52 protein-coding genes and 2 pseudogenes (1 of these 54 cut by a window edge) are annotated in these 57,671 nt (G+C 42.4%); 26 read left to right on the top strand and 28 right to left on the bottom strand.

Annotated features, from left to right (window positions below; all coding sequences use genetic code 11):
• Window positions 1-254 precede the first annotated feature (254 nt).
• Entirely contained in the window at window positions 255-1,094 is an 840-nt protein-coding gene (locus H5125_RS02050; protein WP_182743394.1) for a DUF417 family protein, read from the bottom strand.
• 94 nt (window positions 1,095-1,188) lie between these two features.
• Between H5125_RS02050 and H5125_RS22430 the strand changes: the two are divergent.
• Both H5125_RS22430 and H5125_RS02045 read left to right on the top strand, forming a co-directional pair.
• Window positions 1,189-1,283: pseudogene (locus H5125_RS22430) on the top strand (transposase); the annotation flags it as partial.
• Window positions 1,284-1,662: 379 nt separating this feature from the next.
• Window positions 1,663-2,337, top strand: coding sequence for a DUF2238 domain-containing protein (locus tag H5125_RS02045; RefSeq protein ID WP_254439849.1), 675 nt, complete (start codon window positions 1,663-1,665; stop codon window positions 2,335-2,337).
• A gap of 222 nt (window positions 2,338-2,559) precedes the next feature.
• Here the strand turns inward: H5125_RS02045 and H5125_RS02040 are convergent, their stop codons facing one another.
• Window positions 2,560-3,339, bottom strand: coding sequence for an acetoin reductase (locus H5125_RS02040; protein ID WP_101084858.1), 780 nt, complete (start codon window positions 3,337-3,339; stop codon window positions 2,560-2,562).
• A 478-nt stretch (window positions 3,340-3,817) separates the two neighbouring features.
• On the opposite strand from H5125_RS02040, the gene H5125_RS02035 reads away from it, so the two are divergent.
• The 6 genes and pseudogenes from H5125_RS02035 to H5125_RS22105 all read left to right on the top strand — a co-directional run.
• Window positions 3,818-4,501 carry a response regulator transcription factor gene (locus H5125_RS02035; RefSeq protein ID WP_162022055.1) on the top strand — a complete coding sequence of 228 codons (684 nt, stop codon included), beginning with the start codon at window positions 3,818-3,820 and terminating at the stop codon, window positions 4,499-4,501.
• A 9-nt stretch (window positions 4,502-4,510) separates the two neighbouring features.
• Window positions 4,511-5,947 carry an ATP-binding protein gene (locus H5125_RS02030; protein ID WP_182743392.1) on the top strand — a complete coding sequence of 479 codons (1,437 nt, stop codon included), beginning with the start codon at window positions 4,511-4,513 and terminating at the stop codon, window positions 5,945-5,947.
• 86 nt (window positions 5,948-6,033) lie between these two features.
• Entirely contained in the window at window positions 6,034-6,909 is an 876-nt protein-coding gene (locus H5125_RS02025; protein WP_182743390.1) for a YbhB/YbcL family Raf kinase inhibitor-like protein, read from the top strand.
• A 67-nt stretch (window positions 6,910-6,976) separates the two neighbouring features.
• Window positions 6,977-8,200 (top strand): efflux RND transporter periplasmic adaptor subunit, encoded by a 1,224-nt coding sequence (locus H5125_RS02020; RefSeq protein ID WP_182743388.1) that lies wholly within the window; start codon window positions 6,977-6,979, stop codon window positions 8,198-8,200.
• A gap of 3 nt (window positions 8,201-8,203) precedes the next feature.
• A complete protein-coding gene (locus H5125_RS02015; protein ID WP_182743386.1) occupies window positions 8,204-10,150 on the top strand; it encodes a MacB family efflux pump subunit in 1,947 nt (648 codons plus the stop codon).
• 58 nt (window positions 10,151-10,208) lie between these two features.
• Window positions 10,209-10,359, top strand: a pseudogene (locus H5125_RS22105) (IS91 family transposase); the annotation flags it as partial.
• Between the two features lie 278 nt (window positions 10,360-10,637).
• Here H5125_RS22105 and H5125_RS02010 read toward each other — a convergent pair.
• Both H5125_RS02010 and greB read right to left on the bottom strand, forming a co-directional pair.
• Window positions 10,638-11,270, bottom strand: a complete 633-nt coding sequence (locus tag H5125_RS02010; RefSeq protein ID WP_182743384.1) for a DUF4937 domain-containing protein — start codon at window positions 11,268-11,270, stop codon at window positions 10,638-10,640.
• Window positions 11,271-11,462: 192 nt separating this feature from the next.
• Window positions 11,463-11,948, bottom strand: a complete 486-nt coding sequence (gene greB, locus H5125_RS02005) for a transcription elongation factor GreB (RefSeq protein ID WP_011635724.1) — start codon at window positions 11,946-11,948, stop codon at window positions 11,463-11,465.
• A 213-nt stretch (window positions 11,949-12,161) separates the two neighbouring features.
• On the opposite strand from greB, the gene H5125_RS02000 reads away from it, so the two are divergent.
• The 6 genes from H5125_RS02000 to H5125_RS01975 all read left to right on the top strand — a co-directional run bounded on the left by H5125_RS02000 (window position 12,162) and on the right by H5125_RS01975 (window position 21,536).
• Window positions 12,162-14,534 (top strand): Tex family protein, encoded by a 2,373-nt coding sequence (locus tag H5125_RS02000; RefSeq protein WP_182743383.1) that lies wholly within the window; start codon window positions 12,162-12,164, stop codon window positions 14,532-14,534.
• Between the two features lie 204 nt (window positions 14,535-14,738).
• Window positions 14,739-16,406 carry a phosphoethanolamine transferase gene (locus tag H5125_RS01995; protein WP_259395373.1) on the top strand — a complete coding sequence of 556 codons (1,668 nt, stop codon included), beginning with the start codon at window positions 14,739-14,741 and terminating at the stop codon, window positions 16,404-16,406.
• A gap of 10 nt (window positions 16,407-16,416) precedes the next feature.
• A complete protein-coding gene (locus H5125_RS01990; protein ID WP_243756311.1) occupies window positions 16,417-16,860 on the top strand; it encodes a diacylglycerol kinase in 444 nt (147 codons plus the stop codon).
• 176 nt (window positions 16,861-17,036) lie between these two features.
• Window positions 17,037-17,711 carry a response regulator transcription factor gene (locus H5125_RS01985; RefSeq protein WP_101084868.1) on the top strand — a complete coding sequence of 225 codons (675 nt, stop codon included), beginning with the start codon at window positions 17,037-17,039 and terminating at the stop codon, window positions 17,709-17,711.
• On the top strand, window positions 17,711-19,147 hold the full coding sequence (locus tag H5125_RS01980) for a HAMP domain-containing sensor histidine kinase (protein ID WP_182743381.1): 1,437 nt from the start codon (window positions 17,711-17,713) through the stop codon (window positions 19,145-19,147). The genes H5125_RS01985 and H5125_RS01980 overlap by 1 nt, the downstream gene beginning before the upstream one ends.
• 352 nt (window positions 19,148-19,499) lie before the next feature.
• A complete protein-coding gene (locus H5125_RS01975; RefSeq protein ID WP_101084870.1) occupies window positions 19,500-21,536 on the top strand; it encodes an LTA synthase family protein in 2,037 nt (678 codons plus the stop codon).
• Here the strand turns inward: H5125_RS01975 and H5125_RS01970 are convergent.
• Together H5125_RS01970 and bioH are read right to left on the bottom strand one after the other, a co-directional pair.
• Window positions 21,528-22,034: a hypothetical protein gene (locus H5125_RS01970; RefSeq protein WP_101084871.1), complete on the bottom strand. Its 507-nt coding sequence runs from the start codon at window positions 22,032-22,034 to the stop codon at window positions 21,528-21,530. The genes H5125_RS01975 and H5125_RS01970 overlap by 9 nt on opposite strands.
• 77 nt (window positions 22,035-22,111) lie before the next feature.
• On the bottom strand, window positions 22,112-22,918 hold the full coding sequence (bioH, locus tag H5125_RS01965) for a pimeloyl-ACP methyl ester esterase BioH (RefSeq protein ID WP_101084872.1): 807 nt from the start codon (window positions 22,916-22,918) through the stop codon (window positions 22,112-22,114).
• A gap of 43 nt (window positions 22,919-22,961) precedes the next feature.
• Between bioH and H5125_RS01960 the strand changes: the two genes are divergently transcribed.
• Window positions 22,962-23,768: a ComF family protein gene (locus tag H5125_RS01960; RefSeq protein ID WP_101084873.1), complete on the top strand. Its 807-nt coding sequence runs from the start codon at window positions 22,962-22,964 to the stop codon at window positions 23,766-23,768.
• Between the two features lie 271 nt (window positions 23,769-24,039).
• The gene (nfuA, locus tag H5125_RS01955; protein WP_101084874.1) at window positions 24,040-24,618 is read left to right on the top strand and encodes a Fe-S biogenesis protein NfuA; all 579 of its coding nucleotides are present in this window, start codon (window positions 24,040-24,042) and stop codon (window positions 24,616-24,618) included.
• Between the two features lie 108 nt (window positions 24,619-24,726).
• Here nfuA and H5125_RS01950 read toward each other — a convergent pair whose 3' ends face one another.
• The 3 genes from H5125_RS01950 to dinF all read right to left on the bottom strand — a co-directional run bounded on the left by H5125_RS01950 (window position 24,727) and on the right by dinF (window position 28,441).
• Window positions 24,727-25,056: an FKBP-type peptidyl-prolyl cis-trans isomerase gene (locus tag H5125_RS01950; protein WP_182743379.1), complete on the bottom strand. Its 330-nt coding sequence runs from the start codon at window positions 25,054-25,056 to the stop codon at window positions 24,727-24,729.
• Window positions 25,057-25,092: 36 nt separating this feature from the next.
• Window positions 25,093-27,027, bottom strand: coding sequence for a S9 family peptidase (locus H5125_RS01945; RefSeq protein ID WP_182743377.1), 1,935 nt, complete (start codon window positions 27,025-27,027; stop codon window positions 25,093-25,095).
• A gap of 70 nt (window positions 27,028-27,097) precedes the next feature.
• Window positions 27,098-28,441, bottom strand: coding sequence for an MATE family efflux transporter DinF (dinF, locus tag H5125_RS01940; protein WP_101084876.1), 1,344 nt, complete (start codon window positions 28,439-28,441; stop codon window positions 27,098-27,100).
• Window positions 28,442-28,455: 14 nt separating this feature from the next.
• Here dinF and H5125_RS01935 point away from each other — a divergent pair, with 14 nt between their 5' ends.
• Window positions 28,456-29,514, top strand: coding sequence for a polysaccharide deacetylase family protein (locus tag H5125_RS01935; protein ID WP_182743375.1), 1,059 nt, complete (start codon window positions 28,456-28,458; stop codon window positions 29,512-29,514).
• 17 nt (window positions 29,515-29,531) lie between these two features.
• On the opposite strand, the gene H5125_RS01930 is transcribed toward H5125_RS01935, so the two are convergent.
• The 5 genes from H5125_RS01930 to H5125_RS01910 are packed head-to-tail and all read right to left on the bottom strand — an operon-like array spanning window position 29,532 to window position 33,514.
• Window positions 29,532-30,158: an SCO family protein gene (locus H5125_RS01930; RefSeq protein ID WP_409085804.1), complete on the bottom strand. Its 627-nt coding sequence runs from the start codon at window positions 30,156-30,158 to the stop codon at window positions 29,532-29,534.
• 15 nt (window positions 30,159-30,173) lie between these two features.
• On the bottom strand, window positions 30,174-31,085 hold the full coding sequence (gene cyoE / locus H5125_RS01925) for a heme o synthase (protein ID WP_101084879.1): 912 nt from the start codon (window positions 31,083-31,085) through the stop codon (window positions 30,174-30,176).
• Between the two features lie 13 nt (window positions 31,086-31,098).
• Window positions 31,099-32,079 carry a heme A synthase gene (locus H5125_RS01920; RefSeq protein ID WP_101084880.1) on the bottom strand — a complete coding sequence of 327 codons (981 nt, stop codon included), beginning with the start codon at window positions 32,077-32,079 and terminating at the stop codon, window positions 31,099-31,101.
• Window positions 32,079-32,630 carry a hypothetical protein gene (locus H5125_RS01915; RefSeq protein ID WP_101084881.1) on the bottom strand — a complete coding sequence of 184 codons (552 nt, stop codon included), beginning with the start codon at window positions 32,628-32,630 and terminating at the stop codon, window positions 32,079-32,081. Before H5125_RS01915 ends, H5125_RS01920 begins: the two co-directional genes overlap by 1 nt.
• A 56-nt stretch (window positions 32,631-32,686) precedes the next feature.
• Complete coding sequence (locus tag H5125_RS01910; protein ID WP_182743373.1) at window positions 32,687-33,514, bottom strand: SURF1 family protein; 828 nt, start codon at window positions 33,512-33,514, stop codon at window positions 32,687-32,689.
• On the opposite strand from H5125_RS01910, the gene H5125_RS01905 reads away from it, so the two are divergent.
• Entirely contained in the window at window positions 33,462-33,680 is a 219-nt protein-coding gene (locus H5125_RS01905; RefSeq protein WP_041412724.1) for a DUF2909 domain-containing protein, read from the top strand. The two genes, H5125_RS01910 and H5125_RS01905, sit on opposite strands and share 53 nt — an antisense overlap.
• A gap of 16 nt (window positions 33,681-33,696) precedes the next feature.
• Here H5125_RS01905 and H5125_RS01900 read toward each other — a convergent pair whose 3' ends face one another.
• The 6 genes from H5125_RS01900 to lexA all read right to left on the bottom strand — a co-directional run bounded on the left by H5125_RS01900 (window position 33,697) and on the right by lexA (window position 39,838).
• Window positions 33,697-34,572 carry a cytochrome c oxidase subunit 3 gene (locus tag H5125_RS01900; protein WP_162022070.1) on the bottom strand — a complete coding sequence of 292 codons (876 nt, stop codon included), beginning with the start codon at window positions 34,570-34,572 and terminating at the stop codon, window positions 33,697-33,699.
• Window positions 34,569-35,132: a cytochrome c oxidase assembly protein gene (locus tag H5125_RS01895; RefSeq protein ID WP_182743371.1), complete on the bottom strand. Its 564-nt coding sequence runs from the start codon at window positions 35,130-35,132 to the stop codon at window positions 34,569-34,571. The genes H5125_RS01900 and H5125_RS01895 overlap by 4 nt, the downstream gene beginning before the upstream one ends.
• A gap of 1 nt (window position 35,133) precedes the next feature.
• Window positions 35,134-36,729: a cytochrome c oxidase subunit I gene (gene ctaD / locus H5125_RS01890; protein WP_101084886.1), complete on the bottom strand. Its 1,596-nt coding sequence runs from the start codon at window positions 36,727-36,729 to the stop codon at window positions 35,134-35,136.
• Window positions 36,730-36,738: 9 nt separating this feature from the next.
• Entirely contained in the window at window positions 36,739-38,325 is a 1,587-nt protein-coding gene (coxB, locus tag H5125_RS01885; protein WP_182743369.1) for a cytochrome c oxidase subunit II, read from the bottom strand.
• A gap of 395 nt (window positions 38,326-38,720) precedes the next feature.
• A complete protein-coding gene (locus H5125_RS01880; protein WP_059745868.1) occupies window positions 38,721-39,227 on the bottom strand; it encodes a cell division inhibitor SulA in 507 nt (168 codons plus the stop codon).
• Window positions 39,224-39,838, bottom strand: a complete 615-nt coding sequence (gene lexA / locus H5125_RS01875; protein ID WP_059745867.1) for a transcriptional repressor LexA — start codon at window positions 39,836-39,838, stop codon at window positions 39,224-39,226. The genes H5125_RS01880 and lexA overlap by 4 nt, the downstream gene beginning before the upstream one ends.
• A gap of 264 nt (window positions 39,839-40,102) precedes the next feature.
• Here lexA and plsB point away from each other — a divergent pair, with 264 nt between their 5' ends.
• From plsB to H5125_RS01850, 5 genes are all read left to right on the top strand, one after another.
• Entirely contained in the window at window positions 40,103-42,526 is a 2,424-nt protein-coding gene (plsB, locus tag H5125_RS01870; protein WP_101085352.1) for a glycerol-3-phosphate 1-O-acyltransferase PlsB, read from the top strand.
• On the top strand, window positions 42,526-43,782 hold the full coding sequence (gene mtr, locus H5125_RS01865) for a tryptophan permease (RefSeq protein ID WP_182743367.1): 1,257 nt from the start codon (window positions 42,526-42,528) through the stop codon (window positions 43,780-43,782). The genes plsB and mtr overlap by 1 nt, the downstream gene beginning before the upstream one ends.
• Before the next feature lie 144 nt (window positions 43,783-43,926).
• Window positions 43,927-44,703 (top strand): VOC family protein, encoded by a 777-nt coding sequence (locus tag H5125_RS01860; protein ID WP_182743365.1) that lies wholly within the window; start codon window positions 43,927-43,929, stop codon window positions 44,701-44,703.
• Between the two features lie 228 nt (window positions 44,704-44,931).
• Window positions 44,932-45,195 carry a hypothetical protein gene (locus H5125_RS01855; protein ID WP_059745865.1) on the top strand — a complete coding sequence of 88 codons (264 nt, stop codon included), beginning with the start codon at window positions 44,932-44,934 and terminating at the stop codon, window positions 45,193-45,195.
• Entirely contained in the window at window positions 45,192-45,458 is a 267-nt protein-coding gene (locus H5125_RS01850; protein WP_182743363.1) for a hypothetical protein, read from the top strand. Before H5125_RS01855 ends, H5125_RS01850 begins: the two co-directional genes overlap by 4 nt.
• A 97-nt stretch (window positions 45,459-45,555) precedes the next feature.
• Here H5125_RS01850 and H5125_RS01845 read toward each other — a convergent pair whose 3' ends face one another.
• The 6 genes from H5125_RS01845 to H5125_RS01820 all read right to left on the bottom strand — a co-directional run bounded on the left by H5125_RS01845 (window position 45,556) and on the right by H5125_RS01820 (window position 52,863).
• A complete protein-coding gene (locus H5125_RS01845; RefSeq protein WP_182743361.1) occupies window positions 45,556-48,699 on the bottom strand; it encodes an efflux RND transporter permease subunit in 3,144 nt (1,047 codons plus the stop codon).
• 11 nt (window positions 48,700-48,710) lie between these two features.
• The gene (locus tag H5125_RS01840; protein WP_182743359.1) at window positions 48,711-50,219 is read right to left on the bottom strand and encodes an efflux RND transporter periplasmic adaptor subunit; all 1,509 of its coding nucleotides are present in this window, start codon (window positions 50,217-50,219) and stop codon (window positions 48,711-48,713) included.
• Between the two features lie 95 nt (window positions 50,220-50,314).
• Window positions 50,315-50,632, bottom strand: coding sequence for a heavy metal-binding domain-containing protein (locus H5125_RS01835; protein ID WP_409085802.1), 318 nt, complete (start codon window positions 50,630-50,632; stop codon window positions 50,315-50,317).
• 105 nt (window positions 50,633-50,737) lie between these two features.
• Complete coding sequence (locus H5125_RS01830) at window positions 50,738-51,184, bottom strand: CopL family metal-binding regulatory protein (RefSeq protein WP_157822752.1); 447 nt, start codon at window positions 51,182-51,184, stop codon at window positions 50,738-50,740.
• Window positions 51,185-51,367: 183 nt separating this feature from the next.
• Window positions 51,368-52,093: a PepSY domain-containing protein gene (locus H5125_RS01825; RefSeq protein WP_101084894.1), complete on the bottom strand. Its 726-nt coding sequence runs from the start codon at window positions 52,091-52,093 to the stop codon at window positions 51,368-51,370.
• Window positions 52,093-52,863: a PepSY domain-containing protein gene (locus H5125_RS01820; RefSeq protein ID WP_182743357.1), complete on the bottom strand. Its 771-nt coding sequence runs from the start codon at window positions 52,861-52,863 to the stop codon at window positions 52,093-52,095. Before H5125_RS01820 ends, H5125_RS01825 begins: the two co-directional genes overlap by 1 nt.
• Window positions 52,864-53,608: 745 nt before the next feature.
• On the opposite strand from H5125_RS01820, the gene H5125_RS01815 reads away from it, so the two are divergent.
• Complete coding sequence (locus H5125_RS01815) at window positions 53,609-54,172, top strand: NapC/NirT family cytochrome c (RefSeq protein ID WP_162022081.1); 564 nt, start codon at window positions 53,609-53,611, stop codon at window positions 54,170-54,172.
• 81 nt (window positions 54,173-54,253) lie between these two features.
• Here the strand turns inward: H5125_RS01815 and H5125_RS01810 are convergent, their stop codons facing one another.
• Both H5125_RS01810 and rsmD read right to left on the bottom strand, forming a co-directional pair.
• On the bottom strand, window positions 54,254-54,553 hold the full coding sequence (locus H5125_RS01810; RefSeq protein WP_182743355.1) for a DUF1145 domain-containing protein: 300 nt from the start codon (window positions 54,551-54,553) through the stop codon (window positions 54,254-54,256).
• A 4-nt stretch (window positions 54,554-54,557) separates the two neighbouring features.
• A complete protein-coding gene (gene rsmD / locus H5125_RS01805) occupies window positions 54,558-55,157 on the bottom strand; it encodes a 16S rRNA (guanine(966)-N(2))-methyltransferase RsmD (protein WP_182743353.1) in 600 nt (199 codons plus the stop codon).
• Between the two features lie 181 nt (window positions 55,158-55,338).
• Between rsmD and ftsY the strand changes: the two genes are divergently transcribed.
• Window positions 55,339-57,087, top strand: coding sequence for a signal recognition particle-docking protein FtsY (ftsY, locus tag H5125_RS01800; RefSeq protein ID WP_182743351.1), 1,749 nt, complete (start codon window positions 55,339-55,341; stop codon window positions 57,085-57,087).
• Window positions 57,088-57,090: 3 nt separating this feature from the next.
• Window positions 57,091-57,671: the 5' portion of a cell division ATP-binding protein FtsE gene (gene ftsE, locus H5125_RS01795; protein ID WP_101084900.1), read on the top strand. Its footprint extends 109 nt past the window's final position; 581 of the gene's 690 nt are visible here — the first part of the coding sequence; its start codon is at window positions 57,091-57,093; its stop codon lies off the right edge, out of view.

Raw genomic sequence — 57,671 nt, 5'->3', positions numbered from 1 at the left:
CTAGATCGTTTAGCTCAGTCAGCGAGGTGTTAGCGAAGTAATTAACTGCTTTAGATAACGTGTAAATACCCTGTAAATAGACCCATGTTTAACAACATGGGTCTATTTTTTTACTGTTTGATCATTGTATCTATTTGCATCCCGAATCAACCAATATGCTGGAAAACATAATACTTTCAGTCCTGTTTAAGCGTAAATCGAAGCATGATGCATTACGTTTTGTGTCGGTTGCTACTGATCATAAGGGCATATAGTTACTTAGCCGGTTTAAATATCATTAAAGTCGCAATAACAATTAAATTGCCTATGTACCATAGATCTTTAATTACAAACTGACCTAAACGCTCTAATAAAGTATTTGAACTAAATGCATTTGGTGCAGATAGTAAAAATGTTTGGGTCATTAAAAACACGCTTAAACACGCTAGGCTACTTACAATAATTAGCTTCTTATTATTTAAAAACAGTCCAAAACCTAATAACACAGCGAATAAAACATCAAACCCACCTATTACGTTTGAAGCGCCTCGCACACTAAGTAAAGCATACAACCATGACATAAATGGCGAGGTTTCAACAAGGCCTACAATAGCTTTTGCTTCAAATTCATAAAACTTCATGCCGCCAATCCATAGTAAAACCATAGCAACAGGAATAAAGTTTAAAAGTACGTGCTGTTTGTCGCTAAGTTTACTTTTACAGAATAAAAACAAGTAAATAGGCAATATAGAAAAGTACTTAATAATACCTTGCCCACTACCTATTATCGGAAAACCGCCTAATTGCTCCATCCAGCGGTTACTAGCAAATAATGTTAGCAATGGCACTATGCTAATTATTATTGCTAACACGAGTGCCGCTGTAGGCTTTATTAATTTTAAATGCGCAGCTAAGGTTGTTGCGACCAGTGCGAGCATAGTTGAGCCCGTTAACAAGCCTAATGTGTTTACACCTATTAACGTATCAAGCCCATAGAAACTAAAAGTAGCGGTTAATGCGTTAGGATTTGCACCTAAAGCAAACGAAACCCCAAGCAGTAAAAAGCTCAGTAAGAGCAAAAAAGTAAGTGCATTGTTTATGTGTTTTAAGTTCATTGTATTTCCATGTATTCGTTAAGACCTACAAAGACCTTACAAGCCGATAAAACATTTCACCCAACCTAGCAAAACACTCATTATTTAAAGCGCAGTAGGGGCGTTAGCTGCATTAACTGAATATTGTGAACATCTCGAACGAAAAAGACGACAAGGTCATCAAACTGCCAGCGCTGGTTGTGCGCTTAACGACTAATATTTAAAGCTAACTACTTTATTTTTAATTGATTGATATCAAATTTTTCTGCTGAGTTGGAATTACTATATTGGCCTGTCATAAAAAGCCTATCGTAATGTTGATTGAAAGAGGTTAAGTTAATGAGCATTAAAAATGGCTGGCAATATTAAGTCTTTTAGCCTATTGATGGGTTGATCAATCCATCAATATAAGCAAAATCCGTTATTTTACATGCAGCATTTAAAAGAATGAGTTTATTATTTTTCAGTAGCCCTCGCGTTAGTGAGAGATTGCACGGCGTTGAGTCCCAAAGGGTATGGGTGAGGGATCTACAGCAGACTTTTGACTCCCTAGTAAGATTACCGTTAATTCACAATGGCTAAAAATATTATGGAACATAAACGATACTTTCTCATTCTGTCAGTCATCTTTGGTATTGAATTCCTAGTTATTTCTATATCGCCTTATGATCGAGCCGATTGGGCGCTTGAAAATGTACTCGTTGTCTTATCTGCCATGTTCATTTTTTTTACGTATAAGAAATGCCCATTATCGCGACTCTCTTATAGTTTGATATTTGCCTTTATGAGCTTGCATGAAATAGGTTCATATTATACTTATTCCAATGTTCCCTATGATGCATTTTTAACGTCGTATTTTAACTTTAGCCTTAATGAATATATGGGCTGGACCAGGAACAATTTTGATAGATTGATTCATTTGGCATACGGTCTTTTATTGGCATATCCTGTTAGAGATTTGTATTGTCGGATTGCTGGTTTGAAAGGCTTTTGGAGCTATTTAACGCCTTTAAATCTTATTATGGCAACATCGATGCTATATGAATTGATTGAGTGGGGCGCCGCAGAGGCATTTGGTGGCGAGCTAGGAATGGCGTATTTAGGTACACAGGGAGATGTTTGGGATGCACATAAAGATATGGCCCTGGCAAGTCTTGGCGGTTTTATAGCGATGGCGATAACTCTTTTTATCCATTCACGTATTCAGAAAGACTTTCGAGAACAATGGACATTAAGTTTAACAGTAAAAAATAAAGAATATTAAGCAGGAAATTAAAGCCCTAGTGTGCAACTTGCCTAGCAATAGACATGCTCACCTAAGATGGGTACTGATTAGAGTCCAGCCTATGTTCACATGGTTGTTAATCACAGAGCTAAAAACTGCAGGCTATGTTGTTACTCTCAATATGAGCCCACAATTTTTAAACCATATACCCAAGACAGATCAAAATACACAATCCTGCATTTCGGGACCATTTGGTTATTATTAACGGTAAACCATACCGCCATCGATCAGCGGCGCCTGACCTGTCATGTAATCAGAGTCTGGACCCGCTAAATATGAAACAAAGTTGGCGACATCTACAGGTGTTTGCGCACGACCAAGGGCAATGCCTTTCACGTATTTATTATAGGTTTCACCTATTGGGGCCCCAGTAATTTCAGAAAAGCGTTTATCAATCTCGACCCACATATCGGTTCCGACCACACCAGGGCAATAAGCATTGACTGTAATACCTGCGCTAGCATATTCCTGTGCTGCAGCCTGAGTTAACGCACGCACTGCAAATTTAGTCGCCGAATATGCGCCCAGTAAAGCAAACCCGTTATGGCCCGCAATGGAAGAGGCACTGATAATTTTGCCTTTTTGCTTGCGCTCGATGAATTTTTTTGCCGCGGCTTGAATACCCCAAAGGGTTCCGTCTACGTTGATCTTTTGGATTTTATCCATTTCTTCTTGAGTAATATCTGCTATGGCTTGAACTTGCGCAATACCTGCGTTATTCACCATAATATCGAATCCACCTAAGGCTTTTTCTACATGGTCTATAGCGGCATAAACTTGTTTCCGGTCGCTAATGTCAGCTTTAAAAGTAGTTGATTTTCGACCTAGGGCTTCGACCTCAAGAGATACAGCGAGCATTTTTTCTTCGTTTAGATCAACGATGGCAACATCTGCTCCATCTTTTGCTAAACGAAGTGCAATGGCACGTCCTATGCCCTGAGCTGCGCCAGTGACTAGCGCGACTTTTCCTTGTAATGACATATCTGACTCCTTTTTGATAATAGATAAGGAAGACCTTTTTATAGCCTTCCAGATAACGATTGAATGATCAGTTTACAAGGACGTAGAGCAATAAAATTAGATGTAGATCAATTCGAGTCAGCATAATGGTTGAAAATTAAACATGTTTAATCTCTAAGAATGACCTTTCAATATTAGTGAGGAGCATTTAGATATCATGCTTTTAGTTTAAAAATACTACACTAATCAATGGTCAACATCATCAGGATGTGTAACCGCCTCCTTCGGTCAATACCTTTAATATCTAATTAGCATGCTAGATAAAATTGAATCACCCTTCGAACATCAATGCTGTTTATCTACTCCGCTCTCATTAGGTTGTTGAAATTTTATCCTGTATGGCCAGTCTTAATCTGTTAAATGACAATGTTGTCATATAGGTTGCGAGTGCGATGCGTCAGGTGAGATACTTTTAAGTGTTTCCCAAGGATAAAACTCAATGAACGTATTGCTTGTCGAAGATGAACAAAAAATTGCAGATTTTATCTGTGAAGGTTTGCGTGCCAAAAATTTCGATGTCACTCATTGTGCCGATGGTAATCAAGGTTATCAGGCGGCAAGCAACAATACTTATGATGTGATTATTCTCGACATTATGCTTCCGGGCAGAGATGGCTTGGATATTCTTCGTTCGCTGCGCCAACAAGGTGTCGATACACCCATTATTCTGCTTACGGCACGTAATGAATTGGGTGACCGCGTTCAAGGGTTAGACATGGGCGCAGATGATTACTTAGCTAAACCATTTTATGTTGAAGAGTTGCATGCTCGCATTCAAGCCTTATTACGTCGACATGGCGGCACACAACAGCATGTTGTCGAGGTAGGCGCATTGCAACTTGATTGTATTAATCGCAGCCTTAATTGTCAGGGACAATCGGTCGAACTTACTAGTCGAGAATTTAGCCTGCTTGAACATTTAATGCGTTCACCCAACCAAGTGTTAACCCGGGGGCAGTTGTTGGAGCATGTTTGGGGATACGACTTTGATCCTTGTACCAATGTTGTCGATGTGTGCATTAAACGTATCCGCAGTAAGATGGCTTCTTTAGAGAAGGCCGGAAAAATGGTCGGCGCCATTGAGTCTGTCCGCGGCACAGGTTATCGCTTAAGCATTCGATAAGGTGTTAATATGCATTTTCGTACTCGTATTTTTGCCATATCAATTTTAACGGTAACCGCTGTGCTTACGTTGGTTATCAGCTTAAGTTGGTCGAGTATTATGAGCGTTGAATTGACTCACCTCGATTCTCGCCTTTGTATGGAAGCAAAACGCTTAATACGCAAACGTACATTGCATGATGTCAATAATTCTGCAATGAATATAAGAGATTCAGACGATACACCCCTTTCGGGTGATCGGTTAATGACTGATTTAGCGGACAAGTTACGAGTCAATTCACCTAGCCAATTAATGCTGTCTGTCGGTTCTGCTGAGCAAGGTTTTTTAACCGCGCCAGACGGTGTAGACGTACAAGGCGTGATAAGTCGCTTAAATTGGCTACGCGCTGAATCACTCACATTACCCCACAACAATAAAGCCGACGCGGTTTGTCAGCTGGCCTTTTTTGAACATCAGCAAAACCGATGGCGAGCGAGCTTATTTCAAACCTCAAAGCAACAAAGTTTTATCGCTGTGAATATTGCAGCCACCACAAATCAGTTAACGAATACCTTGCTGACCGCGTTGGGTGTGGTTATTCCTTTTTCATTACTGCTCAGTATTCTAGGCGCATGGATTATCTCGACCAATACCATTAAACCAATAAACAGATTACATAAAGCCATGGATAAGGTGACCCAAAAAGATCTTAGCCATCGCTTGCCTGAGCATAAAGAAGACAAAGAATTCAAAATGTTGATTGATGCATACAATATGATGCTCGATCGCCTAGAGGACAGTTTTCAACAAGTTTCTCGTTTTACGGCTGATGCCGCTCATGAGCTAAAAACACCACTTACAGTGCTAAGAGGTAAGCTTGAACAAGCTGTGTTGTCTGAAAACCCATCGCTATTGGATCTCAATACCATTCTTGATGAAGTAGGGCATTTGTCGGCTATTACCCGTAAATTGTTGCTGTTATCACAGGCGGATTCTGGCTCTATGGCGTTGCATTTTGAACCGATAAATATCACTGAATTGGTCGATGAGTTGATTGCCGATATGACCTTGCTGTCGGATGAACTGGAGCTTGATTGTGTTATTGAAAAAGGTTTAATCACTAAAGGCGATATTGTGTTGCTGAAGCAGCTGTTAAATAATCTGCTCGTAAACGTAATGCGTTATAGCCTTCATCACAAAGGTGTCACTATCCACGCTCGCCAAAACGAGTCTGCTATAGAAGTGGTTATTAGCAATTTTTGTCTGCCGATATCTCACGAGGTCAGGGCCAAACTGTTTGATCGTTTTTACCGCGGAGAGCCTGCTCATACCCAAGGCATATCCGGCAGTGGTTTAGGGTTAAGTTTAGCCAGAGAAATCGCTCGCGCGCATGGTGGCGATCTTACGCTTGAGCCCAGTGATATTGAGGTTGTGACGATGCGGCTGTTGTTACCCATCGTTAAATGACAACATTGTCATCCATCAGCGAAGCCTAATCGATACACTTAAGTTAACTCATTAATCGTTAACTTAAGTGTATTGGAGATTAGGCCATGAATACCCACATTATTGGCGCCATTTTATCTTTGACGTTGCTCAGTGCAACCGCCGTTAATGCCAAGCCGTCACTTGAACTCACCAGTCCTGCATTTTCCGATAATGGGACATTGCTAGTTGAATTTACCTGTGAGGGAGAGGGTATTTCACCACCATTAAGTTGGCGCGGAGTACCAGACGGAACCCAGTCATTGGTAGTGATCATGGATCACATGCCTAAGCCTCATTTCACAAACAATGTCGCAGGCAACGAAAAGAACGCACCAAAGGCTGACTCGGCTGACAATAACAAAGGCACTCCACCTCAAGGTGACACTAAGGCACCTAAACTAAACCAGCCTGAAGAACTCAAGTGGTATTGGACTGCGTACAATATTCCGGCGCAAGCTTCTGGTATTGGTTCTGGCAGTAAAGAAAAGCAATCTGTTGGTTCATTTGGCAGTAATACGGTGAATAATCGTAACGAGTATGCACCGCCATGCTCTAAAGGGCCTGGTCAAAAAGTGTATACTTTTCATCTTTATGCACTATCCAAATCGTTAGATATCGATTCGTCTGCCCCAGTGTCAGCCCCAGTATCTGCCTCTGTGTCAGCCCCTGTGTCTGCAATATCGCTTCGACAAAGCATGCAAGGTTTTGTACTAGACTCGGACTCCTTGACAGTGAGTTTTGAACGGCACTGTCAAACACCGCAGCGGGCTCATTTACCACAACCTCATTTACAACGACCTGATTCACAACAGGCTTATCCGCAACAACCTCATCCGGAACAAGCTCGGCCACATAATGACAGCATGGATCCGCTGTCAGATTTGCCATTGTGTAAACCCACTTTGAATTCGACGACGGCTGCTGTTATTGACATCAAATAAACGCAAATTCGTTATTACAAGATTGTTAGCATAAATTCAGTCACTCAAAAGACATCAAGAGATACACATGAAAAAGAACATTAAAAACACCTTGTTGCTTATTACCCTTGGCGCAATCGTTGCCGTTGTAGGGTACAAGTACACTCAAGCTCAACAGGAGCAACCTATCTTTACCACCGATGTGGTTAAACGCGGCAACATCGAAAAAGTAGTCCTGACAAACGGCGTGCTTTATCCGTCTAAATTAGTCAATGTTGGCGCTCAAGTATCGGGGTTAATCGAAACAATGGCCGTGAATGTTGGTCAAAACATAAAGCAGGGCGACTTGATTGCTCAAATCGATAACTTAACTCAACAAAATGCCCTTAAAGAAGCCCAAGCATCATTGCAAAGTATTGATGCGCAATATCGGGCAAAGCAGGCTCAAATAAAAGTCGCAAAGTCTGAATATGCTCGTAATAAAAAGATGCTGGTTAATGGCGCTGCGTCGGTATCAGACTTTGACTCTGCAGAATCGATATTGGCGGTTTATCTGGCAGAGCTTGATGAACTCAGTGCTGAAAAAGACAAAGCAATCATTAGTGTCGATAACGCCAAGCTCAATTTAGGTTACACCACGATTCGTTCACCCATTGATGGTACCGTGATTTACGTATCGGTCGAAGAGGGGCAAACCGTTAATAACAATCAAGGCACTCCCAGTATTATTGAGCTGGCGCAGTTGGACGTAATGACGATTAAAGCGCAAGTGTCTGAAGCTGACATTATCAATGTGAGTGCGGGCCAAGAAGTGTATTTTAGTATTTTAGGGGCCACAGCGAAAAAGTACCGTGGTGTATTACGTGCCATTGAACCTGGGCCAACTTTGCTTAGCGGCGCCGACAGCTCATTGATGATTGGCGATGATGAAGCGATTTACTACAACGCTCTGTTTGATGTGGAAAACCCAGACAACCTATTGCGTTTTGGCATGACAGCGCAGGTATCGATTATTTTAGCTAATGCGCAAGACACCTTGCTGGTTCCATCACAGATATTGATAACAAAAACGAGGCCAAGTGTTTCGTATCAAGTGCCAGTGATAGTCAATAACCGCATTGAATATCGCGATGTTGAAGTGGGCATTAACAATAAAGTCTACGCTCAAATCCTTTCAGGTCTTAACGAAGGTGATCAAATTATGCTTGGTCAATCTTCAACTAATGACGGCGCAGCAACGAAGTCTGATTCATCTAGAGCTAACAAGCTAGGGCAGCGTACACCAGGTCTTGGCAAAGAGATGAGGTTATAACCCATGGCTGACGTTTTGTTAAATATTAAAGGTGTTAGTCGTTCTTTTATCGCCGGAGAGCAAGAACTGACGGTACTTAACAACATTAATCTGCAAATTTGCCGAGGTGAATTGATTGCCATTATCGGCGCATCTGGTTCCGGTAAATCTACATTAATGAACATCCTTGGCTGTCTAGATAAGCCCAGTACAGGCAGTTATTTCATTAATGGTCAGGACACATCCAGTATGGATGACAATGAACTGGCTGCACTGCGACGTGAATACTTTGGGTTTATCTTTCAGCGCTATCATCTTTTGGGTGATTTAACGGCGGTAGGCAATGTGGAAGTACCGGCATTGTACGCCAATGAGGCGCCGCAAATTCGACATGAAAAAGCCAAAAATATACTGACTCGTTTAGGGTTAAGTGATCGCTTAGATCATAAACCAAGCCAGCTCAGTGGCGGCCAACAACAACGTGTCAGTGTCGCCAGAGCTTTAATTAATGGTGGCGATATTATTTTGGCCGATGAACCCACCGGCGCGCTTGATAGCAAAAGCGGCGAAGAAATGATGAAGCTCATTCAAGAACTGCATCGGGACGGCCACACCATTATTTTGGTGACACACGATCCGCATATTGCCGAATTTGCTGATCGCGTTATTGAGCTAAAAGACGGAGAAATCATTGCCGATAAACAAAATCGTATCCCAGCAGTAACGAACTCGTTAATCGCAAACAGACAATCTTCCCAAGCAAGTATGAAGATAAACTGGTCACGTTATTTTGAAGCGTTAAAAATGGCGTTAATAGCCATGTCTAATCACCGTTTGCGTACGTTTCTGACGATGCTCGGCATTATTATAGGCATTGCTTCTGTGGTGTCTGTGGTCGCGCTGGGCGCGGGGTCGCAGCAATCTATTTTGGATAATATTGCTTCAATGGGCACGAATACCATTGAAATTAAACCCGGAACAGGACGAGGCGATCGCCGCTCTGAACGGGTTAAGTCACTCACAGCAGATGATGCCAATGCGCTTAAAATATTGCCCTTTGTGGACAGCGTTACCCCAACCGTTAGAGCTAATGTGGCTATACGTTATGCTAGCGAAACCGTCACAGGATCGATTCAAGGTGTGGGTACTGAGTATTTTCGTGTGCGCGGTTATACGCTTGCTAAGGGACAGTATTTTGCCGAAGACAGTGTTGATGCGTTAGAACAAGTTGCCGTTATTGATGCCAATACTGATCAAGCTCTTTTTTCTGACGGTGATGCACTGGGAAGTGTGATTTTTCTTGGTCGTCTTCCTGTTCGTGTTATTGGGGTAACAAAACCGATTGACAGTGTGTCCGACAACAGTGATGAACTGAATATTTGGTTACCGTATACCACGGTGTCAGGTCGTATTCTTCGACAAAATTATGTTAATGATATTACGGTAAGGATAAATGCCAATGTATCAAGCGATGTGGCAGAACAAGGCATTATTAGTTTATTAACTATGCGCCACGACACGGTAGATTTTTTCACTATTAATACCGATACAATACGAAAAAGCATTGAAAAAACATCTGAAACCATGACGCTGCTGATATCTGCTATCGCGTTTATCTCATTGTTGGTTGGCGGGATTGGGGTAATGAATATCATGCTGGTATCAGTAACAGAGCGAACGCGCGAAATAGGCATTCGTATGGCCGTTGGTGCCAGGCAAACCGATATTATGCGTCAGTTTTTGATTGAAGCTGTATTGGTATGTTTTTGTGGTGGCGCATTGGGGATTGGACTTGCTTATCTTATCGGTATGATATTTACCTACACAGGCAGCAGTTTTCAGATGATCTATTCGAGTACGTCAATAGTGGCAGCTTTTGCCTGCTCGACCTTAATCGGTATTGTGTTTGGTTATCTGCCCGCCCGGAATGCGGCTAAATTGAATCCGGTTGATGCACTTGCTAGAGACTAACCTCTGCCAAGTAAATATGGCCCCCTAAATTATCGGCTTTGATGAGCAAGCGAAGTAATTGTACCGCGCACAGTTTGAAGCAGTATGGCAAATGTTAAGTTAATTTTGGATCACCCGAAAACACTTACAAAGTCAGCTTGGGTGCACGGCGGTTCTGCATACTTGGGGCAAATTTTAACCTCGCTATTCACTTATACTGCTTAATCCCAGAATGTAGTGAATGAGTAAAACTGGCCATCAGTTTGTAGGTAATTCAAATAAATTTAATGTAGCGATTGGGAGTTTCAAGAAGGAATAGCCGTTGATTTTCTCTTGGTCTGGTGTGGGCGAAGCGCCACGACATTAGTGGCCGAAGGCCATATCTTAAATACACTTTCGCCCATAAACGGGTGAGCAAACCTTCAGGAATTGATAATGTTTTATTGGGGGAAACTACAATATGATTATGCCGGTTTAAACTGGTTAGATGGAATGTCATCTGTGGTGATCAACCGTTATAGGGTGTGACGTTCCACTTTGTATCGAGAACAACAACCTTACCTAATAGTTGTTCAATGTACTCCGAAGTGTGGGCTATCTTCCGTAATTTTGGCAATACATTGTTTGCGTATATTTCATGAGCTGCTGGTGATTCCCAATGCGTTACCACCAAGTAACAGTCATGGTGTTCAACATGGCGCCAAACGTGACCGCCTAGCAATCCAGGTTGCGTTGACAGTTGAGGGTTCCAGAGCAGCTGTTGATCTCGATTAAACCTATCAATGTCCAGTACTCTTGAGCAGTAATCGATTCTTAATACTCCAGCACCTGAAAAATCAATCTCTGAGCCAGATATAGTTGAAATCAGTTCGAAGTAATTAACTGAACAATGACGGTAAGTGGATTGTTGTTTATTATTTAAATAAATCTCATCGTGGGTTGTGCTCATGAATTCACTCACGTGAAACTGTGATTCCCAAAAACCTAAAATAATGGCTGTGCTTGACGATGCTTCCCATCCACCTGCTTGCCCTACAAAACCGTTACACGTCGACAGCTGACTCCAAGCACTCTGACTTTGTGAAAAAGCCTCCTGTTTACCGTCATCAACCTCGCACATAATCAATTTTGCTATAGTCAAAATGGTTCCTAATATTGATGGTTCATGGGTCAACATGGTCTTTCAAAGCTCAATCTATCAGGGAGCAATATCTTTGTGGTGTCGGAGTCACCATGCCCAGTGCTAGCAGCAAAGCTTAACTGTTCAATGCTTCTTTTTAACGGAACAAAACCATAGCAATTAGCACCTTTGAATCCGTTTTCCTTGGATAAGTTATTTCTGCTCTAGTTTGTAACTAATCTTATTGATGTACCAGGTTTTATCGCCCTGAGGTGTGCTCACTACCGCTTCATCGTCGACTTGTTTTTTGAGTAACGCGCGGGCCATGGGCGAGTCGATGGAGATGTAGTCTTTACGTTCGTCGTAAATTTCTTCTGGGCCGACAATTTTAAAGGTTTTAATGTCACCGGCGTCGTTTTCAATTTCAACCGTGGCGCCAAAAAACACTTTGCCTTCTTGCTCTGGTGCGTAATAAACGATTTTGAGTTCTGGCAATAACTTGCGTAAATAGCGAACTCGGCGATCAATTTGCCTTAATAAACGTTTATTAAAAGTATAATCAGCGTTCTCGGAGCGATCACCCAAACCAGCCGCCCAAGTGACAATTTTAGTGACTTCAGGACGTTGTTCTTTCCACAGGTAGTCGTGCTCAATTCTGAGTTTATTGTAGCCTTCTAAAGTGATTAACTTAGTTTTCACGCGGTTTACTCTTAATGTGGTCGAAGAACGGTGAGGTTTTCTATAAGCCGTAATATTATCATCTGTGTTTTAGCACTTCATGCCCGATGATGCATTCTTTTTATCGATTATCTATAAAGACATCATAAAGCCTTTCGTACTAGCAGCGAACTGGTGGTCTTTATGGTATCTTTGGCATAATTTTATTTTAAACCATGTCGAATTCGATTGATTATGCATAATATTGCCCAGATTATCGCTCAAGAACTTAATGTCCGTGAACAACAGGTCACAGCGACCATTGCGCTATTAGATGATGGCGCCACCGTGCCGTTTATTGCGCGCTATCGTAAAGAAGCTACCGGTGGTTTAGATGACACTCAGTTGCGTAACTTGTTTTCTCGTTTAGGTTATTTACGTGAGTTACACGATCGCCGCCAAGTGGTGTTGTCGAGCATTGATGCGCAAGGAAAATTAACCCCAGCGTTAACTCAAGCGATTAATGACGCCGACAGTAAAACCCGCCTTGAAGATTTATATCTGCCATTCAAACCAAAGCGTCGTACTAAGGGCCAAATAGCCATCGAAGCGGGTATTGAGCCGCTTGTAGATGCAGTGCTAGCCAATCGTCAATTAGATATAGAAAGTAAAGCAACTGAGTTTATTAATCCTGATGCGGGTTTTGCCGATTCTAAAGCGGTACTAGATGGTGCGCGTTTTATTTTAATGGAGCGTTTTGCTGAAGATGCAGAGTTGCTGCGTAAAGTGCGCCAGCATTTATTACAGCAAGCTGTGCTTGAAAGCCGCATGGTAAAAGGCAAAGAGAAAGAAGGCGCTAAATTCCGCGACTATTTCGAGCATAATGAGCTGATGAGTAAAATCCCATCTCACCGCGCTTTAGCCATGTTGCGCGGCCGTAACGAAGGCATGTTAAGCCTGTCGATGAACGCCGATCCCGATACTCAAGCGACAGAGGGCAGTTATTGTGAAGTGATTATTAGCGATCACTTTAAGTTAGAACTGACTAACTCTAGCGTTGATGAATGGTTGAAAACGGTAGTGACCTCGACTTGGCGGATTAAAGTTGCCTTGCAAATGGAAACAGAGTTTATTGCTAAGATGCGTGAAAGCGCGGAAGAAGAGGCCATTAGAGTGTTTGCCCGTAACCTGGGCGATTTATTAATGGCGGCTCCTGCTGGTGCTAAAGCAACTATGGGACTCGATCCTGGAATCCGTACTGGTGTGAAAGTCGCGATTGTTGATAACACCGGTAAGCTGGTGGCCCACACCACAATTTTCCCACATGCACCACAAAACTTATGGGACAAATCGATTCGTACCTTAAGTAATTTAGTGACCATGCATAAAGTTGAAATTATTGCGATTGGTAATGGTACTGGCTCGCGTGAAACCGACAAACTGACTGGCGAGTTAATCGCTGCCGTGAAAGAAACGCATCCGACGCTGACCAAAGTGATTGTGAGTGAAGCGGGCGCATCGGTATATTCGGCCTCTGAGTTTGCCGCTAATGAGTTTCCTAATCTTGATGTGTCAATTCGTGGTGCAGTATCAATTGCGCGTCGTTTACAAGACCCGCTAGCAGAGCTAGTAAAAATTGAACCCAAAGCAATTGGCGTAGGACAATATCAGCATGATGTAAGCCAAAGCCAGTTATCGCAGTCGCTTGATGCCGTCGTTGAAGACTGTGTTAACGCTGTAGGTGTTGATTTAAATATGGCATCGGCGCCGCTATTAGCTCAAGTTGCTGGTTTAACCAAAACCTTAGCTAAAAACGTGGTTGATTTTCGTGACGCGAATGGTCAATTTACCAATCGTAAGCAGCTCTTGAGTGTGGCTCGTTTAGGGCCTAAAGCTTATGAGCAAGCTGCTGGTTTTTTACGTATCCGTAATGGTGATAATCCATTGGATTCGTCATCTGTTCACCCAGAAGCGTACAGCCTAGTTGAGTCGATTGCTGGTGCTAAGCAATTGCCATTAACTGAACTGATTGGTAATAGCGATTTGTTAAAACAGATTAATGCTGCCGATTTTGTTACCGACGCATTTGGTGTACCGACCATTAATGATATTTTAGCCGAACTAGACAAGCCCGGACGCGACCCTCGTGGTGAGTTTAAAACGGCTACTTTTAAAGACGGCATAGAAGAATTGAAACACCTTAAAGTCGAGATGATTTTAGAAGGTGTAGTCACCAACGTGACCAACTTTGGTGCCTTTGTTGATGTGGGTGTGCATCAAGATGGTTTAGTGCATATTTCATCGTTAACCGACAAGTTTGTTAGTGATCCACATACAGTGGTTAAAGCCGGTGATGTGGTTAAAGTGAAAGTGATGGAAGTGGATATTGAACGTCGTCGTATTGCGTTAAGCATGCGTCTTGATGAAAAAATTGATACCGAAAAAGCAACCAGACAGTCGCAGGGTAAGCCACAAAATAGTTACCAGAAAAAGCCAGTTGCGGGTAAATCTTCAGCCAATACCAAGAGTTCTGGTCATAATAAACCAGCCAGTAAACCGGTTAAAGCACCACAAAATGCGGCTATGGGTAATGCGTTTGCTGATGCCTTTGCCAAGATAAAGAAATAACCCATTATACAGCGTGGTAAAACACATTTAGCTAATATATTGATTATAAAGCCTTCGCACTGATGTGTGAGGGCTTTTTTTTAGCTGATTTTTATATTTTGAAACTGAATAAAGCTCCGCAGCAATAATTCAGTTTTTATTCAGTAGATCTTAAGTGTTTTGGTTGAATATCAGCGCCAGTCGAGTTTATTGCGAGTGGCAAAATTGAAATTACTAACGAAAACATTATCCAGTATCACCCCAAAGAGCATCAGTTACGAGGCGATGACCTGCATTATCGCTGTCTATTTTGGCTTGGTATTAAATTTTCCGATAATCCGTAAAATCTATCAATTATCAGCAGACGGTCATGTGCTGTTTTCTTTGTCACCGGCGTTGTTATTAAGCAGTTGTTTTATGCTTATTTTTAGCTTATTTGCTTTTAAATTTGTTTTTAAACCCGTGATGATTGTGTTGTTACTGACATCATCTGCGGCCATGTATGCGATGTTGCAGTACAACGTGATGTTTGATTACGGCATGATTGAAAATATTTTTGAAACCAATTCTGGCGAAGCGTTTTCTTACATCAATTCACACTCAATTGGTTATGTGTTGGTGCTCGGGGTATTGCCTTCTATTTTGTTATACCGCACCAAATTATCGAGTGGTCCGTCACTGGCCAAAATAGTGCTTCGTCGCGCTGGCTTTACAATAATCAGTATGGCGTTAGTCGGGTTGATGGTGCTGTTTTTTTACAAAGACTATGCGTCAGTGGGGCGCAATAATAATTATCTGAATAAGATGATTATTCCTGCACATATTTATAATACGGTTAAATACCTAAACAACCGTTACTTTACTGAAAAATTAACCTTTGACCCTATTGGTCAAGATGCACAGTTAATCCCTAGCACGAATGGCAAACCGACTCTTATGGTACTTGTTGTCGGTGAAACTGCCCGTGCAGAAAATATGGCGTATAACGGTTATCAACGTAATACCAACCCGTACACAGAAAACCTTGGCATGATTGCCTTACAAAATGTGTCGTCGTGTGGCACGGCTACCGCGCATTCATTACCGTGTATGTTCTCAAACCTCACTCATGATAATTACAATCGTGAAGTTGCCGATGCTCGAAATGACGTACTTGATGTGATTAACGCCGCTGGTGTTAACGTGACATGGTTTGAAAACGATGGCGGTGATAAAGACGTTGGGGCCCGCGTTAATAAGATTGATATTTCGCCGAGCGAGCCAAATCCATTATGTGATGGCTTAAGTTGTTATGACGAGATTTTAGTTGAAAAACTCAGCCAAAAATTACAACAAGACAGCCAAGCCAGTGCACTGTCGGGTAAAGGCTTAGATAATCAATTTATCGCTTTGCATACTATTGGCAGTCACGGACCAACATATTGGCAGCGTTACCCAGCCGATAAAGCGTTATTTACGCCAGCTTGTAGCCGCAGCGACATTGAAAACTGTAGCGACCAAGAGATTGTTAATGTTTACGACAATACTATTGCCTATACCGATTTTGTGTTGGCAGAAACGATTAATGTACTTAAGCAGTATCAAGACAAATATAACGTCGCGCTGGTGTATTTATCTGACCATGGTGAGTCGTTGGGTGAAAGTGGTATGTATTTACACGGTACGCCTTACAGCATTGCGCCGAGCCAACAAACTCATGTGCCTTGGTTTATGTGGTTACCACAAGACTACACACAAGCTAAAGAAATTGACCGTGAATGTGTTGCCGAGCATGCATTGAGTGGCTCGTACTCACATGACAACTTGTTCCATACATTGTTAGGGCTTTACGGTGTTAGCAGTTCGGTACGTGATCCTAAGCTAGATATCACCACCGATTGTAAAATGAACTAGGGATATACTCATGACAATTTCAGCTTCATCATCTACGTCTGATGATAATGTAACAAAGAATACGGCAAAGAGTGCAGCAACTAAACAGCCAAAAATTGTGGTGAAACGCCATGGCATTATGCGCTTGCTGTATACCTGTAAACATACCTTTAATGGTTTAAAGTGGATGTGCCGTAATGAAGCGGCATTTCAGCAAGAGTTAATGCTGTTTATTCCATTAACCGTGTTTGCTTGTATGGCAAATATTAGTGCGCCGCAATCTGCCATGTTAGTGCTGGCGTTACTATTTGTATTGTTTGCTGAACTGGTTAACACTGCTGTAGAAGTGGTGGTTGACCGTATTGGCCTGGAGTTTAATGAGTTATCTGGGCTCGCCAAAGATATTGCTTCTGCATTTGTGTTTCTCAGCATGCTGATGGCAGCGATTGTTTGGTGGGTTGTTTTATGGGCATAATTGACTCGTAAACGGTTAATCTGCCCGCAACGTGTCGGCTGTTAACTTATCGCTATGGATAGCATAGAGATAAGTTTGCTAATGGTAGTTTGTTATCCCGAGTTTAGATTATTTTTCCGTTTGGACTGCATCACTCGTAATATGGATATAGGCGCAATTATGATAAAGGACACTCAATGAAAGTGTTGTTAATTGAAGACTCTGAAGCGCTGCGTCGCGGCATTAGAGTTGGTTTGGATCATTTAGGTTATACCGTTGATGAAACCGGTGATGGTTCTGAGGGCTTAAGTATGGCGCTCACTAATTCTTATGATTTCATTATTTTGGATCTCATGCTGCCTAATGTAGATGGTCTGAGTTTACTTAAGAGTATTCGTAAATTAGGTAATCAATCTAAGGTCATTATTTTATCGGCTAAATCACAAGCTGAAGATCGTGTTACTGGCTTATTGGCGGGTGCCGATGATTATCTGTGTAAACCATTTTCGTTTGACGAATTACAAGCCCGACTCGTGACGCTTGGTCGCCGTGGTGAACTCAATCAACAAGTTAAAACTATTTGTATTGCTAATTTTGTTTTAGACACAAGTAACAAATCACTTCATGCAGATGGCCATTATATCGATCTGACTAAAAACGAATTCAAAATTGTTGAATATTTATTTAGTAACCCTAAGCAAGTACTTAATCCTGAACAAATCAGTGAAGCAGTCGTGGGTTCATTTAATCATTTATCAAAAAACACCATTGAGGCTCATTTATCGTCCGTGCGTAAAAAAGCTAAAGCCGTAGGGGTGACGCTACCGATAAAAAACAAACGTGGTTTTGGCTATTTTGTGGGTGAACATTAATGAGATCGTTAACCACCAATTTAGTCAATACCATGACCTATGTGGTATCAGCCATGTTGATTTTGGTGTTTTTGGCGATTGATATCAGTATCGATAATTGGGTCGATGTTGAGTTTGATAGCGCGTTAACAGACAAGTCTAACTACCTAAAGACCTTAGTTAAAGTGACTCCAGAAGGCACCGAGTTTGATTTTGCTGGCGAGTTTATGCCTGAATTTGGCATCTCGACTAAAGCAAGCTTTTTTCAATTGTGGCAAGGCTCAAGCGTGTTTGAACGTTCTGAGTCGTTGCGTAATTTCGAGGGGGTAGATTTACTTAAAAAAGACATTCCACTCAACAGTGCTTTTTTTGCCGATGTGGTGTTACCAGATGGTCGAGACGGCAGGGCGATGGTGTCGTATTTTGAGCCGCAAGTGCCTAAAACTAATCGGTCAATGATGGATACAGTCGAACCCATGTGGTTAACCATAGCCATTACCACTGAAGATTTGTCGCAAATTTTGGTGATCATCGACTCTAGTTTAGCCATTGGCTTACTACTGGTGATTGTGTTGATCCGTTGGGCCGTAGTGAAGGTTATTCATCGTGGTTTGACCCCGTTGAACGAATTAAACATGTCGCTAAAAAGCGTCGATGTCACTAAAAAATACATCCCACTGTCTAATGAGTCTGAACGTTATCTCGAAATTGAACCAATTCGTAATGAACTGAATAAATTTGTCAAAATTAGCCAACAATACTTACAAACAGAAAAGCGCATTACTGCCGATATCGCTCATGAACTGAAAACGCCAATCAGTGAGTTGATTAGTTTAAGTGAAATTTATATTCGTTATCCGGATGATCAGCGTATTGGCGTGAGCTATAAACAAGATGTACTCAGCATTAGTTTACGGATGAAAACCATAGTCAATAATTTACTACTATTGCAACAAGCCACATCTGAAAATATTAATCTACATCGCCAGCATATCAATATCAAAACCTTGATGGGCCAGGTTATTGATGAGTTGGCATTTAAGTACTCGACTATTCATTCTCGTTTGAATATTGAAAATAGTGATTTGGATCAAAACTGCCTTGTCGATGAGTTTTCTTTGCACCTTATCTTGACCAATTTATTTGATAATGCACTGTACTACAGTCCGCCAAAGTCATCGATTAAAATAAGGTTTGTCTCTGATAATAAAGGATTAAGTTTCAGTGTTGAAAATCAATTAGTGACCAGTATTAATGCGAATGATTTAGAGCGACTTACGCTACCGTTATTCCAGGCTGAACAATCGCGATCAAATAGCGAAAGGCATGGATTAGGATTGGCCATCGTTGAAAATATTGCCAAAGTGAATGGATTTAAGTTTAGTTTTGAATTGGTTTCGGAAGATAAAATTATGTTTACTGTGTTGATTCCGAGTGACCATGCGGCGATGGTGTAAGTCGATGCAAAAACCTTTTTAAAAAACAGAATTTAACCGACTGTAAATAAGATGTTAATATATGTTATTACGCCCTGAACTTAATATCTTCGCTAAGGTCTTAGGCTCAGATGGTTTTTGTTACTGTGTCTTCTCGTAGCCCGTTTACGATAATGATATTGAAAATATAACAAAAAATCTTGTTTAAAATCGTTGAGTAAACAAGGTTTTCAGTAACACGATAAGCTTAAGTTGCCCTTAAGATACGCATACTAGTCTATTACCCAGTAATTATGTTATTACATTTGGGGTAGCTTGTTGCGGACTTAATTGCATATGAAGCCTAAAAATAATAATAATTTTGGAGCAATAAATGGCTGTCAATTTCTTTGGTCTTGGTAGTAGTTCAAGTGAACTCGGTACACAAAAGACCTCGCATAATTTATTTCAAGCAATTGTTATATTTAGTGTTATCTCTCTGCTTATTATGAGTTTGAGCCGTATTGGCATGTCTTTATGGCAAGCTGAGCGAGTATCCGATGCCCAAGGTTGGGGCTACATTTTATTGCAAGGTTTACGGGTAGATTTTGCCTCTTTATGTTGGTTGTGGGGTATTGCAGCGCTCGGAACCGTAGTGTTTGCCGGTGAGCATTTAGTTGGCCGTGTTTGGCTGACGATATTACGCGTATGGCTCACACTAGGTTTATGGGTGGTGGTTTTTCTTGAGGCGTCATCGCCGTCATTTATTGCTGAATATGGTTTTAGACCTAACCGTTTATATGTTGAATATCTTGTTTATCCAAAAGAAGTGTTATCGATGTTATGGGCAGGGCGTAAAGGCGAGCTTATTTTATCGGCGCTAATCACCGTGGGTACTTTATGGGGTGGCTGGTGGTTAAGTGGCAAATTAACGCAATATGTTCGTTTTCCTAAATGGTATTGGCGTCCAGTGCTTGCCGTTATCGTCATTGCTATTACGGTGCTAGGTGCGCGTTCATCGTTGGGGCATCGACCACTTAATCCTTCATTAGTGGCATTTTCTGACGATCCTTTAGTTAATTCTTTGGTGTTGAATTCCTCTTTCTCATTAATTTTTGCGATTAAGCAAATGAGTAATGAAGAAGATGCATCGAAAGTGTATGGCAAGTTAGCGGACGCAAAAGTGATCGATATTGTGCGTCGTGAAAGCGGTCGGCCACTGAGTGCATTTACCTCATCAACCATACCGACGTTGTCATTTAATCAAGCCAGCTATACCGGTAAACCAAAGAACCTTGTGATCATTTTACAAGAAAGCTTAGGTGCGCGCTTTGTGGGGAGTTTAGGTGGTTTACCGTTAACGCCTAATATTGACGAACTCTCTAAACAAGGGTGGTTTTTTGAAAATTTATACGCAACTGGTACGCGTTCGGTAAGAGGTATTGAAGCGGTAACAACCGGTTTTACGCCAACGCCAGCACGCGCCGTGGTGAAACTAGGGAAGAGTCAAACAGGCTTTTTTACCATTGCTGATTTATTGAAGCAACATGGCTATACCACGCAGTTTATTTATGGTGGTGAAAGCCATTTTGATAATATGCGCAGCTTCTTTTTAGGCAATGGTTTTACCGATATAGTTGATCAAGGTGACTATAAAGACCCCGCGTTTGTAGCGTCTTGGGGGGTGTCTGATGAGGATTTATTGTTTAGAGCGGATGAAGAGTTTTCGCGGATGCACAAAGAGGGTAAGCCGTTCTTTAGTCTAGTGTTTAGCTCAAGCAATCATGATCCGTATGAGTTCCCAGATGACCGTATTGAGTTGTACGAACAGCCGCAATATACCATGCATAACGCGGTGAAATATGCCGATTATGCCGTGGGTGAGTTTTTCAAAAAAGCTAAAAAATCAGATTACTGGAAAGATACCTTATTCCTCGTTGTGGCCGATCATGACAGTCGAGTGGGTGGCGCAGCACTAATACCTGTGTCACGTTTTCGTATTCCTGGGCTTATATTAGGTGATGGGATTGATGCGAAGCGCGATCCACGTGTTGTTAGCCAAATTGATATGTCGCCGACGTTAATTTCGTTGCTGGGTATTTCGGATAGCTATCCAATGCTAGGCCGTGATTTAACCACAATGCCAGACTCTTGGCCGGGTCGAGCAATGATGCAATATGATAAAAACTTTGGTTTATTGGAGGGGAATAAAATGACTATTTTACAACCTGAATTACCACCGGAAAGTGTTACCTATAATTTTGTTACTGAAAAATTGACTCCGACCACATTGAATGAACCGCAAGCAGAAGCCGCGTTAGGTTGGGCATTGTGGGGGAGTTTAGCGTACAACAAAATGTTGTATCGTTCGGCTAATTCAGAGGTAAAACCGACACTGTCTGATATGGCTACCAAAGAAGTATCACGCTAATATTTGTAGTTGAGACTCATTATTTGGGGCGGATTGCTGTTGATAAAATTGACCAATCCGTTGACCGAATTGTTGGTAGGTCGCTTTGGATATGCCAGTGTCTAGCGCTTGGCGTTGACGGGGTTCTGGTGTTGTTTTAGCATTTGTCGATTGTGTTTTTAGTTGAATATCTTTACGTTGCAGCGCTGGGGTTTGGCTAGCCATGATTCTAATGACTTGAGGCCGAATGACTGGCGAGGCAATTGCTTTAGACTCTACCGCTTGTTGTGTGACACTTTGCTGTTGTCGTTTAGCTTGCTCTTGCTGCTGTTTTTTCTCCGCGACAATGTAAGGCGTAGCGCGTTCATTTTGTTGGTTTAATGACCGTTCAGCATGTTCTTTTGTCGGTTCTTGTGGCGGGATAATCGGCGGTTTTTGTTGATTGTCCACTCGTGCAAGATCCGTCGCAACATTCGAAGTTGCTAACGGTACTTGTGGATAATGAGTGGTAATTATCATGTTGACCTTGTCAATACGACGCCTTGACTAAATTATAGACAACATTTGGCTAAGGCCAAAGTGCTATTAAGATATTTTTAGCGGTATTTTGTGATCCACGGTAATAAATGGTTTAAAAATGCATCGGGATGCGAAATAAACGGTGCATGGGATGCTTTGTGGACCAGCACATCTTCAATGTTGTCACTGCTTGGTAATGACGAGATAATCTTTCTCGGCACCAAACTATCTAACTTTCCCCAAATTCGTAACCATGGCTGCTGTATTTGAGTGATCGTGGCGCGTAAATCTACTTGCGCTAACATATCCAATCCTTGTGATAAGCCTTGTTGTGTCGGCAATGGTTTGCTTAACACTAAGCTTTTTATTTGTTGGATATCAGATTTTGGATTATCACTTCCCATGGCTTGAATTGCCAGGAACCGTTCAACAGTGCGAGACAAATCGCGACTTAATTGACTTGAAAATTGTGCCAATACATCAGGTTGAATACCTGCCCAAGATAGGGTTGAGTCGTCTTTTTCGTGAGCCATAACACTTTCGCGGGCCATAAAGCATGGTGATGAGGCAATAGTGACTAATGCAGCCACTGACTCTGGGTAATCGATGGCAATTTGGCTAGCGATTAACCCTCCCAACGACCAACCAATCCAAATTGCCTGTTGTGGAAGCTGCTCTGCAAGTGCTTGTGACCATTGCGTTATGTCTCCGTCGATATTGGGACTTAACCCAAAACCCGGCAAATCAACATAATGCACTCTATACTGGTGCAATGCGTTTTTTAATGGACTAAAGACTTGGTTATTCACACCCCAACCGTGTAATAGCACGATGTCTTGGCCTTGTGAGCCTACGGTATCAATATGCAATGCAGGAAAGCTCACGGTTAACACCTCTTTTGAGTCTATTTAATGGAATGAATAGCCAATGCCGCCAATCAATAATTCAATCGATATCACCCATATCTTACGTTTATGCGTCAAGCGCCTTCAGCGTGCCAGGGTCATTTTACTAGGCAGTTTACCCAACCGTTGCTTGCTGTGCCAGCAAAGGATAGATCAAACGGGTTATCAGCAATTGTTCCCTAATCAAGTGCTCACAGGTGTTTGCCAAGTGTGTTTAGCGGCAAGTTTGTATCAGCACGAAGTGTGCTTAGGTTGTGGGCGCGAAATAGCGTTGCTGCAGGCTTATTGTGGTAAATGCAATAAACACACTCCTAATTGGGTGGTAGCCCCTTGTAGTTATCATCAAGGGCTGGGACCTGTTATTGCCGCCATTAAATATCAACAGCAATGTGCACCGCTTAACGCGATAACTCAGCAACTAGCCTGTCGAATCGCATTGTTAATTAAGCATGGCATTATTAGGCGACCACAAGTGTTAATCCCCGTTCCGTTACATCCCAATCGTTTACGTCAGCGAGGTTTTAATCAAGCTTGGCTCATTGCTAAAGAGTTAAGCCTATTAACGAATATTCCTCTAGATGACCGTTGTTTAATTCGGATTGTTGATACGTTGCCACAAACGGGACTTGCGGGTAAGCAGAGGCGTAAAAACTGCCATGGTGCATTTGCACTACAACCAAGCATGACGTATCAGCGTGTTGCGTTGATTGATGATGTTGTTACTACTGGAACAACCGTAGATGAAATTGCAGGTTTATTTAGCCTGCAGTTTGTCCATGTGCAAACTTGGTGCCTTGCGCGTGCTGAAGCGCCGGGATTGTTAGATTAAATCTTTTTAAGGGTAGATTAATCTAGGTTGAGGTTAGATTAATTCGATTTGAGTAATAACAAGATTTTTTGTAAATAAAAACAATTAATTAATATGTCTTGTAACGCTTGGTATATGGGGCATTGCAGTTTTTTTAGGGTAAAAAAAAGTTGAACTAGATCATTTTTTCGAGATCAAATCCCACTGACACTACAAAGCCAATGCAACACAGAGTATCATAGGTCTAATTCTTACTAATTTACTCAGGTATTCCCTGACGGAGCAGGTTTTTATGATCACCATTACCGATACAGCTCAGGCCCATTTCGTCAAACTATTGGCCGACCAGCCGGAAGGTACGCACATTCGTGTGTTTGTTATCAGCCCAGGTACTGCACAAGCAGAGTGTGGTGTGTCTTATTGTCCACCTGATGCCGCTGAAGCTGATGATGTAGAACTTCCATTTAATGGCTTTAGTGCTATGGTCGATGAAAAGAGCGCACCATTTTTAGATGATGCCAGCATTGACTTTGTAACCGACCAGCTTGGTTCGCAACTAACATTAAAAGCACCTAACGCAAAAATGCGCAAAGTGTCTGGAGATGCGCCATTAGTTGAACGTATTGAATATATTATTCAGTCAGAGATTAATCCACAACTTGCTAGCCACGGCGGTAACATCATGCTGGTAGAAATTACCGAAGCTGGTGTTGCAGTATTGCAGTTTGGCGGTGGGTGTAACGGTTGCTCGCAAGTTGATATCACCTTAAAAGATGGTATTGAGAAGCAATTGTTAGATATGTTCCCAACGGAATTGACTGGTGTTCGTGACGTGACAGAGCATGAGCATGGCGAGCATTCTTACGCCTAATCGCGTGATGAATTACTGCTACTAACAAAGCTAATAAACAAAAACGCGACCTCATTATGAGGTCGCGTTTTTTGTTGGTATCGATTAGGTTTTCGCCATCTAGTGGCTTTAGTCGTCTCGAGTGAGTACTTCAAGTAATTCAATATCAAAAAATAAATCTGAGTGTGCTGGAATACGCTCACCAATCTGGCGTTCTCCATAAGCTAAATGAGCCGGAACTGATAGTTGCCGCTTGCCGCCGACATTCATACCAATAATACCCTGATCCCAGCCTTTAATGACTCTGCCGGTGCCAATGACACACTGAAACGCATCTGAAGCGTCAAACTGACTTCCGTCGGTTAATCGACCGCTATAACGAGTGGTAATTAGCGCACCTTTAACTGCGGTTTTACCGTTGCCAACTTCAATGTCGGTAATAATCAATTCTTGAGTCATAGTATTCTCGTATGTGACGACTTGGGCTGTTTGAGGTTATTTTACCCCAAGATTGGTCGCTAAGAAGTGTTCTATTGCAATGAATGTTGTAAGACGATGTTCATTATTACTTAAGTAATGATCGCCATTTTCCAGTTCGATATACTTTACGGGTTTATGTAAATCCTTAAGCGCATCATACATTTCTTCACTGTGTTGCACTCGCACCACGCGATCTTTAGTGCCGTGGATTAATAATACCGGCACGTTAATATTGGCTACTTTGCTAATAGGTGAGCGCTGATACAAATCGTCGTAATCATCACCAATTTGTTTTTTAACAATTTTGCTATTGTCGTACCGACGCGATGATTTAACTAAATATTCAAGGTCAGTTACGCCCGCGACACTAATGGCACATTGATACAGATCGGGGGTGATAGCTACGCCCATTAATGCTGCATAACCACCGTAACTGGCACCGACAATACACACGCGTTTAGGATCGCTAATACCTTGTTCGATAAGCCAGTGAGTACCATCCTCAATGTCGGTTTGCATTTCTAGGCCCCAGTTTTTAAGACCCGAACTCATGAAATTGAAGCCATAGCCTGACGATCCTCGAAAATTCATTTGTAGCACAGCATAGCCACGATTAGCTAAAAACTGCGCCCAATAATCAAACGTGGTTGAGTCGTAGCTAATAGGTCCACCATGGGGGAAAATTATGGTCGGTAAGTTTTTGGCGTCAGTGTCTTTTGGAGTAGTGAGAAAGGCTTCAATGGCTAAACCATCACGAGCATTATAATGGACTGTTTGTGGCTGAGATAACACTTCTGGTGGTAATTGGCTGTAACGGTAAGCGATAGGGTAAAGTGCTTTTTGATCTCTATTTCCAAAGTAATACGCACCAGATTCAATAGGGCCAGTAGCATAAACGATGTAACGACGTTCATCATCACTGAACTGAGTGATCACATTATGTGACTCTGGTAATGCAGTTGTAAGACCATTGTTCAACTTGATATAATCTTGGTCCCAGAACAGATATTCACCTTCAATGTCGGTGCTTAAACCAATGACCTTTTGTTTTAGCGCGGAATACACGAGCCAGCCTTCAACATCGTAATTTTCATTGTGAGAAACGAGTTCTTTAGTCAATGTCGGGTCAGTTAAGTTGACTTTAAAGATGGCTTTAAAACCTTGATGATAGGCGCTGATATATAAGATATTAGGATCATGGTCAAAACCGATAGGCCAAATTACGTCTTCTGCTAAAGCCTCGAACTCCCATAACTTACGGAGATCTTCACCCGCTCCTTTTTGCTCGTAAATACGGTAGGTAGTGTCATCGCGATAAATGCCAATACGCACTTTGTGCTGCCTATCGGTTAACCAGTTTCCAATGTGCATACGTGCTGGTTGTAAAGTCTTGATACCGCCTGTTTTTAAACTGACTTTAACGACGCTTTCATATTGTGGTTTAGAACCTAAACCTTGAATTTGCATGAGGATATGATCTGGATCGTTGTCAAGATAATCAATAACCGATGCTTGTAATTGCGGTAAATCGACAAAACGCGATAGAGAACGATTAGAAAACACACTTGAGGTTTTATTGTCGCTCAGTGAGTATTTTATTAACCGTGTTTCGGTTGTGGGAACACCTCGACGGATGGCGGGATATTTAGACTCGATTAAGATGACATCATTATTTGCCCACGTTAACGATAAAATGACAAATTTATGATTGTCAGTTTGCAATGGATAAATATCTTTATTGGTTTGAATATCGCGAATAGTGAGTACTTGGCCTTCAAGCTCATTAGTACTGACTCGTACGAGCGACGCAATTTTTTTACCGTCTGGAGATAAGCTAACAAAGCGGACATCTGGGATGCTGGCAAAGGCTTCTATAGGCAGAGGTTTGGCAAATGAGCTAAGCGAAAATAGACATAAACTAATAACAACAAGCCATAAAATCCGTTTCATTAAAGGTCCATGTAATGCGATATAAAATGTTATTTGGATGTTACATTTATATATCAAGGTCTTCAATATATTATACGGCCGCCAGTTGATATCTGAGTTTGTAGTAATAGTGCCAACCAAGAGTCAAGCTTCGGCATAGCATGAATATTGACATCGCAGCCCAAAGGCTGTGGTTGCCCCAATCTTGCAATAGGTACCAACTCGGAAAGTAAACGCCAAAGGTAGCAATTATCATGCTGTTTCGCATAATATTCCCGTGCGCTGCACCAATATACACACCATCAAACAGGTAACAGCCAAATGCCAAGATAGGCATAAAAATGAGCCAGATTAAGTAGTTGTTTGCAGCGTTTTGCACTGCTTCAATATTGGTTAATAGCTGAATTATCCATGGTCCTGCCGACCAAAAAAGCAGGCTAAATAACACCGCAACCATTGCCGACCAGCAAAATGCCAATACGACACTGTCATGCAGTAATGTTGGATTTTTTTGACCAAATGCGCGGCCCACTTCGGCTTCAGCATAATAAGCTATACCATCTAACGCATAAGATATCAGCATGAGTAAATTAAGCAGCACTGCGTTGGCGGCAATCGTATTGTCGCCCAAACCGGCACCATAAAAGGTCATAAAACTAAAGGCGGCTTGCAAGCACAAACTGCGGATAAAAATATCACGGTTTAAGGTGAGTAAACGAGCATATCCGCGCCATGATAAATGGGCGATAACTTGGCTTAAATTAAGCCCTCCAGTAAGTACTAGCTGGCGTTTGACCATAATCAATGCCACTGAAAAAGCACTGATATCAGCAATAACCGATGCCAATGCAGCGCCTTGGACATTCCATTTAAAGATGATGACAAATACAATATCGAGAATAATATTAGCGCTGTTAGCGATAATTAATTGCCACATGGCTGCTTTCGGCGCTTGGCGTCCGAGTAACCAGCCTAATAACACTAAGTTGACGAGAGCAAAAGGCAGTGACCAGATTCGAATTTCGACGTATTGGCGGCAGTAGAACATCACTTGTTCGCTGGCATCGCTGAGGCTTAATGCTAAATCAAGTATGGGAGAGTGTAATATTACACAAGCTACTCCCAAGGTTAATGCTAGGCTGCAACCTTGTATCAGTAATTGTTGTTGAGTTGAGGTATCATTAGCACCGTAGGCTTGTGCGACTAACCCGGTGGTGGACATGCGTAAAAAGCCGAGTAACCAAATCATTAAGGTGATAATGGTACTGCCTAGTGCTACGCCACCAAGATAGTAAGCTTGTCCAAGATGACCAATCACCGCAGTATCAACTAATCCTAATAGCGGAATGGTGATATTCGACAGTATCATTGGTGTCGCTAAAGCCAATAATTGACGATTTTTTTGGCGGTTTAATAGTAATGCGCTAACTGACATAGGTATGGATAATCATGGTTAAAAAAATAGCTTTATTGTTGGTGTTGTTCAGCTTAAGTGTATTGAATTTTGATGCCAATGCGGTGGTCATTTTACAATATCACCACGTGTCGGAAAATACCCCCAAAAGCACGAGTGTCACGCCAAGTCAGTTTGCTGAACAGATGCAGTACTTGGCTGATAATGATTTTACCGTGATTTCATTAGCTGAAGCTGTTGATTCAATAAAGCATAACACGCCAATAGCCGATAGACGTATTGTGATTACTTTCGATGACGGTTATGACAGCATTATCAACAATGCTGCGCCCATTCTAGCCTCACATCAATTTCCGTACACTGTGTTTATTTCTGTTGCCCCCATCGATGCCGGTTTCAAAGGGATGATGAGTTGGAAAGACATTACTGCCTTATCCGAGCAAGGCGTGACGATTGCCAACCACAGCTGGGGACACGAACATTTAATTCGTCGTCAAGGCAAAGAAACCCAAGCCCAATGGCAAGCCCGTGTCGAAGATAATATCTTATCGACAGAAGCTGAAATATTAAAACGTACTGGCCAAAGTGTAAAAATGTTTGCCTACCCGTATGGTGAATACACTAACAAATTAGAAGCAATTTTGACGAAACAGGGCTTTGTTGGCTTTGGTCAGCAATCTGGTGCCGCAGGGGAATATGCTTCACTAACGGCATTACCGCGCTTTCCGGTTGCCAATGCTTATGCTGATTTAGCGAGTTTAACGGTTAAGTTTTCCAGTTTACCAATGCCGGTGATTAAGCAGAACATCAGCGATCCATTATTGGTATCAGGTAAGTGGCGACCTAAATTAGAGTTAACTCTTGATACGCAGGATATTTATCCACATCAAGTGATGTGTTTTATTCAAGGCCAAGGACCGAAGAAACCTATTTGGTTAAGTGAAAATCGCTTATCGATTCAAGCATCATCAGATTTGGCACCCGGGCGTTCACGCTATAACTGCACAGCGCCCAGCAAAACAAAAACGGGCTATTATTGGTTTTCACAAGCGTGGATCCGCCCGCAAGATAATGGTCAATGGCTCGAAGAGTAACGATATTACGTAAATGGCTAGTGCCAAGATTGAACGATTTGGCTAAAGTCAGCAATGAGCTCAGCATTAAGAATTTGTGCGAGCTGACCAGGCTGTGGTTTGGGTTTAAATACTGCTATTTTCTCCCCTCTTGGTGAAACCAACACATACGATGCGCTATGGTCTACTTGGTAATCACTGTCCTCTCCCACCATGGCATACACAAAGCCTAAGTCACGACTAAATGGAAACAAATCGGCGTGTTCTGCACTGACGGCTTTAAAATTTTTATTGAAAAAGTTTATGTAATCTAATCGTTTAGCTTGAGTGTCACGTTTAGGGTCTGCCGACACAAACACCACTTGTACATTGCTGGCTATTTTTTGCAGTTGTGGATATGCCGCTGCGAGTTTATTCAGAGTGGTAGGGCATACATCCGGGCAAGCGGTGTAACCAATAAAGAACAAACTCCATTTACCTTGTAACGTTTGGTTAGTAAACGCATTGCCGTATTGGTCTGCTAATGTAAATGGTGCTAATGGGCGCTGCTGCTCAAATACATAACTGGTCGCCAATGGCATAGGCTCTGTTTGCGTCTGTTGATAAACGACACCACCCACTAGGGCTAATAACATTAGCCCTACCGCTATCATTATTTTCAATATATTTTCCTTTTTAATTTAAGCGTTTACCCAAAAGTAATGGTCAACTAATAATACAATAAACAACACCATTAAATGATAAATTGAGAATTTAAAGACTTGCATAGACAGCTCTGGATAGTCATGAAACTTTAACTGCCACGCTTTATAAATAAAACCGCAGCTGAGTAATGTTGAGCCCACCAAATATATTGGACCACACATGCCGACTAAAACGGGTAGTAGACAGGCAATGGCTAATAAAATGGTGTAAAGCAAAATACAGGTTTTGGTAAATTCTACCCCATGTGTCACCGGTAACATTGGAATATCGACCTTGGCATATTCTTTACGGCGATGAATGGCTAATGCCCAAAAATGCGGTGGAGTCCAAGTGAAGATAATAATAACCAGAAGCAGAGCGTAGCCATGCAGTTCATTGGTTATTGCGGTCCAGCCTAATAATGGCGGCATAGCGCCGGCTAATCCACCAATGACAATATTTTGTGAGGTCGCCCGTTTAAGATAGGCGGTATACACCAAGGCATAACCAATTAAACTGGCAAAGGTTAACCAAGCTGTGAGGGGATTAACTAAGGTATATAACACCACAAAGCCGAGTGATCCGAGCGACACCGCAAAGGTTGCCGCTTTAATGCTGGAGATTTTTCCTTTAGGCAGCGGACGATTATAAGTTCGAGCCATCAAACCATCGATTTTACGATCAATTAAGTGATTAAACGCCGCCGCAGAGCCTGCCATCATCGCAATGCCTGCCATTCCCGCAACCAAAGGTTGTAACGGTACAATGCCAGGCACAGATAAACACATGCCGACCAACACTGTAAGCAGCATAAGTGCTACGACTTTGGGTTTGGTCATTTCAAAATAGGCGCGCCATTGTAGAGTTATCTTAGGTTGAACCTGACTAATAGTAAGAGGTTTTGTCATGGTTGATCCTCACTTATGCTTTACGCAACAGGGCGTAATTAATAAAGACTAAGGTAAGCAGCAATAAGGCTGCGCCTCCATTGTGTGATACTGCGATGCCTAAAGGTAAATTCATCACCACATTACTAATACCCAGTCCGACTTGAGCGATGACCAGTAACACTAATAAGTAACCACTGTTACGCATTATATGTGATTGTGCATAGCGTAATTTGAGTGCAAGTACGATTAGCGTTATGGCGGTTACCACTGCCCAAATTCGATGGCTGACATGAATGGTCATGCGGGTGGAATAGTCTAAAACGCCAAATTCAAAACTGGGGTGATCGCCTTGGAATGGTGAAAAAGCATCGGCTAAACGTAAATTATCGACCCAATTACCTTCACATATGGGCAGGGTGGTACAGGCAAGCGCGGCGTAATTTGATGAGGTCCAGCCACCGAGTATAATTTGAATGACTAATACACCAAAACTGACTAGTGCTAAAGGAATGAGCTTACGCGCATAGGTATCACCTCCGGGGATCCTTAATGGTTTAAGCCGCAGATATAACAGCAGTAACAAGGCGAATAAACTAAAACCGCCTATAAGGTGCGCCATTACTACAACAGGCATTAATTTCATGGTGACAGTCCACATTCCCAATGCGGCTTGAAACACAATGAGTACCGCAATAAAAACGGGCAGTTTTTTGGGTGCTTGCGGCTGTTTAAGACACATAATTAGAATGGCTAAAACCATTAACCCTAAAGTACCAGCAATATAGCGATGGATCATTTCAAGCCAAGCTTTTTCTGGCTCAATTTGAGCATCAGGAAATCGACTTTCAATATTGGCTAAGTCATGGCTTGCACTCGGCACCGCTAAATGGCCGTAACAGCCTGGCCAGTCAGGACAACCTAATCCAGCATCAGACAGACGTGTATAGGCGCCCATTAAAATAACGGCCAAGGTAAACACTAAAGTGAATTTGATTAATCGCTGTATTGCCATTAGCCAACCCTCGACAACTTAAGCATTTTGCGTAAATCGGCAATCATGGCTTTGCCCTGAGCAATATTGGCGTCGTGACCTATTACGTTGTCATATTGCATGACTAAGCTACCGAGAGGGTCGACAATAATAAGCTGTTGATTGATCAATAGTGCAGCAAGTGCGTCATTGGCGTTTGCTTGGTCAAATGAGATATTTAATTGCTTGAGAATTTTGGTGTCACTGTGGCTGTTTACTACAATGATTGGGGTAACACGATCCCTATCTTTGCCCAGGGCAATATAGCTTTGGTGTAAAATGTACAGCCGTTCTTGGCATTGCTCATTGCAGGTTTCGGGTAGAAAAAACAGTACTTGCCATGCATGAGGTTTAGGGTTTTCCATGGCTAAGTTGGTGTAGTTTATGTCGGGAGCGATCAGCGCCCCTTTGTTGGTTGCTGCTCCGTTATACAGCTCTAGGCTTAACACTAATTTGGCTAAGGCAACCGGTAAAATAAATACCAGCAGTAAGACCAGTAGTGCTTTATTGCTTTTTTTCGGTAGGGAGTTCATTCCATCTCCTCTTTATCATTTGATATTATTGTTAAGTTAATTATGAACGACGGTGCTTAGCGTCGAAATTGTCGAAATGCTATCCAACTCATTAGTCCTAAAAATACTGCTGCCATGGTGAACCATTGCAAGGCATACCCTTGATGTTTTTGTGCCGACAATGGAATGGGTATCCAAGGTTGAGGCAGGTGATAATTTGGAACATTGTCGGGTTGCAGCACCACAGGCGTCAGTGTATGGCCAAGCATGTCAGTGAGTGCGGGTATATTGATATTTTGAAAACGTACTGGAGCATGAGTATCGGCTAATTGCTCTGCATCGAGTCGGTCACTTAATGGGTTGGGTTGTTTTTGATAAACTCGGCCAAACAGTGTGTAGTAATTTGTTTTTAAGGGGGTTAGTTCAGGTAAAATTCGACGGTCTTTGTTTGCAGGCACAAAGCCTAGCTCGACCATTATCCAAGGTTGTTCAGGGGTTATTTCAAAAATTTGATACGCTAAATATCCTACTTGACCCTGAAACACTTGATTGTCTAATAACAGCATCATGTTATTGACGGGTTTAGCTGAGATCTTCAGACGATAACCCGTGAGTAATCTCGTCTCCGGTTGAGAGCTTGTTGAGGCTTCTGACGTTTCAACTATTGTCAACATTTCCTCATAAGTGAGTGCTTGTTGCTGTTGGCGCTGGATAAGTGTGCTTTGCCACTCTTGTTTAAAGGTTGCTCGTGATAACTGCCATAATCCTAACTTGACCAACAAGCTAAACACGACCAAAGTAATGATTACGAATAATACCCGAGACACCCCCACACTTTTAAAAGGATTGCCTGTGACAACACCTTTCATCGTTAAGTTAGTTTTAGTCTCGTTGCTTGTATTCATATTATTTAACTTAGGTAGGGCCTTATTTATTATGGTTAAGGGCGAGCATCAACAATCAATGAGTCGTTTTCTCGGCCGGCGCGTATTGTTTTCTGTTGTCGTTATAATGGTATTGCTGGTGGCTTTGGGGCTTGGTTACATTCAACCTAACCCCAGACCTTATTAGTCGTTAATACGTGGTTTTATAGTACGTATACGAAAATGAATAAACATAACCACACCACATCAACGAAGTGCCAATACCAACTCCCAGCTTGAAAAGCGAAATGCTTGTCGGGGCTAAAGTGGCCCTTTACAATTCTGAGTAATAAAATAATCAAGAACAGGGTGCCAATCGTTACGTGCATGCCGTGAAAACCGGTTAACAAAAAGAAGGTGTTGCCGTAGACACCAGAAGAGAGCGTAAGCCCCATTTCTTGGTATGCATGGCTATATTCTTCAACCTGTAAACTGAGAAACGCAATACCCAGAATTACCGTCAACGCTAACCAGATTATCAAAGGTTTACGATTGGCTTTTTCGAGATTGGTATGAGCAAAGTGCAAGGTAACCGACGAGGTTAGCAGTATAATAGTGTTAATTAACGGCAAACCCGTCCATGGCATGGCTTCTGTTGCGGTGCCATCAGGTGTTTTAACCAATGGCCACATAGCTTCAAATGCAGGCCACAACACTTCATGGGTCATGGCATTGTTAGATGCGCCACCAAGCCAAGGTACTGAAATCATTCGGGCATAAAATAGCGCGCCGAAAAATGCCCCAAAAAACATAATCTCTGAAAAAATAAACCAACTCATTCCCTGCCTAAATGAACGATCCATTTGCGGTGAATACAGTCCAGCCATGGATTCATCAATAACGGTCTTAAACCAGCCAAAAATCATAAAGATAATCACGGCCAAGCCGGTTATTAAAATGTAACCGCCAGAGGTTTTTTCAGTGGTTAATTGTTGTACATAATTACCTGCGCCAAACGCAATTAAAAATAAACCGATAGCACCGATTATTGGCCAAGCACTTTGGGTTGGCACATAATAAGTTTGATACTTTGTTGTCATTTTGCTGCTCCTTGCTCCATGACGATCGCCTGTCTATCGGTGATGTCATAAAGGGTATAAGAGAGAGTCAATGTGTTAATGGACGCTGGTAAATCAGGGTCCACGTAAAAAATCAGTGGTAGTTCTGCTGTTGCTGCTGCAGCCAAAGGTTGTTGATTAAAGCAAAAACATTCCGTTTTATTGAAGTATGCCGCCCCTTGCCCTGGCGATACCGAAGGTATTGCTTGGCCTACCGTGTCACGTGTCGATAGGTTTTTAACCAAAAATTGTGCGTGAGTGAGCTCCCCAGGATGTACGCTTATTTGGTTAACTTTAGGGCTAAATTCCCATGGCATACCTGATTGAACTTGAGTCACAAATTCAATGGTTACGGTCCGGTTTTTATCAACCACCACCGCTTCATAACTACTGGCGCTATTTTGGGGTTTGCCATTAATCCCCAATGTATCGCAGAGCACGTCATAAAGCGGTACCAGCGCAAAACCAAACCCAAACATACCAATTGACCCGGCAATCAGGATGATTAATAGCTTACGATTTGATTTTGTTGGCTGTGTCATCTCATTTAATCTCCGGTGGAGTGGTAAACGAGTGATATGGCGCAGGGCTGGCAATCGACCATTCCAAGCCTTCGGCTGCTTCCCAAGGATTATCTCCAGCGGGTTTGCCACCCTTGATACATTTGAGAACTACAACAAGGAAAATTAGCTGAGATAAACCAAATGCAAAGCCACCAATCGACACAATTTGATTCACATCGGCAAACTGTACCGCGTAGTCGGGAACCCGACGCGGCATACCTGCTAAGCCTAGAAAGTGCATTGGGAAAAACAACACGTTGACGGATATTACCGAACACCAAAAGTGCCACTTACCTAAAGTTTCGTTATACATATGGCCGGTCCATTTAGGCAGCCAATAGTAAGCCGCCGCCATAATGGAGAATATCGCCCCAGTCACCAGTACATAATGGAAGTGAGCCACGACAAAGTAAGTGTCGTGGTATTGGAAATCAGCAGGGGTAATTGCCAACATCAAGCCCGAAAAGCCACCAATGGTAAACAGGATGATAAATGCCACTGCAAACAGCATTGGAGTTTCAAATGTCATTGAACCGCGCCACATAGTGGCGACCCAATTAAACACTTTCACCCCGGTTGGAATGGCAATCAACATGGTGCAATACATGAAAAACAATTCGGCAAAAACAGGCATACCAGTAGTAAACATGTGATGTGCCCATACCAAAAATGACAGAATGGCAATACTGGCAGTGGCGTAAACCATCGAGGAGTAACCAAACAGCTTTTTACGGCTAAAGGTTGGTACTATCGCGGAGATAATACCGAAGGATGGTAAAATCATGATGTAAACTTCGGGATGGCCAAAGAACCAGAAAATATGCTGGAACATCACCGGATCGCCACCACCTGCAGCATCAAAAAAGCTAGTACCAAAAAACTTATCGGTTAATACCATGGTGACCGCACCTGCGAGCACCGGCATTACTGCAATCAGTAAAAATGCGGTAATGAGCCAAGTCCACACAAACAAAGGTAACTTCATCCAGGTCATGCCAGGAGCTCGCAAGTTTACAATGGTTACAATGACGTTAATTGCGCCCATTATCGAACTTATTCCCATTATGTGAATGGAGAAAACAAATAGGGCGGTACTGTCAGGACTATAGGTGGTTGAGAGCGGAGCATAGAATGTCCAGCCAAAGTTAGGGCCGCCGCCTTCCATAAAGAGTGAACCTAATAAAATGGTAAAGGCGAAGGGTAAAATCCAAAAACTCCAGTTGTTCATTCGCGGTAGTGCCATATCTGGGGCACCAATCATCATTGGAATTAACCAGTTTGCTAACCCGGTAAAAGCGGGCATCACCGCCCCAAACACCATGATGAGGCCATGAACTGTGGTCATCTGATTAAAAAAGTTAGGTTCTACTAGCTGTAATCCAGGCTGAAATAATTCAGCTCGAATCACCATTGCCATCGCACCGCCAGTAAGAAACATAATGAAACTAAACCATAAATACAGCGAGCCGATATCTTTATGGTTAGTGGTGAGTAGCCAGCGCATTAGCCCCTTCGGAGCGCCGTGATGATGATCATCATGAGCGGTAGCCAGTGTATCGTGCGTTGTTGTGCTCATTGTTTTCCCCTACTGTCCATGGCTAGCGACATCGGCAGGTTGCACCGCTTCGCCAGAATTATTGCCCCACGCATTGCGCTCATAAGTAATCACCGCCGCCATCTTTTGCGGGCTAAGTTGACTACTAAATGCCTGCATTGCGGTACCTGGTTTTCCGTGCATAACGATATCGATATGTCCGCTAACCGGTCCAGTAACAACAGGGCTGCCAATAAGTGAAGGGAAAGCGCCTGGTAATCCAGCGCCAGTGGCTTGGTGACATGCAGCACATGTCGTAGCATAAACCTGCTCACCTTCAGCAATTAATTGCTCCAAGGTTAACGTGGGCAGATCCTCCGGTACAACAGCTTCTGCTACGGCTTCGACAGCTTGATTGGCTTTGTCGGTAACCGCATCGGTAATGTCAGTTGTCGTTGCTGCAATAGTATTTGCTGCATCGGTTACTGCTTTACTTGGTTCGGTGCTTGCCTCGTTACTGCCTAAAAAGTTTCCTATATCAGCAGCTTGAACTACATCACCGCTATTATTGCCCCACGCATTACGCTCAAAGGTAATGACTGCGGCAATTTCTTGGGCGCTAAGTTGCTTTGCAAAGGCTTGCATTGCAGTACCTGGTTTACCGTTTAAGACGATATTCAGGTGATCGTTAACAGGGCCTTTTATGATAGGGCTGCCAATTAATGATGGGAATACACCAGGAAGACCCGCACCATTGGGTTGGTGACAAGCGGCGCACCTAGCAATATAGATTTGTTCACCTTGTGAGGTTAGCTCCTCAAGAGACAAGGTTTTAGACATTGATGCCGCAGCGGCTGCAGCTGCATTGCTTGCTAGTTTTTTTTGCTCCACTAACCAATTATCAAAATCGGCCTCCGATAATGCTTGCACCACAATCGGCATGAAACCATGGTCTTTACCGCATAACTCGGCACATTGGCCGCGATACGTTCCAGGCTTATCAATACGAGTCCAGGCTTCGTTGATAAAGCCTGGATTGGCATCTTTTTTAACGGCAAACGCGGGTACCCACCATGAATGAATAACATCATCAGATGTCATCAAGAAGCGCACTTTTTGGTTAATGGGCAGTACTAATGGCTTATCGACTTCAAGGAGGTAATGCTCGCCTTTGGCCTCACTGCCATCAATTTGTGCTCTGGGAGTGGATAATGTGCTGTAAAATTCGATGTCTTTATCAAAATAGCTGTAATGCCACTTCCACTGCGACCCGGTAATTTTTATGGTGAGATCAGCATCACTGGGATCTTCCATAGCAATCAAGGTTTTGGTGGCTGGAATAGCCATGCCGATTAAGATGATGAAAGGGATGACGGTCCAAGCAATTTCCACTTTGGTACTTTCGTGAAAATTGGCCGCGACAGCGCCTTTTGATTTGCGGTGATAAATCATTGAGTAAATCATGATCCCAAACACCACTAACCCAATTACACAACAGATGTAAAGAATCGTCATGTGGAGGTCATAAACCTTGCCACTGATATCTGTCACGCCTTGAGTCATGTTGAGGGGCATTTCTGATGCCCCAAGCGGAAGTGCTACAAACACCACCAGTAAACAATACAACCATTGCTTCACAAGACTACTCCTCTGCTAATTGCAAATAGCAACTACAAAGAAGAGTCACACAGTAATTCTCTGCTCTATGCAAACTCTTCGGTTCCCGAAAAAAGTTTGATGACCTCAAAGTACTTTGGTGGCTGTAAACATACGGTCTACGGTTTTATTGTTAGCTGTGCACCACGCTTGTACCTACTACTGAACTTATCAATTTTGATTTGGCTCATTTGTCTGAAAGTAATCTTGATTACTGCCATTCACGTCCAATTAAAGATAAAAAATGTTTCATCCTTGTTAACCACATTACTTGTAGATTAAACATTGATCAAGATCACTTTGTTGGCTAATAGGCTGAAAAAAGATGAAAAAAAACCCTGAATTCAATACAGGGCTTGGTAATGAAGGGTTCGTGCTTAGTGAAATGAGCAAAAATTACTTGTTCCATTTGTTAAAGTAGGGCTAACAAGTTGATGTTTGTGAGGTAAGTGAGCATTCACATCTTCAATTACCACCCCTAATGCACGTGCACTTTTGGCGACAATTTCTAAACGGCGACTATCGCGAGCATCAAGTGAGCTTGTCCAAGTTACTACTGCGCTCGATGTACCGCTAGTGAGCGCTTTCTCCATGGCCCATAATGTTTCGACTTCATCTTTGGTGTGTACCAGTAAAATGCGATCCATTCTTACACCAGCACTTGCCAGCATATGTTTATAGCCAATATGGGGCGGGCTAATTAATACAATCCATCTGCCTTGCTGGCTCAATATTGCTAACTGGCTGCACAATTGGCTCAGTTCAGCTTCACCTTGGGTGACAGTTTGTAATGTTTGAATGGTTTGGGTGCCATGCAGTTCTGTTTCAGTTAAATCTACCCATAAGCCCGGGTGGCGTGGCGCGATGCCCATTAGTTTGTTCATAACCAATCTCCATTACGGATAACGCCAACGGCAAGCCCTTCGATGGTTAGGCTTTGGCAACTTAAATCTACTTTTATCGGATTGTAATCTTCATTTTCGGCATGCAGATAAATCACATTACCTTTTTGTTCAAATCGTTTTACGGTGACGTCATCATCAACACGTGCCACAACAACCTGGCCATTACGTGCTTGCTGCATTTTATGTACAGCGAGTAAGTCGCCTTCTAAAATGCCGATGTTTTTCATGCTGTCACCACGCACTCGCAATAAAAAATCTGCGGCGGGCTTAAACATGTTTGGATCGACTTGATAGTATTGTTCTACATGCTCTTGGGCCAAAATAGGTTCACCAGCAGCAACCTGTCCAATGAGTGGCAGACCGGTTTCAACCTGTTCTTCATGAGGTAAACGAATGCCTCTTGAGGTACCAGGCATGATCTCGATAAAGCCTTTTTTGGCTAATGCTTTTAAATGCTCTTCGGCGGCATTAGCACTTTTAAAGCCAAGACGATTCGCAATTTCAGCACGAGTGGGTGGCATACCTGTTTCGGCGATATTGTTTTTAATTAAGTCTAAAATTTCTGCTTGGCGCGGCGTTAACGGTCTCATGATGATTCCTGTCTTTTTATACAGTGACTGTCATTATATACAGTGTTTGTGTTCGCGCAAGTATTAACCAACTATTTTTTGTATATTGTTGATTAAGTATCACTCAACAATATGTTTTAATTAACTATTACTAATGTTCTGTCTTATGTTATTTCTGATAGTGAGAGCTTAAACGTAAAGATAGATCGGTCTGATAGTGTAAGCAGGGTGGTTTCTGGTATCCTATACGACAATATTACAGTGGCTTATGTTGCGAAAATAACCATGTCAAAACCAGATTCAATATTTTTACGAGCATTAAGATGGATTCAAAAGTGGATGGTACAGACCATTGTGGTCCCTCACGATCCTTTTGATGACCTCAATATAGATCCAACTAAACCTTTGGTTTATTTAATGAAAACGGAATCTATTAGCGATATTGCCGCGTTGAGCGAAATCACCGAGGGCTTTGGTCTGCCCAGTCCTTATGAGCCATTACAGCTTGATGGCTTAACCGTGCCTCGTGTGGTCTGTTTAGAGGGCCGCAAACCACTATTTGGTAAACGTGAAAGTGGTGACAAATTCCTTAATTATTTTACCAGTTTATTGTCACTTCATAGTGAGAGCCCTGAATTAGATATACAGTTGGTTCCTGTTTGCCTTTATTGGGGACGTACCCCAGGTAAAGAAGAAGACAGCATGAAAGCTGCTGTATTTGAACGTGAAAACCCTACGTGGTTACGTAAATGGTTAATGATTTTATTTTTAGGACGCCATAATTTCGTCCAGTTTTCTAATGCATTATCGCTTCGTCATATGGCCGATGAACATGGTACTGATAAAAGAATTGCTCACAAATTAACCCGAGTCGCCCGTGTGCATTTCCGCCGTCAACGCAAAGTCATGACGGGGCCACAATTACCGAATCGACAAGCGTTGTTTGCCTCTTTATTAAAATCAGAATCTATCAAAAAAGCCATTGAAGAAGAGTCTGCAAATAAGAAAGTAACAGTCGAGAAAGCACGTGAAACCGCCATTGAATACCTTGATGAAATTGCCGCCGACTATTCTGATAGTTTGGTGCGTATTGCCGAACGTTTCCTGACTTGGTTATGGAACAAATTATACAGTGGCATCAATATCAAAGGTGCCGAGCAAGTAAGACAGTTACATCATGATGGTCATGAAATTGTTTACGTTCCTTGTCATCGTAGCCATATGGATTACTTGCTACTGTCGTATATTTTGTATTATCAGGGCATGGTTCCGCCGCACATTGCTGCCGGTATTAACCTTAATTTTTGGCCAGCAGGGCCGATGTTCCGCCGTGGTGGGGCATTCTTTATCCGTCGTAGTTTTAATGGTAATAAACTTTATACCGCAGTATTTCGTGAATATTTAGATCAGTTATTTGCTAAGGGTTATGCGGTCGAGTATTTCACTGAAGGAGGTCGTTCGCGTACAGGACGTTTGTTAGCGCCTAAAACCGGTATGTTGGCTATGACAATTAACAGTGTGCTACGTGGGATAGAGCGCCCAGTAACCTTAGTACCCGTGTATTTAGGTTATGACCATGTGATGGAAGTGGCGACGTACCACAAAGAATTAAGCGGTAAGAAAAAGAAAAAAGAATCTGTATGGCAGGTATTTGGTGCTATTCGTAAGTTAGGCAATTTTGGCCAAGGTTATGTGAATTTTGGTGAGCCGATTAATTTACAACAGTTCTTAAATCAGCAGGCGCCAGAGTGGCGTGATGAGCTAGCTAAAGATCCTGACCAAAAACCATCTTGGTTTACGCCCTCAGTTAATTTGTTAGCTAACCGCGTAATGACTAATATCAATGGAGCGGCCGCAGCCAGTTCAGTAACATTGACTAGTTTAGTGTTATTAGCGTCAGAGCAAAATGCGTTAGAAAGAAGCCAGTTAGAACGTCAGCTTGATTTGTATTTAGCCTTACTTAAAACAGTGCCTTATACCGATTATACCTCTGTGGCCGAAGGTAATGGCAAGTCAATTATTGATCACTGTCTGTCGTTAAATAAGTTTGTTAGTACCAAAGACCTTATTGGTGAAATTATTTCAGTTGATGAAAAAATTGCCATCACCATGAGTTATTACCGTAATAATATTATTCATTTGATGGCGTTGCCGTCATTAATTGCCAGTTGTTTAGTGCATTATGACGTGTGCGATCGCCAGCGAATTCATGGCATTGTAATGGACTTTTATCCATTACTTAAAGCTGAGCTATTTATGAGCATTGATGACGTGCCTCAACATGTGGACAGCATTTTAGATTTCATGGTTGAACAAGGTTTACTGACCGGTAGCGATCAGTTTGAGATAACGCCTCGTCATATTACCCAAGTGTTACTGCTTGCTGAAACTATCAGTGAAACGTTGCAACGTTATGCGATTATCTTCAATTTACTCGCAATAAAACCTGATCTTGAGCGCTCAGAACTGGAACGCGATAGCCATTTGTTAGCCCAACGATTAGGCGCGCTGCATGGCATTACCGCACCAGAATTTTATGACAAAAAATTATATAACACCCTGAGTGTGAAACTGAAAGAATTGGGTTATTTATGCAGCGACGAACATCGTGCTGAAGTGATCAGAATTCGTGATAACGCTAATAAATTACTCAGCTCTTTAGTAAGACAAACCATTGTTGATAGTGTGGAAGCGGAGCACGGACAATAATGGCTAATCATATGAATGCTGCCAAGCATCGTACCAGCGGTAAATCTGTATTGGGTGGGGCGATGATTATTGCCGGAACCACTGTGGGTGCGGGCATGTTTTCGTTACCCGTTGTTGGTGCTGGAATGTGGTTTGGCTATTCTATCGCGATGTTGCTCGGCGTTTGGTTTTGCATGCTAATGTCGGGTTTATTGTTATTAGAAGCCAATTTGCATTTTGAACCAGGCGACAGTTTTGACACCTTAACTCGGGTGACTCTTGGGCAGTTCTGGCGGGTGATTAACGGCGTTTCGATTGCGTTTGTGTTATATATTTTAACCTATGCTTACATCAGTGGTGGTGGTTCGATTGTGAATCACAGTCTGTCAGCATTGGGCGTGAGCCTACCCCAGAGTGTGGCCGGATTGGTGTTTGCGGTAGTCTTGGCTTTGGTGGTATTTATTAGTACTAAAGCGGTCGACCGTATCACCACAATCATGCTTGGTGGCATGGTGATTACTTTCTTTTTGGCTATCGGTAACTTACTAATCGACATTGATACCATAAAGCTAGTGTCGCCTGATGGTGAATCGCGTTACCTGCCTTATTTACTTGCCGCGATTCCATTTGGCTTAGCCAGTTTTGGTTATCACGGCAATGTGCCAAGTTTAGTCAAATATTACGGTAAAGATGCCAAAACCATCGTTAAAGCGATTATTACTGGAACCACTATCGCATTAGTAATTTATATATGTTGGTTAGTGGCAACGATGGGTAATATTCAACGAAGCCAGTTTGCCGATATTATTGCTCAAGGTGGCAATATAGGTGTGTTAGTGGGTGCGTTGTCTGGGGTTATTGCCAGCCAATGGCTTGATAACATGCTAACCCTATTTGCCAACCTTGCCGTTGCCTCATCATTTTTAGGTGTGACACTAGGCTTGTTCGATTACCTTGCTGATTTATTTGGGTTTGACGACTCGCGCTCAGGACGAATTAAAACTGCAGCGGTCACGTTTGTACCGCCAACCATCCTTGGTTTGTTATTTCCGAATGGATTTATTTTAGCGATTGGTTTTGCTGCGCTAGCTGCCACTATTTGGGCTGTTATTGTACCTGCGTTATTAGCCTATAAAGTAAGACAACAATATCCTGACTCAAAGGGATTTAAAGTCCCTGGTGGAACCCCGTTAATTGCTATTGTGGTGTTGTTTGGAGTTATCACTGCCATATGTCATTTGCTGGCCATGGCCGATATATTGCCGGTGTTTAAATAGACGCAAAAATTCCGGTGAAACAACTTTTAGCCTAAAAGCCTTCGTTTGAAGGCTTTTTGCTTTTCTGCTGATATCGACTTAACTTATGAGACAAGTTTCATGTTGGCTATATCAAGGCAACTATTTTTATAAAGGATTAGGATAATGAAGGTACAACAGTATCAACAAGGACAGCCTTGCTGGATTGAATTAGCAACTCATGATTGGGCGGCAGGTAAAGCATTTTATCAGGCGCTATTTGGCTGGGGAGCAGATGATATGCCTATGCCAGAAGGGCATTATACTATGCTGCAAATCGACGGTGATGATATTGCTGCAATGTACCCAATGCCGGCAGAAATGGAGGCCTTACCGACTCATTGGACAATTTATTTTGCAGTCGATGATGTTGATGCTACCTCTAAGGCTGTGACTCAAGCTGGAGGTGAGATTATTGCGGGGCCTCATTCTGTTGGAAATGCTGGCCGTATGGCGCTATGCGCAGATCCAGAAGGCTGTCGGTTTGCATTATGGCAAGGCCAAGACCATATTGGCATTAAGCGATCGCAAGAATCAAATACCCTATGTTGGGTTGAGCTTACTTGTCGTGATACCGCTGCGGCGAAACAGTTTTATAGCCAAGTATTAGGTTACCAAACTAAGCTTAATGATGTGGCTGATTTTGAATACACCGAATGGTATGCGGGGGAGCAAGCCATTGGTGGATTGATGGAAATGACTGCAGAATGGGGCGATACTCCTGCTCATTGGATGAGCTATTTTGCCGTTGATGACTGTGATTTATCAGTGACTAAAGCACAAACCTTGGGGGCTTCAGTTTGTGTGCCTGCAACTGATATTCCTAACGTAGGCCGTTTTTCTGTACTCAATGATCCACAAGGTGGGGTGTTTTCAATTATTGCGTTATTTACTGCAGAATAAATAGATTTGAAAATTATGTTTTTACATAATGAATGTTAATTATTTATATTTTCAGTGTTGCCGATTGAAGCTAGAGTATCGTGTAATGTAGAGTGCCGATTTAACATAGAGTGGCGATTGAACCTTGATTATTAAGTAATGTCATAGTGAGTTGTTAGTAAAATGTTATTATCAGTTGTTGGTAAGAGTTATTGGTAATAGTTAGTGTATTTAACCAAGGATGAGTGAATGACACAGGAAAACACCCAAATCACATTAGCCAGTATTCATCGCAGTATGTTGTTAGTGGCACTGATCGATTTTCCTGGCACGATATTATTTGGTCTTGGGCTCTACGGTATCCTTGTAGGGTTTGACCAAGATTTCTTGCCTATGTTAGCCAACCCTTTGATCATTATTATTATGTTGATTATCGGTGCGATTATTATGCTATGGGGGATTATCCGCATGATGCTGCTTGCGCGTCAAAAACAAGGAATATTACAACAATGAAAAAACGGATAATCCAATTATGCTTGTTATCTAGCTTAGTGATACTTACGGGATGCCGTGGTACCGATATCATCAATATTGGTAATAATATTGGCAATGCAGATGACAATAAAAATGACACAGATTACATGATACTGAATGTCCCTAGGGCAATTTTAGCCAGCGACCCATGTAAGTATGGTCACCCTGATGATATTGCGGCGTGTCGTAAAAAGAAACAAGATGAAGCCGACCAACTTAATGAATCACTTAAGCGTAAATAACACTGTGATTAGCATATAAAAAATCCCAAGCGATTAATCGTTTGGGATTTTTATTGATAGGGGTAAAAGTAATAACCTCAACTCTGGTTAAATAAATTTAAGACAATGATTGCTTGGGTAACTTACGGCCATATATCAGCAAGTAAATTGCTGGGATAACAAATAGCGACAATAGCGGCGCCGTGACCATTCCGCCGACCATAGGCGCAGCAATTTTTTGCATCACTTCATTACCCGTACCGCTGCCCCACATGATCGGCAGTAACCCAAAAAAGATGGTGGCGACGGTCATGGCTTTAGGGCGAATGCGCATCACTGCACCTTCAATTAATGCAGCCGTTAAATCCGCTTTGCTGTGGTAATTGTCGGCTTCTTTATAGGCCTTAATACTATTATTAAGGTACACCTGCATCACCACGCCAAACTCAGCGGCGACCCCTGCTAAGGCAATCATGCCGACAGATACAGCAACTGAAAAATTAAAATCCAGCCCATATAGTAGCCATGCGCTACCCACCAATGAAAAAGGTAAACTTAACATGATTACAGATGCTTGTATTACTGAGTTGAAAGTCATCATCAGCAACATAAAAATCACCGCGATCATTAATGGGATCACCATTTTCATTTTGGCGTCTACGCGTTGCATGTACTCGTATTGCCCAGCAAAGCTATAGTTGTAGCGTGGAGGAAGGGTAATTTGTTGTTTAAGTGCCTTTTCTGCTGCAACGATATATTCACCGATAGAAATGTCTTTCAGATCGACAAACACCCACGAGATAAGGCGACCATTTTCACTGGCTAGCATGGGGGCACCATCGGTGATTTTCAGTTCGGCTAAATAACTTAACGGTAAGTACTTACCCGTTTTAGTCAGTACCGGTAAATTTCTGAGCTTCTCGATGTTGTCACGTAACTCTCGCGGGTAACGGATATTGATTGGATAGCGTTCTTGACCTTGTATTGATTCACCAACGGTCATGCCGCCAATGGCAATTTTTACCACATCTTGGATATCTTTTAAGGTCATGCCATAACGTGCAGCATTTTTAAGGTCTGGTGTGATATCAATATAGCGGCCGCCGCTACTGCGCTGTGAAAATGCCGACTCAGTTCCCGGTAATTGGTTTACTACCGCTTCTATTTCTGCACCAATACGTTGTAGTTCTTCAACATTTGCGCCCGATATTTTTATGCCGACAGGGGTTCTCACGCCGGTAGATAGCATATCGATACGGGTTTTAATCGGTTGCACCCAAGCATTGGTCATCCCTGGTATACGCACGGTTTTTTGCAGTTCAGCAATAATGCTCTCTAAGGTTACGCCTTCACGCCATTCGCCAGGCGGTTTGAGCATGATGGTGGTTTCTAACATTGTTAGCGGCGCAGGGTCTGTTGCTGTCATGGCCCGGCCCACTTTGCCAAATACTCGTTTCACTTCGGGTACTGTTTTTATCAGTCGGTCAGTTTGTTGCAATATTTCTGCTGCTTTGCCTGCACTTACACTGGGTAGCGTGGTGGGCATATAAAGTAGGTCACCTTCTTCTAAGGTGGGCATAAACTCTGAGCCCATTTGGCTTAATGGGTAGTAAGCACTGAATAGCACAATGATGGCTAATCCGATGGTGATTTTAGGAAAATGCAGTACCCATTTTAACAATGGTTGATATATGGCAATTAATACTCGACTAATGGGGTTTTTACGCTCATCAGGGATTTTTCCGCGGACAAAATAACCCATTAACACCGGAATTAAGGTGATTGCTAAAATGGCAGATGCCGCCATAGCGAAGGTTTTGGTAAAGGCTAGCGGGTGGAATAAACGCCCTTCTTGCGCTTCAAGGGCAAATACTGGCGTAAAGCTTAAAGTGATAATCAACAAGCTGAAAAATAATGCAGGGCCGACCTCGATAGAGGCTTCTCTGACGAGTTGCCAATGGTCTTCTCCCTCAGGAGCTTTACCGTGTTTTTGGCGATAATGTTCCAAATGTTTATGGGTATTTTCGACCATCACAATTGACGCATCAACCACCGCTCCTATGGCAATGGCAATGCCGCCTAAGCTCATAATATTGGCATTGACACCAATGATATTCATGGCGATAAAGCTGACTAAAATCGAAATAGGTAAGGTGATTATCGCGACTAACGTTGAGCGTGCATGCAGTAAAAATAGTAGGCAAATAAGTCCGACAACCAGCATTTCTTCTAGCACTTTATGCTTAAGGTTATCGACTGAGCGTAAGATTAAATCAGAGCGATCATAAGTGGTGACTAATTCGACCCCATCAGGTAATCCATTACTGATCTCTTTGAGTTTTTGCTTAACATTATTAATGGTTTCAAGAGCATTTTCACCATAGCGCATCACCACAATACCGCCGACAACTTCGCCTTTACCATCGAGTTCGGCAATACCACGACGCGCCGCTGGGCCGGTTCGTAGTTGGGCAACGTCTTTCATTAATACCGGCGTACCAGTTTCCGATAAAATGCCCAGTGGGATTTCAGCAAAGTCGGCAATGGTTTGGCGATAACCACTTGAAGTGATCATGTATTCTGCTTCGGCCATTTCAATCACCGAGCCGCCTGTCGAGCTATTGGAATTATCTAAGGCGTTTTTAATGGTCATTAAGTCGATTTTATACAGTGCTAGCTTATGTGGGTCGACGACCACTTGATATGTTTGTTCCATACCGCCAACGGTGGCAACTTCTGATACTCCGGCAACACTTTGTAATTCTAGTTTTAAAAACCAATCTTGTAATGAACGCAGTTGGGCTAAATCATACTGTCCATTGCGATCGACTAAGGCATATTGGAAAATCCAACCCACTCCCGATGCATCTGGGCCAATACTGGGTGTGACACCCGCTGGCAGTTGGTCTTGTGTTTGCGATAAATATTCAAGCACCCGTGAACGCGCCCAATAGATATCGGTGCCATCTTCAAAAATGACATACACAAACGAGTCACCAAACATTGAAAAGCCACGTACTGTTTTGGCTCCCGGCACGGCCAGCATGGCCGATGACAATGGATAGGTAATTTGGTCTTCAACTAATTGCGGTGCCTGGCCTGGGTAAGAGGTTTTTACAATAACTTGTACGTCTGATAAATCAGGTAGCGCGTCCAGTGGGGTCATGCGCATGGCTTGATAACCCACTAACGCGATAACGGCCGTGAGTATCAACACCATAACGCGTTGCTTTATTGAAGCACTGATAATTTTTGCTAACATTGTCGTGCTCCTTAGTGCTGGTGAGCATCGGTAGTGGTTGATTCTTTGGTCGTTGGCGCATTACTTAAACGCTGTAAACTGCCTTGAATACTGGCTTCTGAGTCCAATAAGAACTGCCCTGAAATAACCACTTTGTCATGTTCATTCAGTCCTTCTAAGATTTCGGCTCTACCGTCTGCCATCATACCAATTTTGACTGGCACGGAAGCAAAGCTGGTATCACTGCGTTGCACCACCACACGGTTTTCACGTCCGGTAAGGATCAATGCTTCAGTTGGTACAGTGAGCACATTATTCTTAGGCAGACCAAATAAGGTCACATCAACTAAACTGCCTGGTCTGAGTTTGTCGTTATGATTGTTAAGCTTGATCCGCACCCGCATCGCTCGGGTGACAGGGTCTAATTCTGGGTAGATATAGTCAATTGTCGAGTCAATATCAAACAGCCCTTGTGCTGCAGCGCTAACAGTGACTTTACGGCCTTGTTGTAGCCAGCTTTGTTCATTTTCAAATACATCAGCAATGACCCATACACTGTCTAAATTAACGATTTCAAACAAGGTATCTCCAGGCTGAATATACATGCCATCACGCACGGTTAGCTTACTGATAAAGCCATCTTGTGGGGCATAAAAAGGCACTTTAAAAATGGTTTCACCGGTTTTTTCTAAACGATCAATTATCGAGGTATCGACGCCAAGCAACTCTAAGCGTTTACGTGCTTTAAGTAATAAACTGCTACCTCGTTTTTTATCTTGCAAAAGGTAGTCTTGAGCTTGGGAATAGTCGTCTTGGGCATTGACGAGTTCGGGCGAGTAAAGCTCATATAAAAGTTGGCCCTTTTTTATCTGTTGTCCCACGTTATTTACCGTGAGCGTTTCGATCCATCCGGTTGCGCGTGTATGCACATGGCCAATCGCATTTTCATTATATTGCACTGTGCCTATGGTATTCACTTGGCGCGACAAACTGGTTTTTTCAACTACATGGCTTCGCATACCCAAAGCTTGTTGCATCCCGCCAGAAACACCGACAACAATTTCTTGGCTTGCATCGGTAACGGTGACTTTCTCTAGGTTCATCCCGCAAATAGGGCAGGTACCAGGAGCATCGGACACTACATGTGGATGCATTGGACAGACATATTTTACATTGGTGCTATCGCTCTGATTTGCTGTCGGCACTAATGTAGGTTTAGGTTGGCTAAACACCTTATCTGCTTGGCTTTGTTTTACAGGAGTCGCACTTTGCATGTTTGCCATTGGATCTTGAGTGCCGTCAACGGTGGACTCTTCTTCCTCCTCTTTGACGACGAGAAACATATTACAGATGGGGCAGGTTCCCTCTTTATCACTGATCACTTCAGGGTGCATCGGGCAAGTAAAGGTTTTACTGGCTTGTGACTGATGCTGGGCATGATCGTGCTCTGCGCCATAAGCGACAGGTGATGTGAAAGCCGCGGGGATCATTACCCCAACAAACGCGCCTAATAGCACACTAGAAAGTGGGAATTTTTTCATAACAACCTCGATATTCATCATGACAATACTGACTATTGCCATGATGATAAACGCTAAAAACAATAATGTTGAATGTGCTCAACACACAAGAATGATCAATTAAACTTGTCTGCTAGGCTTGGTTCTTTTGGAATAGCGCCATGCATGTTAGCCATTGGATGTTGAGTGTCGCCAGCACTGGACTCTTGTTGCTCATCTTTGACGACGAGAAACATATTACAGACGGGACAGGTTCCCTCTTTATCGCTGATCACTTCAGGGTGCATCGGGCAGGTATAGGTTTTACTGGCTTGCGACTGATGCTGGGCATGATCGTGCTCTGCGCCATAAGCAACCGTTGATGTCAGAGCTGCGGGGATGATGACCCCAACGAATGCGCTTAATAGCACATTAAAAAATGGCAGTTTTTTCATAATAACCTCGATATTCATCATGACAATACTGATAACCGGCATGATGATAAACGCTAAAAAACAATAGTATTGAATGTGCTTAACGCACAAGAATGATCAATTGAATTAAGCGATAGGAGGGCGGAACGCAGGAGGGAATGCGATTGACACATGGTTAACAACCATCGCAAGCGGTGCAGAGTAAACGGGAATATTGGTCGTTGCCAATGGAATATCAATTAGGTTGGCAGTAAACGAAATAGTCAAACAGTGGTTACAATCCAAGCTGCAAAATCCGGAACCATTACAACAGCTGGTTTGCGGTAACTTTGCGGCAATAGGTTCACCCACATCATTGACGGCATTTTGCATATTATCGTGGCAATTCTTCATTGCCTTATGCGACATGGCTGATGTGGTGTTGGTTGTTTTGTCGGTTTGAGCGGACATTGCTTGAGCCATTTCTGCATGGGCCATTGGCACCATCAAACTGTCATTAGTCAGCAGCCCCTGTCCGACAAGTGCGAACAAAGTGATTACGATGATCCAATAGTTTGACTGCTTTGCTCTCATTTAGCCTTAACCAAATCGTTTATTAGGGGTTAGCTTAACAGACCTTTACTTAAGTAAAAATCTTTCAAGTAATAACAGATTAAATTTATTAATCTGAAAATGATGATAACGCTTTTATGATCAGTATCGTGTGATACACATTCCATTTCATTAATTTAGGGTCAACTTACGTTTAAATCGCCATTATTTGCGCTTTAGTTTGGGCCGATACCTGTTGCGCTTGAGCATATCAATCACCCAAATTAATCCACTAAAGGTTAACCATAACGTTATAAACGCAAAAATCTTGATAGGGATGTTATTAAAGCTGCCTTCACTGGTGTAATCCATAAAGTGCAGCATAAAAAATATATCGGCTAAACGTGTATGTTCATCACTGTGGCCGACGAGTCGACCCGACTGTGCTTCAATATAAACACTGGTGCCAATATTATCGGCGAAGTTTATCTGCCAAGTGTCATTGCGCTGTTTTGGAAAGTCGTCCAATGGCGGAGTGAGTAAGAGAGTTGAACTTATTACAGCCTCTCCAGAGTAAGATGCTTTGGCCAACTGTTGCGCCATTGTGGTATTAATTATTACTTGGTTACCGTCATAAGCATCAACCAAGGTGTAGTCATTGTTAAGATGATTGTATAAGCCTTTTTCATGGGTTAATAGGTAGTAAGGTTTATCTAATAAAGTAATGATGTTAAGCGATATGCTAGGTTTAAAGGCGGCCAGAATAGTACTAGGTTCACGCAAACGATGAGTCTCTATTACCACTTCAGTGTGAGTGTCGTTAAGGTGGGTAAGTCCTTGGGCTTTATTGTGATCCATAAGATTAAAATACAGCCCGCTGATTAACCAAAGGAGTAACTGAACCCCTACAATGACTGATGCCCATTTATGCAGTTTTCTGACCCAAAACATTAGGCAACCCCACTGTGTTTACGCTTGCTCAACATAGGCTTACGTTTGTTTTTAGTACGACGTAATACCCTGAAATACACTAATATTAACCCGCTAACGGTAGCTAAAGTTGAGAACAACGCTATCCAGAATAATAATTGGTTATCGATTTCTTCAGCATCGCCATAATCCATCACATGAAAACGAAACACCCAGTCGAATAAACGCCAAAATGCATGGCGCTTGCCTACTAATAATCCACTGTCAGCTGAGATATAAAGTGATGGTGCGGAAAAGTGGTCGAAATTAATTCGCCACGCCGGTAAGTGACGAGCACTGAGTTCAAAAGGTGGGTTATCAGTCAGTAAACTCACTTCGCTAATGGGCTCATTACCAAGGTAATAATATTGCGCTAATGCTATGGCTGCCGTTTGATTAAGTGGCGATAAACGTTCACCTGTTTGCGCATTTAGCAGTACCTGCTGAGTCGATTTTATGGTCGCATTTATAGTCGTATTTATGGTCGTGATAGAGAAGCGGTATACGTCTTGTTGCATCAGTTTACCGACACTTATTTGCTCTGCTTCAGGATAAGTTTGTAACAGTTTTGTCAATGAATACTGCATTTTATCGGTATTGATTTTTGTTTGGGGGTTACTGATGAGCGAATCCCCATGAATATAGTCAATATGCATAAACACCATATATGTTCCTGTTACTGACCAAATCACAAACTGTAGCCCGAGAAACAGCATCAACCATTTATGGAGTGTTCTTGCGGTTTTATGCATTCAAATTAACCTTATTATTTTTATTATTGGTTTAGTTAGAAAGTGTTTTAGGCTAGTAAATCAAGCTATAAATGACCATCGAGATACCATTATCTGTTAAGTAACTCATAGTTTGCAGCAATTTATGTTAATCGTGAAGTTAAAGCAGAGCTGTCAACGGACGCCAATAGCATTACTAGCACTAATAGCATCAATAGCATCAATAGCATCACTAGCATGCAATTAGTGGCTAACAATGCGATGCCTGCAATGGAGTCGCATCACACTCAACATTAGTCGTCAGCGCTAACGCCGAATCAATTAGCGGGCAGTGAGTAATTGTTTCACTAATATTTGGCAGGAGATAAATGTTATCTCCTGCCTTTATCTACCACCGCTGTTGTTAATTTTTGCTCTTCAGTGTTGTTAGCCACTAGTGAAGGGTGAAGGCAAATACTTAAATTCAAAATCAAATTCAAAATCAAATTTAAAATCAAATTTAAAATCAAAAACAAATTTGGACACTGACAAGTTCACTCTTTTACTCGACGTTACCTTTATTGGCCACTTCGTTGACCTGATCCAGTAATTGATCATTATTTCGGTACGGCATATGCAAAAGTCGAGATCTAGCTCGCATTTTAGACATATTTTAGATAAACAATTCTCAAAATGGCGACTAAAATCAATTTTATAATTTCGAATAATCCTAAACTAGACTTATAAATATTAGAAATTCCTTTTTTGCTATTACGGAGATTGAACAATGAACTGGCGTGCACTATTTAAACCAAGCGCGAAGTACTCGATTATTGCCCTTATTGTGGTTGGTGTAATTGTGGGTGTCGTAGGTTATTTCGCAACACAACAAACTTTACATGCAACAAGTAGCGATGCTTTTTGTATGACATGTCACCGTGACCACTCGTTAAGAGAAGAGGTTATGGCGTCAGCCCATGGTGGTGGTAGAGCAGGTGTCACAGTACAATGTCAAGATTGTCACTTACCACATGGCCCATTTGATTATTTAGTTAAAAAAATCATTGTTTCTAAGGACATTATTGGCTTGATGACCATTGATGGCTTTATGACGCAAGAATGGTTAGATGAAAACCGTAAAGAACAAGCTGATTTAGCATTAGAATACTTCCGCAGTAATGATTCGGCTAACTGTCAGCATTGCCACACTCGTATTTATGAAGATCAGCCAGATACGATGAAGAAAATGGCCGTAAGAATGCACAGTATGAACTTTAAAAAAGCACCAGAAGACAGAAAGACTTGTGTCGATTGTCATAAAGGTGTCGCGCATCCTTATCCTAAAAAGTAATGTGCCGATGTTATTAACTAAAAAACCTCGTTAAATAACGAGGTTTTTTTATGTCAATGTCTCAGATAATCGTCATTTTTATTATTTGTTGCTGCGGTTAACAAGCGGGCTAGCGTACTGTGAATGATGTTGCTCAAATAGTGCAAATACTCCCCACAGAAAAATCGCCCGATAATGTGCCGCAGGTATACTGTTTCGGAAATTTTTTAAGCGTGTGAGTAGCACAAATAACATGTGCATTGCCGCGGTGATAAAGGCAAACGTATTAATAAACAGCGATACATCAGGGCTGAAAATAAACAAGCCGTAAGCCACCAAACACCACATCGACAAAGTGGCCGTTTTACCAATTAGTATAATATCGTGTATTGATATAGGCATTAACTTAATCGGCCGATAATTCGGTATTGTTCGGCTGATATTGGTACAGTCGATAACATACTTGACCTGCCTTTTTTTCTTTTAAGGCAACCCAGGTTGCTGGCACATTGACTGAGGTTAATTCTGATTCGGTTTCGAGATAAATTTGTGCATTGGGGTTTAACCATTGATGTTGCATCAATAACTCAATGGTTTTGTTTACTAAATCTTTACGAAATGGTGGATCGATAAACACAATATCAAAACCACTGGGTGTGCCTTTAGCAAGCACTTGTAAACTGTCGGCATTAATAACCTGTGCATTTTGACATTGCAGGGTGGCAAGGTTTTGTTTCAACTGATTAGCAGCATTTTTTTGCAGTTCAATTATGGTAGCAAAACTGGCATAACGAGATAAAGCTTCAAGGCATAAAGCACCGCTGCCGGCAAAGCAATCGAGTACTCTGGCACCACGGATATCGTTGGCAAGCCAATTAAATAAGGTCTCGCGAACGCGATCAGTTGTTGGGCGTAAACCTTCAAGATCATGGATCGGTAGCTTACGAGATCGCCATTGACCTGAAATAATCCGCACCTGACCGCTGCTGGTATTTTTTTTAGCCATCTCACCCTCGTGATTTTGCCTGAACAAAGAAAATAGAAAGTGGTAGACTATGCCACAATCTGAACCGCCGTTATTTTATATCAAACTTGTGATTAAATGTGAGTATTCATCATTTTACTGGTTAGAGATGCAACAAACGGCTTCAACTGAATTTTTAAGCATATAAATACTGGTAGCAAACATGGCAAAGAAAGGTTTTTTTTCCTGGTTTCGTAAAGATAAGCCCGTCCCTGAAGTTGAAGAACAGCAACAACTCGATATTGATGCGGAAAATGAAGTTGCAACAGAGTCTGCTGACCAAACCCAACAAGCTGAGCTGCAAAAGCAAACTGAAGCAACAGCGCGTCTAGACGTTGAGCGTTTTGAGCAAGAACGTCTCGAAAGCGAACGCGCAGAACAAGCGCATATCGACACTGGGCGTATTGCCGCGGATAAGTTAGCTGCTGATGTTTTAACTTCAGAAAAGCTAGCCGTTGAGCAGGCAGAGCAACAAAAGCAAGCGCAAGAGACTCAACGTGCAGAGGCTGAGCGTGCTGAACAGCTTGATCTAGAAAATAAGCGTCTTGAGCAAGAGCGTGTCGACAGTGAACGAGTAGAACAAGCCCGTATCGATGCTGAGCGTATTGCTGCAGAAAAGCTAGCCGCTGAGCAGGCTGAGCAACAAAAGCAAGCACAAGAGATTCAGCGTTTAGAAACTGAACGTTTAGAAGCCGAACGTGCTGAACAGATTCGTCTTGAACAGCTTCATCTAGAAACGCAGCGTCTTGAGCAAGAGCGTATCGACAATGAACGAGCAGAACAAGCCCGTGTCGGTGCTGAACGTATTGCTGCAGAAACGTTAGCAGCTGAAGCCTTAGCAACCGAAGCTTTAGCTACAGAACCAGCCGCACAGCAATTAGCAGAGCAGCATTTAGCAGAACAACAGGCTGCCGAGCAACAAGCACCGATAGAGTCTATTGAGTTAGCACAACAAGATGAACCGCAAGCTAAACCTCAAAAAGAGGGTATGTTTGCCCGCTTAAAACGTGGCTTAATGCGCACCAGCGAGAATATTGGTTCTGGTTTCATTGGCTTATTCCGCGGTAAAAAAATTAATGATGAGTTATTTGAAGAACTCGAAGAACAATTGTTAATCGCTGATGTGGGTGTCGAAACCACCAATAAATTAATTAAAAGCCTGACCGAGCATGCATCACGTAAGCAACTTAAAGATGCAGAAGCACTTTATGATTTAATGCGTGAAGAAATGCAAAAAATGCTCGATCCGGTAGCCATTCCTTTAGTTCCCGATAACGCCAATGGCCCGTTTGTCATTCTTATGATTGGTGTCAATGGTGTGGGTAAAACCACCACGATAGGTAAACTGGCTAAACAGTACCAAAGCCAGGGTAAATCTGTCATGTTAGCAGCCGGTGATACCTTCCGCGCAGCAGCCGTTGAGCAGTTACAAGTGTGGGGACAACGCAATAATATTCCGGTCGTGGCCCAACATACTGGCGCAGACAGTGCTTCAGTCATATTTGATGCCTTGCAAGCCGCTAAAGCACGCAAAGTAGACGTATTAATTGCTGATACAGCAGGACGTTTGCAAAACAAAAGTCACTTAATGGAAGAGTTAAAGAAGGTCGTGCGAGTGATGAAAAAACTCGACCCAGATTCGCCTCATGAAGTCATGCTAACGTTAGATGCCAGCACTGGCCAGAATGCTATTAGCCAAGCACAGTTGTTTAAAGAGGCGGTTGGCGTGACGGGGATTACCATCAGTAAATTAGATGGTACCGCCAAAGGTGGGGTGATTTTTGCGATTGCCGATAAGTTTTCTATTCCTATTCGTCATATTGGTGTCGGTGAGCAAATTGATGATTTGCGTACTTTTAACTCCAATGACTTCATTGAAGCATTATTTAGCCAGGATAAAACGGACCAATAATTTATGATCCAATTTGAGCAGGTCAGTAAAATCTATGCTGGAGGCCAAAAGGCCCTTATGGATGTCAACTTTCACCTTCGACAAGGTGAAATGGCTTTTTTAACCGGCCATTCTGGTGCGGGTAAAAGTACCTTGCTCAAACTCATTACGGTTATTGAACGTGCTACGGCAGGTAAGGTGTCTATTAATGGGCATAACATTGCCAATGTAGGGCCAAAACATGTGCCCTATTTACGTCGCAATATTGGGGTGATCTTCCAAAATCATCACTTGTTGATGGATAAAACCGTATTTGACAATATTGCCTTGCCGTTAGTGATCGAAGGTTTCACCCATGGCGAAATTCGTAAGCGTGTTGCTGGCGCACTCGACATGGTGGGTTTATATGGCAAAGAACGGCATTTGCCGATAATGCTGTCGGGTGGTGAACAACAACGAGTCGGCATTGCCCGCGCTATTGTTAACAAGCCACCACTGTTGTTGGCCGATGAACCTACGGGTAACTTAGACCCTAAATTATCGATGGATATTTTACGCTTATTCGAAGCCTTTAATGACTCGGGTACTAGCGTGCTAATTGCCAC

Source organism: Shewanella sp. SR44-4 (assembly GCF_014163715.1).
Taxonomy (GTDB): domain Bacteria; phylum Pseudomonadota; class Gammaproteobacteria; order Enterobacterales; family Shewanellaceae; genus Shewanella.
Note: the sequence above shows the minus strand (reverse complement) of the source record. Positions and strands in the feature narration are given on the sequence as shown.

Coding starts and splice junctions, on each gene's coding strand:
- H5125_RS01830 (WP_157822752.1), bottom strand. CDS start 51,184: ATGAGAGCAAAGCAGTCAAACTATTGGATCATCGTAATCACTTTGTTC.
- H5125_RS01815 (WP_162022081.1), top strand. CDS start 53,609: ATGAACTGGCGTGCACTATTTAAACCAAGCGCGAAGTACTCGATTATT.
- lexA (WP_059745867.1), bottom strand. CDS start 39,838: ATGAGACCGTTAACGCCGCGCCAAGCAGAAATTTTAGACTTAATTAAA.
- H5125_RS01970 (WP_101084871.1), bottom strand. CDS start 22,034: ATGATAATTACCACTCATTATCCACAAGTACCGTTAGCAACTTCGAAT.
- H5125_RS02030 (WP_182743392.1), top strand. CDS start 4,511: ATGCATTTTCGTACTCGTATTTTTGCCATATCAATTTTAACGGTAACC.
- H5125_RS02015 (WP_182743386.1), top strand. CDS start 8,204: ATGGCTGACGTTTTGTTAAATATTAAAGGTGTTAGTCGTTCTTTTATC.
- ftsY (WP_182743351.1), top strand. CDS start 55,339: ATGGCAAAGAAAGGTTTTTTTTCCTGGTTTCGTAAAGATAAGCCCGTC.
- H5125_RS01880 (WP_059745868.1), bottom strand. CDS start 39,227: ATGAACAAACTAATGGGCATCGCGCCACGCCACCCGGGCTTATGGGTA.
- ctaD (WP_101084886.1), bottom strand. CDS start 36,729: ATGAGCACAACAACGCACGATACACTGGCTACCGCTCATGATGATCAT.
- H5125_RS01985 (WP_101084868.1), top strand. CDS start 17,037: ATGAAAGTGTTGTTAATTGAAGACTCTGAAGCGCTGCGTCGCGGCATT.
- H5125_RS01950 (WP_182743379.1), bottom strand. CDS start 25,056: ATGACTCAAGAATTGATTATTACCGACATTGAAGTTGGCAACGGTAAA.
- H5125_RS02000 (WP_182743383.1), top strand. CDS start 12,162: ATGCATAATATTGCCCAGATTATCGCTCAAGAACTTAATGTCCGTGAA.
- H5125_RS01915 (WP_101084881.1), bottom strand. CDS start 32,630: ATGAACTCCCTACCGAAAAAAAGCAATAAAGCACTACTGGTCTTACTG.
- H5125_RS01990 (WP_243756311.1), top strand. CDS start 16,417: ATGACAATTTCAGCTTCATCATCTACGTCTGATGATAATGTAACAAAG.
- H5125_RS01820 (WP_182743357.1), bottom strand. CDS start 52,863: ATGCATAAAACCGCAAGAACACTCCATAAATGGTTGATGCTGTTTCTC.
- mtr (WP_182743367.1), top strand. CDS start 42,526: ATGGCTAATCATATGAATGCTGCCAAGCATCGTACCAGCGGTAAATCT.
- cyoE (WP_101084879.1), bottom strand. CDS start 31,085: ATGACAAAACCTCTTACTATTAGTCAGGTTCAACCTAAGATAACTCTA.
- H5125_RS01840 (WP_182743359.1), bottom strand. CDS start 50,219: ATGAAAAAATTCCCACTTTCTAGTGTGCTATTAGGCGCGTTTGTTGGG.
- nfuA (WP_101084874.1), top strand. CDS start 24,040: ATGATCACCATTACCGATACAGCTCAGGCCCATTTCGTCAAACTATTG.
- H5125_RS01895 (WP_182743371.1), bottom strand. CDS start 35,132: ATGACACAGCCAACAAAATCAAATCGTAAGCTATTAATCATCCTGATT.
- H5125_RS01960 (WP_101084873.1), top strand. CDS start 22,962: ATGCCGCCAATCAATAATTCAATCGATATCACCCATATCTTACGTTTA.
- H5125_RS02050 (WP_182743394.1), bottom strand. CDS start 1,094: ATGAACTTAAAACACATAAACAATGCACTTACTTTTTTGCTCTTACTG.
- H5125_RS02020 (WP_182743388.1), top strand. CDS start 6,977: ATGAAAAAGAACATTAAAAACACCTTGTTGCTTATTACCCTTGGCGCA.
- H5125_RS01945 (WP_182743377.1), bottom strand. CDS start 27,027: ATGAAACGGATTTTATGGCTTGTTGTTATTAGTTTATGTCTATTTTCG.
- H5125_RS01835 (WP_409085802.1), bottom strand. CDS start 50,632: ATGAAAAAACTGCCATTTTTTAATGTGCTATTAAGCGCATTCGTTGGG.
- H5125_RS01860 (WP_182743365.1), top strand. CDS start 43,927: ATGAAGGTACAACAGTATCAACAAGGACAGCCTTGCTGGATTGAATTA.
- H5125_RS01980 (WP_182743381.1), top strand. CDS start 17,711: ATGAGATCGTTAACCACCAATTTAGTCAATACCATGACCTATGTGGTA.
- H5125_RS01935 (WP_182743375.1), top strand. CDS start 28,456: ATGGTTAAAAAAATAGCTTTATTGTTGGTGTTGTTCAGCTTAAGTGTA.
- H5125_RS01900 (WP_162022070.1), bottom strand. CDS start 34,572: ATGACAACAAAGTATCAAACTTATTATGTGCCAACCCAAAGTGCTTGG.
- rsmD (WP_182743353.1), bottom strand. CDS start 55,157: ATGGCTAAAAAAAATACCAGCAGCGGTCAGGTGCGGATTATTTCAGGT.
- plsB (WP_101085352.1), top strand. CDS start 40,103: ATGTCAAAACCAGATTCAATATTTTTACGAGCATTAAGATGGATTCAA.
- H5125_RS01810 (WP_182743355.1), bottom strand. CDS start 54,553: ATGCCTATATCAATACACGATATTATACTAATTGGTAAAACGGCCACT.
- H5125_RS02025 (WP_182743390.1), top strand. CDS start 6,034: ATGAATACCCACATTATTGGCGCCATTTTATCTTTGACGTTGCTCAGT.
- dinF (WP_101084876.1), bottom strand. CDS start 28,441: ATGTCAGTTAGCGCATTACTATTAAACCGCCAAAAAAATCGTCAATTA.
- H5125_RS01850 (WP_182743363.1), top strand. CDS start 45,192: ATGAAAAAACGGATAATCCAATTATGCTTGTTATCTAGCTTAGTGATA.
- H5125_RS01845 (WP_182743361.1), bottom strand. CDS start 48,699: ATGTTAGCAAAAATTATCAGTGCTTCAATAAAGCAACGCGTTATGGTG.
- H5125_RS02040 (WP_101084858.1), bottom strand. CDS start 3,339: ATGTCATTACAAGGAAAAGTCGCGCTAGTCACTGGCGCAGCTCAGGGC.
- H5125_RS02035 (WP_162022055.1), top strand. CDS start 3,818: ATGAACGTATTGCTTGTCGAAGATGAACAAAAAATTGCAGATTTTATC.
- H5125_RS01920 (WP_101084880.1), bottom strand. CDS start 32,079: ATGGCAATACAGCGATTAATCAAATTCACTTTAGTGTTTACCTTGGCC.
- H5125_RS01910 (WP_182743373.1), bottom strand. CDS start 33,514: ATGAATACAAGCAACGAGACTAAAACTAACTTAACGATGAAAGGTGTT.
- H5125_RS01975 (WP_101084870.1), top strand. CDS start 19,500: ATGGCTGTCAATTTCTTTGGTCTTGGTAGTAGTTCAAGTGAACTCGGT.
- H5125_RS01855 (WP_059745865.1), top strand. CDS start 44,932: ATGACACAGGAAAACACCCAAATCACATTAGCCAGTATTCATCGCAGT.
- H5125_RS02045 (WP_254439849.1), top strand. CDS start 1,663: ATGGAACATAAACGATACTTTCTCATTCTGTCAGTCATCTTTGGTATT.
- H5125_RS01825 (WP_101084894.1), bottom strand. CDS start 52,093: ATGTTTTGGGTCAGAAAACTGCATAAATGGGCATCAGTCATTGTAGGG.